Source organism: Curtobacterium sp. AB451, assembly GCF_050585845.1.
In the GTDB taxonomy this organism is placed as follows: Bacteria; Actinomycetota; Actinomycetes; order Actinomycetales; family Microbacteriaceae; genus Curtobacterium.
The window spans coordinates 1-47,928 of the sequence record NZ_JBOBQG010000011.1; the positions used below are offsets into that span (position 1 = coordinate 1).

Sequence of the window (47,928 nt, forward strand, 5' to 3'; positions counted from 1 at the left end):
CGCTACGGCGCCTCGGTCGGCCGCGGGGCCAGCGCCTGCACCATGAGCTCGCCGAGCTCCCGCGGCGCCGTGAACATCGGCCAGTGCCCCGTCTCGAGCCCGAGGATCGAGAGCTCCTCGGTCGCCACGAGCTCCGCCGCCCAGGCCTGGTGGTCCGCCACCATCGTCGCGAGGTCGGCCGCCGGGATCTCGCACGTGATCACCGTCGCCGGGATCGTGTGCCGCGCGGCGTCGGCGTAGTGGAAGCGGTCGGACGGCACCGCGGCGGGCTCGGGGATCGCCCGGTGCTCGAAGGCCGCGCGCAGTTCCGGCGTCATGCCGCGCACGGTCGCCGGCTCCCAGACGTCCCACGAGGGCAGCGGCACGACGCCGTCCACCACGGGCAGCTCGTCGTTGACGCAGCCGCCCTCGGGCCCCGGGAAGGTGTCGACGTAGAGCAGGTGCGCGACGAGCGACGGGCGGCGATCGGCGGCCATGTACGCGATCGGCCCGGCGCCGGAGTGCCCCGCCAGGACCACGGGCTCGTCCGGCGTGGCGACGTCGTCGAGCAGCTCGACCAGGGCGGCCACCTGCTCGTCGAGCGTGTCGCCGTCGCGGGTGACCGCCTCGACCGAGTGTCCCGCTGCTCGGAGCACCGGGGCCACCTCGTCCCAGGCGCTCGCGTCGAGCCAGAAGCCGGGCACCAGGATCACGTGCATGACGCGGACGCTACTCGCCGGCGTTCGCCGTGGTGCGCGCCGCTGTGCACACGGCGCACTCCCCGAAGATGTCCACCACGTGGCTGGCGTTCGTGAACCCGTTGGCCGCCGCGACCTCCTGCGCCCACCGCTCCACCGGGTCCGCCTCGATCTCGACCGTGCGGCCGCAGTTCCGGCAGATCAGGTGGTGGTGGTGCGCGTCGGTCGTGCACGCGCGGTACAGCGACTCACCGTCCTGCTGCAGCGAGTCCGCGTCCCCCTCGGTCGCCAGGTCGGAGAGCGCCCGGTAGACGGTGGCGAGTCCGATGGTGGAGCCGTCGTCCCGCAGGTGCTGGTGCAGCGCCTGCGCGCTGACGAACCCCTCGGTGCTCGACAGTGCGGTGCGCACCGCCTCGCGCTGCCACGTGTTCCGCTTCGGCTTCTGCACGGCGTTCATGCGGTCGCTCCTTCCTTCCGGCCGGCGGCGGACAGGGGGTCCGCGTCGTCGGCCCGGAGGCGCGGTGCGCCCCCGTCACGCTGGTCGCGGCGCACGATCCGGTCGCGTCCGCGCTTGTCCTTGCGTCCGCCGACGATCCGGCAGACCACCCAGATCACGAACGAGATGGTCGTGACGTACGGGCTGATGGGCAGGCCTCCGCCGAGGGCGAGCAGGATCCCGCCGACCACCGAGACGACGGCGAACACGGTCGACAGGATCGGCACGACGACGGGGTGGGAGCTGAGGCGCAGGGCGGCCGCGGCGGGCGTGACGAGCAGCGACAGCACGAGGAGCGCGCCGACGATCTGCACCGACACCGCGGTGGCCAGCCCGAGCACGAGCATGAAGACGAGCGCCAGGGTCCGCACCGGCACCCCGGCGGCGGCGGCCACGTCCGGGTCGACCGACGAGAACATCAGCGGGCGCCAGATCACGAGGAGCGTCACGACGACGATCGCGGCCACGACGACGAGGAACGTCAGCTGCGGGTTGTCCACCGAGACGATCTGCCCGGTGAGCAGGCCGAACTTGTTCGCCGCACGGCCCTTGTAGAGCGCGAGGCAGAGGATGCCGAGGCCGAGGCCGAAGGGCATGAGCACGGCGATGATCGAGTTGCGGTCGCGCGCCCTGGACCCGAGCAGCCCGATGAGCAGCGCCGCGATCACGGACCCGACGAGCGACCCGGTGACCACGTTCACGCCGAGCAGCAGCGATGCCGAGGCACCCGCGAACGAGAGCTCCGAGATGCCGTGCACGGCGAAGGGCATGTTCCGGGCGACGACGAACGGCCCGATGAGCCCGCCGACGATGCCGAGCACCGCACCCGCCCAGATCGAGTTCTGCACGAGCACGACGAGCTCGCCGTAGTCCTGGAAGGAGAAGACCTGCGACCAGACGTCCATCAGATCCGCCCGTCGTCGGGCGTCACGGCGTTCGGGTCCGCGTCGCAGTGCTGGTCGTGCGCGTCGTTCGCGCCGACGATGACGATCCGCCCCATCGTGCGGACGACGTCGACGGGCGTGCCGTACAGGTCGGAGAGCACGTCGGTGCGGAGGACCTCGTCCGGTGCTCCGATCCGGAAGCGTCCGCCCGCGATGTAGAGCACGCGGTCGACGACGTCGAGGATCGGGTTCACGTCGTGGGTGACGAAGAGCACCGCCGCGCCCTGCTGCCGACGCTGCCGGTCGATGAGCTCGGTGACGCCGCGCTGGTGCCGCAGGTCGAGCGAGATGAGCGGCTCGTCACAGAGGAGCAGCGCGGGGTCTGCGGCGATGGCCTGTCCGACGCGGGTGCGCTGCTGCTCGCCGCCGGACAGCTCGGCGACCGGGGCGTCCGCGAAGGCGGTGGCCCCGACCTCGTCGAGGATGCGATCGACCCGGGACCGTTCGGCACGGCTCGCGGGCGTGATGCCCCACCGTGAGCCCGTCACGCCCTGCGCGACCATGTCCCGCGCTCGGAGCGGGGTGCCCGCGTCCATCAGGCGCTGCTGTGGGATGTACCCGATCTTCCGGTGCCCGCGCCGGACGGGCTGGCCGAGGAACGACATCGTGCCGCTCGTCAGGCGCTGCTGTCCGAGGACGGTGCGGAGGAGCGACGTCTTGCCGGCGCCGTTCGGACCGAGCACGGCGACGAACTCGCCCGGCGCCAGGTCGAGGTCGAGGTGCGACCAGAGCGCACGGGAGCCGTACGACAGTCCGGCGTCGCGGAGTTCGAGCACGGCGGAACCGCCACTGCCCGGGGCAGTGGCGGTCCGCTCGGTCGTCGGGTGGGAGACGGTCGTCACTTCTGGAGCGCCGCCTGCACCTGGTCGATGTTCGCCTGCTGCCACGAGACGTAATCCTCCCCCTTCGGGAGCGTCTCCGTGACACCGATGACGGGGACGCCGTTCTCGTCGGCCGCCTTCTTGACCTGCTCGGTCTCCGGGCTGGACGTCTGCTCGTTGTACGCGAGGAGCTTCACGGTCTTGTTCGTGAACAGCTTGAGCGTGTCGTTCAGCGCCGCCGGGGGCACGTCGTCGCCCTCCTCGATCGCCTCGGAGAAGGCCTCGGGCGTGACGTTGTCGAGGCCGATCGCGTCGAAGAGGTACCCCGGGACGGGCTCGGTGTACGCCACCTTCTCGCCGTCGTACGTCTTCTTGAGCTCGGCCGTCTTCGCCTCGAGCCCCTCGAGCTTCGTCGTCAGCGCGTCGGCGTTCTTCGTGAAGGTGTCCGCGTCCTGCCGGTCGAGGTCCCCGAGGCGCTTCGCGACGTCGTCGGCGAGCTTGACCATCGTCGGGTAGCTGTAGAAGACGTGCTCGTTGAACTCGGCGTCGCCACCCTTGTCGAGACCGGAGAGCTCGACGACGTTGATCGTGTCCGCCTTGGTGCTGGACGCGTCGGCGAGGGTGGTCATGAAGTCGTCGTACCCGCCGCCGTTCTCGATGAGGAGGTCGGCCTTGGACACCGCGAGCTGCGTCGTTGCGCTCGACTCGAACGAGTGCGGGTCCTGCGACGGGTCGTCGAGGATGCTCGTGACGGAGACGTGGTCGCCGCCGATCGCCTCGACGATCGAGCCGTAGACGTTGGTGGAGGCGACGACCCGGACGGTGCCGTCGCCCGACGCGTCACCGGAGGCGGAGGACGTCGCGCAGCCCGTCAGGGCGAGCGCGGCGGCGCCGACGACGAGCGGCAGGGCGAGGAGACGGTTGTGCATGTCGACGAGCGTAGGGCTAGTTGATAACGGTTGTCAAAACCAGTATCAACCCGTTGACGGACGGGAGGCGCGGTGCCAGCCGACACCGCGCCTCCCGTCCGTCAGCAGGTGACGTCCGTCACCTCGTGACGGCTACGGCTTGGTCGCCGCGTCGATGGTGTTCTCGGCGATCGTGTCCTCTTCGCGCCCGGGGGTGCGGAGGTTCCACTTCTTGATCACGAAGCTGAACAGGAAGTAGTAGACGACCGCGTAGCCGAGGCCGATCGGGATGAGCCAGATGGCCCCGTCCGCCTTGCCGAAGTTCAGCACGTAGTCGATCGCACCGGCGGAGAACGAGAAGCCGTCGTGGATGCCCAGGGCGTTCACCAGGGCCAGCGAGGTGCCCGTGAGGACCGCGTGGATGATGTAGAGCGGGAACGCGACGAACATGAACGAGTACTCGAGGGGCTCGGTGATGCCGGTCACGAACGAGGTGAGCGCGGCCGAGAGCATGATGCCGCCGACGAGCTTGCGGTTCTGCGGCTTGGCGTTGCGCCAGATCGCGAGGGCACCGGCGGGCAGCGCGAACATCATGATCGGGAAGAAGCCGGTCTGGAAGATGCCGGCCGTCGGGTCGCCGGCGAGGAAGCGCGCGATGTCGCCGTGGTAGGTCACGCCACCGGTGGTGAAGCTGCCGAGCTGGAACCACGGGAAGAAGTTCAGCAGCTGGTGCAGCCCGATCGGGATGAGCATGCGGTTGACGAACCCGAAGATGCCACCGCCGAGGACGGCGTTGTCCGCGACGGCCTGGCCGGCGGCGGTCAGGGCGATGTCGAAGTAGCGGTAGAAGAACGACATCACGACGGCGATGAGGAGACCCGCGACCGCGGTGAGGATCGGCACGAGGCGGCGGCCCGAGAAGAAGCCGAGGAAGTCGGGCATCTTCGTGCGGTGGAACTTCTCCCACAGCACGGCCGACACGAGCCCCATGACGATGCCGCCGAGGACGCCGAAGTTGATGGTGGCCTGGTTGCCGTTCGCGTCCTTCACCCCGTCGAGCACGATCGGGGACATGGCCGCGAAGACCTGGTACATGACCATGTAGCCGACGACGGCGGCGAGCGCCGTGGTGCCGTCGGACTTCTTCGCCCACCCGATCGCGATGCCGACCGCGAAGAGGAGCGGCAGCCAGGTGAACACACCGTTGCCGGCCGCGGCGATGATCGTCGCGCCCTTCTCGAAGCCGGGGATCGCCCCGAGCATGTCGGCCTGGCCGAGGCGGAGCAGGATGCCGGCAGCCGGCATGACCGCGATGGGCAGCAGGAGGCTGCGGCCGAGCCGCTGGGCGTTGGCGAAGACGCGCGACTGCTTCTTCGGCGTCTTCTTCTCCGGCACATCCGTGGCAGTGGTGGTGCTCATCGGAGGTCCTCTCGTCGTTGGGTGGAGCTGTCGGGGTGAGTTGAGTCGTACAGTCAGCGCAGGTAACCTCGGCGGTGTCGCCAGGTCCGGTCCTGTCCGGTCATGACCAGTTCCGTAGTCTGAACCGCGACCCCACGCCTGTCAACCCGGCATGCGTTTTCGTAACGAGGAGGAAACGATGGCTGACATCAAGGCCGCTGACATCATCGCCGCGCTCGGTGGCGCCGAGAACATCGACGAGGTCGAGGGCTGCATCACGCGCCTCCGCGTCGAGGTCGAGGACGGCGACCTGGTCGACAAGGACGCGCTGAAGGCTGCGGGCGCCCAGGCCGTCGTCGGCGGCGGGACGGGTTGGCAGGTCATCGTCGGCCCGATCGCCGACAACCTCGCGCAGGACATCCAGGACGAGCTGTGACCGCGGTCCGGACCCCGTTCCAGGGCCCGGTCGTCGCGCTGGCCGACGTGCCGGACCCGGTGTTCGCCGGGCAGCTCGTCGGTGCCGGCGTCGCAGTGGACCCGACCGGGGTCGACGGCGCCGTGACCGCGGTCGCGCCGGTCGACGGCACGATCGTCAAGCTGCACCCGCACGCGTTCGCCCTGCAGGGCGCCGCGGGCACCGACGTGCTCGTGCACGTGGGCATCGACACCGTGAAGCTGTCGGGCGAGGGCTTCGAGCTCCTCGCCACCGAGGGCGACACCGTCGTGGCGGGCGACCCGGTCGTCCGGTTCACCCCCTCGGTGATCTCGGCTGCCGGCTACTCACCGATCTGCCCGGTCGTCGTGCTCGGCTCCGCGCCGGACTCCATCGCGCAGGACGCGGTCGGCACCACGGTGCGCGACGGCGACACCCTGTTCGAGGTCTGAGCGGGGGCCGTCCCACGCACTCGGCGACACCGCACGGCCTGGACGTGCCGTGCGGTGTCGCGCAGCGCGACGGTCGGCGCTAGGCGACCGCGTTCGCCGCCGTCGCCGTGACCTCCATCTGCACGCGGTAGCGGTCCGAGCGGTACCAGCTCCGCGTGTGCTCCACCGGGCGCTCCCCCGCGTAGGACACCCGGTCGAACTCCAGCAGCGGCGCCCCGGTCTTCGTGCCGAGCAGGGTCGCCACGTCGTCCGCCGCCGGGTTCGCGGCGACGGTCTGCTGCGCGCGGTCGATCGGCGTGCCGTACTCCGTGGCGATGATCGAGTACACCGAGTCGGACAGGTCGTGCTCGAGCAGGCCCGGGAACGCGTCCGCGACGAACCAGGCGTCGTCGATCGACACCGGTGCGCCGTCGGCCATGCGCAGCCGCTTCACGTGGAAGGCGCGGACGTCGGGGTCGAGCCGCAGCGCCGCGGCCGTGTCGGACGGGGGCACCCGCTCCTCGCGGACGAGCACGACCGTCGTCGGTACGTGACCCATCGCACGCATCTCCTCGGTGAAGGAGGCCAGGTGCAGGGTCGACTGCACGGGTCGGTGCGCCACGAAGGTGCCCTTGCCGCGTACGCGTTCGAGGTAGCCCTCGTTCACGAGCTGCCCGAGGGCCTCGCGAACGGTGATCCGGGACACCCCGTACTCGGCGATGAGCTGGCGTTCCGACGGGATCGCCGCACCGGGTGCGAGGCGGACCGTGGCGAGGTCGAGGAGGATCCGCCGCAGCTGCTGGTGCTTCGGTTCGGCACCCTCGGTGATCCGGCTCGTCATGCGGTCCTCGTGCTCCGTCGCTGGTCGTGCGGGTGGTCATGCGCGGACATGACCAGTTGCTGCCACAGTAGCGAGTCCCCCTCGGAACGCCAACGTGCATGACAAGATGACGCGCGTGACAACCGTGGTGATCGTCGACGACGAGACGCTCGTCCGCTACGGCTTCGAGCTCATCCTCGGCGCCGCACCGGACATCGACGTCGTCGCCACGACCGGGGACGTCGACGCCGTGCGGACCATCCGCGACCACGCGCCGGACGTCGTCCTGCTCGACGTGCGGATGCCGCGCGTGAACGGGCTCGAGGTCCTCCGGGAGCTCCGGGCGTTCCCCGAGCCGCCCGCCGTCGCGATGCTCACCACCTTCGACACCGACGAGTACGTCGGGCAGGCGATGGAGCTCGGTGCCGCCGGGTTCCTGCTGAAGGACACCGACCCCGAGGGGCTCGCCGAGTACGTCCGCGTCCTCGCCCGCGGCGGGGTCGTGCTGGCCCCGGGTGTCGACCGGACCAAGCTGTTCGCGGCACGTCCGAGCGCCCCGGCGCCGGCCGTCAGCGACCGGGAGCACGCCGTCCTCCGGCTCGTCGCCGACGGCGTCAGCAACCCGGACATCGGCCGTCGGCTCGGGGTGAGCACCGGCACCGTCAAGGAGGACATCCGGTCGCTCCTCGCCGCGTTCGGCGTCCCGACGCGGGTGCAGCTCGCGCTGCGCGCGGCCGAGGCGGGGCTCCTGGATGGCTGACGGAGAGCGGCCCGGGCGGGTCCGGCAGGTGCTCGCGGCGACGGACGGGAGGCTCGACCGGCTCGTCGACGCCGGCCTGCGTCTGGCGCGCACCCACCCCGCACCGTGGTGGGTGCTCGACGCCCTCTTCGTCGCCGCCGCGGTCGCCGACGCGGTGCTCGACATCTCCGGTGCCACCACCCTCGAGACGTGGTTGTCGCTCGTCGCCGCGGCGGCGCTGCTGCTCCGCCGACGCTTCCCCGTGCTCGCGTTCGCCCTGACCATGCCCGGACTGTTCGTCGGGTCCGCGGTGGTGGCCGCCAGCGTGGCGCTGTTCACCCTCGGGGAGCGCACGAGCCGCCGGTGGCTGATGCTCCTCGCCGCCCTGGTGCAGTTCGTCGGGTTCAGCGGGTTCGTCGGGCCGCCGCAGACCCTCGACGAGATCGTCGTCTCGGTGGTCTACGCACTCATCTTCGCCCTCGGTCCGCTCGCCGTCGGCCTGCTCGTGCAGACCCGTGCCCGCCTGACCGAGCAGCTCGTCGAGTCCCGCCGGGCCCGCGAGGACGAACGCCGACAGGCCGCGGCCGTGGCGCTCTCCCGCGAACGGGCCCTGCTCGCCCGCGAGATGCACGATGTCGTCTCGCACCAGGTCACCCTCATCGCGGTGCAGGCCGGTGCGATGCAGATGGCCGGCCGCGACGAGGCCGAGCGCGGGTTCGCGCGGACGATCCGGCAGCTGTGCGTCGTCACCCTGCAGGAGCTCCGCGAGATGGTGCAGGTGCTGCGGGCGTCCGGCGGTACCGACCGCGAGATCGCGCCGCAGCCGGTCCTCGCCGACCTGCCCCGGCTGGTGGCCGAGAGCGGCCTCGAGACCAGCACCACCGTCGACCTGCCGGACACCCTCGCGCAGCCGCTCCAGCGGGCCGTCTACCGGTTCGTGCAGGAGGGGCTGACGAACGTCCGCAAGCACGCCCCCGACGCGACCGTCCGGGTCAGCGGCCGGATCCACGGTGAGCACGTCCTCGTCGACGTGGTGAACGGCCCCGCGCGTTCGGAACGGCTCGAGCTGCCGGGTTCCGGCCTCGGGCTGATCGGGCTCGGCGAACGGGCGTCGCTCCTCGGCGGGAGCATGGAGTCGGGTCCGCAGCCGGACGACGGGTTCGCACTGCACCTGCGGCTGCCGGTCGAGCACGTGCCGTCCGCGCCCGTCGTCTGACGGTCGTCCCCCGGAGCGACGCGGCGATGGCCGATCGGCCATCGGGGTTCACGCCGTGGAGCGATGTCCCGGAGCGCGCGGTCCGCTGTGATGGGACCGTGGCACCAACAGCACTCATCGGACGTCTCCGTCGGTTCCCGGTCTCCGTCGTCGTGACGGTGGCCGCGGCCGTGCTCGTCGTGACCGCCCGGATGGCACACTCCGAGCCGGACTTCCCGCACCACCCGCCCGTCGCGTGCCTCGCCCTCGTGGCCGTGGTCCTGACGACGGTCCTCGCCGAGCGGTCCCTCGGGTCGCTCCGGACCCTGGTCGTCGGGATCGGAGCGCCGCTCGTCGGTGTCCTCGCGACGCTCCTCACCGTCACCATCGGGTCGGCGCTGGGCGAGGCGCACGCCGAGTTCGCCGTCGGGCAACCGCTCTTCGCGCCGTCGATCGTGGCCACCGCACTGCTCGGTGCCGCCTCGGCGACGATGCCCCCGCAGCGCCGCTGGCGCGTCCGTGCCGCCCTGTGGACCGTCGTCCTGACCCTCGTGCTCTTCGCCGGCCACGGGTCGGACCTGGCCCGTGCCCTCGCGACCCTGCTCGGGACCGCCGCCGGTGCCTGGATCGTCCGCCGCGCCTCCGAGCCCGCGCACCGCAGCACCGCCGTCACCGCCCGGACCGTCGTGGTGAGCGCCCTCATCGCGCTCGGTGCCGGGACCCTCGTGACGCCCGTCGTGCCCGACCCGGACGGCGTGCTCTCCCCGTTCGCCGACGCGATGCCGAACGGCTCCGTGGTCGTCGTCGGCGTCCTGCTGCTCCTCGCCGCCTGGCTCGTCCACCGCGGGCGGCGGGTCGGTGTCGCGCTGGCGATCGCCGTGCTGCTGACGCTCACCGTCGTGCTCGCCGACGTCTTCCTCATCGAGCCGGTCCAGGACGACGCCGTGCAGTGGCAGGGACTCGGTCTGGACGCGGTCGAGTGGCAGGTGACCCTGCTCGGGGCGTGGATCGTCCCGGCCGCCGTGCTGCTGGCCGTCGTCGTCCTCCGACCGCGACTCGTCCGGGCACGGTTCCGGGCCGCCGGTGCCGGGCGTGACGACCTCGTCTCGATGCTCCGCGACGGCGACGCCGGCACCCTCGGGCACATGGGCACCTGGCGCGGGAACGCGACCTGGACCCACCCGGGCGGGCTCGGTGCCGTGGCCTACCGGGTGCGCGGCGAGGTCGCCCTCGCCGTGTCGGACCCGGCGTGCGCCACCGCTGACCGCGCCGAGGTGCTCGCCGGCTTCACGGCCTTCTGCGAGCGCCAGGGCTGGGTCCCCGCGTTCACGAGCGTGCACGAGCCGGTCCGCGCGATCCTCGGCGCCGAGGGCTGGACCGCGCTGCCGGTCGGTGTCGAGTGCGTGCTCGACGTGACGACCTTCGACCTCCGAGGCAAGAAGCGGCAGGACCTGCGCACCGCCTCGAACCGGGCCGACCGCGAAGGCGTCCGCGACGAGTGGACGACCCTCGACGCGCTCGGGGCCGACCAGCGTGCCGAGGTCGAGGCCATCTGCACGCGGTGGGCCGCCGACCGTCGGCTGCCCGAGATGGGCTTCACGCTCGGCGGGTTCCGGGAGCTGGACGACCCGGATGTCCGGCTCCTGCTCGCCGTCACCGCGGACGGTCACGTCACCGCGGTGACCAGCTGGCTGCCCGTCCACCAACGCGGGGCGCTGACCGGGTACACGCTCGACGTCATGCGCCGTGGCGACGACGGGATGCCCGGCGTGATGGAGTTCCTCATCGCCCGGACCGCCCTCCGCGCCCGCGAGGCCGGCCTCACCACGATCAGCCTGTCCGGCACGCCGCTCGCCGCGCACGCCGGGGCGGGTCCGCTCGTGGTGCGCGGGTCGGCGATGCTCGCCCGGGCGCTCGAACCGGTGTACGGCTTCCGCTCACTGCAGCGCTTCAAGGAGAAGTTCGGCGCCCGGCACGAACCGCTCTGGCTCGTCGTCCCCACGCCGCTGCACGTCCCGCGGGTGACCCGCGCCCTGGCCGCGGCGTACGTGCCGGGGCTCCGCCCGAAGCACCTGTGGGCGCTCCGGCAGGCGCACCGGCTCCAGGCGGCGGACGCCCGCGCGGCGGCCCGGTCGTGAGTCCGACCGCCTGGCTGCTCGCGACACAGCTGCAGGCACCGTCGAAGCTCGTCCCGATCGACACCGCCTTCGCCGTGCTCGCACTCGTCGTCCTGCTCCCCGGGCTCCGGCGGATGCGCTCCGGCCCCGCGTGGCGGGAGGTGCGGGTGCGCGCGGTCGTCGCGGCGGTCGCGGCGGTCGCGGTGCTGGTCGTCTGCTGGGTCGTCAGCGACGTGGTCGACCTGTTCGGCGTCGCCCTGAGCGGCGTCACGCGCATGTGGGTCGCGGTGGCCACGGCGGCCCTCGCGCTGGCGGTCACCGGGATCGTGCAGGGCGGTCGCGGGCGACGGGTGCTGGCCGCCGTCCTGGTACCGGCCGCGCTCCTCGTCCCGGCGCTCGGCGTGAACGTCGAGTTCGCCAAGTACCCGACCCTCGGCACCGTGGTGCAGAGCGACCCGTACCCCGCGCTCGACCTCGACGCCACCCCGGCGGCCACGATGCCTGCGGCGGGCGTGATCCGGACGGTCGACATCCCGGGGACGCGCTCGGGCTTCCCGGCACGGCCCGCCGTCGTCTACCTGCCGCCGGCCGCCCTCGTCCGCGACCCGGCGCGCCTGCCCGTGGTCCTGGCGTTCGCCGGGCAGCCGGGAGCCCCGAGCGACATGTTCACCGCCGGGCAGATGGGCACGGTGCTCGACGCGTACGCCGCCGCGCACCACGGGCGGGCGCCGATCGTCGTGTCCGTCGACCAGCTGTCGGCACCGGGTCGCAACCCGATGTGCGTCGACTCGCGGCTCGGGAAGTCGGCGTCCTACGTCACCCGGGACGTGCCCGCGTGGCTCGCGGCCCACCTCCCCGTCACGCCCGACCGACGAGCGTGGGGGCTCGTCGGCTTCTCGCAGGGGGCGACGTGCGCGATGCAGTTCGTCACCGCGGACCCGGCGTCGTTCGGCGCGGCGCTGGCGATCTCCAGCGAGCTGCAACCGATCGACCAGAACCCCCAGCACAGCGCCGACCAGGCCTTCGGCGGGTCCGTCGCCGCGTGGCGGGCGGCCGCCCCGATCGCGCAGATGCGGGAGAACGGCCTCGGCGGGCACGCCCTGTGGCTCACCGCGGGCTCGGCCGACCGCCAGTTCAGCGAGAACGCGCGGAAGCTCGGCCGTGCGGCACGGGCGGCGGGCGCGGACACCGTCGTCGCGTCCGCGCCGAAGAGCGGCCACGACTGGAACACCGTGCAGTGGTCCCTGCGCACGGAGCTGCCGCACGAGGCCGACGCCCTGTTCGGAGCCCTGCGGTGACCGGCGCCGTCACCCTGCCCGTCGTCGCCCTCGCCGCGGTCGTGCTCATGGCCGTGGGTCCGGTCGGAGCCACCCCGGTCGCCGTCGTCCTGCTGGTGCTGTGCGGGGTCGCCCGCGCGCTCGTCCCCGCGTCGGGGGCGTCGACCCCGGTGGAGGGACCCGGCTCAGGCGTTGGCGACGAGCCAGGCCCGCTGCGTCCGTGACAACGCCCGGTCGGCCCAGACCTGTCGCTCGACCCCGCCGGGAGTCGGTGCGGAGGTCGACCCCTGCCACACCAGGGACAGGCCGGCGCGCCCGAGCACCGCGGCCGAGGCCGGGTTGTTCGTCAGGACCCGCCCGGTCACGGGGACGTCGGCACCCACGTCCCGCGCGGCGGCGACGGCCGCGAGCGCGACCTCGGTCGCGTAGCCGTTGCCCCACGCCGACGGCGTCAGGCGGTAGCCGAGGTTCCAGACGCCGGCCGCCGTCATGTCCACGCCGCCGACCCCGAGGAACGCGTGGTCGGCCGAGGACCGGACCGCCCACGAGCCGAGCCCGTGGCGTGCCCGGCCGCCGATCTTGCGCTGGACGAGGTCGATGGTCGTCGCCCGTGCCGTGTGCCGACCGGTGGGCAGGTGCGTCCACGTGCGCGCGTCGGAGAAGAGCGCGTGCACGTCGTCGATGTCCGCCGGCGACAGCGGGGTGAGCAGGAGGCGATCCGTTCGGATCTCCTGCGGGGGCATCAGGAGCTGGTGGACCATGGGTCGATCATCGCCCCGCCCACCGACATCCGTGTGAACACCACGCGACGTTTGCGGAAGCCCGCAGATGGTGAGCAGGAACGGTCGAGCAGCTCGGCGACACTCGACCGTTCCTGCTCACGAAGCCGCTCAGTCGAGCAGGAGCGCCGGCTCCTCGAGCACCGAGGCCACGTCGTGCACGAAGCGCGACGCCACGTCACCGTCGACGACCCGGTGGTCGAACGAGGCGCCGATGGTCGTCACCATGCGCGAGCGGACCTCGCCGTCGACGACCCACGGCTTCGGCTTGATCGTGCCCATGGCGACGATCGCGACCTCGCCCGGGTTGAGGATCGGGGTGCCGGTGTCCATGCCGAACACGCCGATGTTCGTGATCGACACCGTGCCGTTGGCCATCTGCGCCGGGGTGGTCTTGCCGTCGCGGGCGGTCAGGGTGAGCTGCTCGAGGGCCTGGGCGAGCTCGAGCAGGGACATGTCCTGCGCGTCCTTGATGTTCGGCACGATGAGCCCGCGCGGGGTCGCCGCGGCGATGCCGAGGTTCACGAAGTGGTGGACGATGATCTCGCGGTCGGTCCAGGTGGAGTTCACCGAGCGGTTGCGGCGGACGGCCCAGATCACGGCCTTCGCGACGATGAGGAGCGGCGACACCTTGACGCCCGCGAACGTCGGCGACGCCTTGAGCCGCTTGACGAACTCCATCGTGTGGGTCGCGTCGACGTCGACGAACAGGGACACGTGCGGCGCGGTGAACGCCGACGTGGTCATCGCGGTGGCGATGGCCTTGCGGACGCCCTTGACCGGGATCGTCTCGCTGCGCACCTCGCCCCACTCGGGCGTCTCGATGTTGCGGAAGACGCTGGCCTGCTTCGCGTGCCGGATGACGTCGTCGCGCGTGACCTCGCCGGCGAGCCCGGTCGCGACGATCTCGCTCAGCTCGACGCCGAGGTCCTTCGCCAGCTTCCGGATCGGGGGCTTCGCGAGGACGTTCGTCGCGGTGCTCTGCTTGCGCGGGGCGGAGCCGAGGGCGGTGATCGCCTCGGCGGTGGACTGCTCGCCCGGGTCGGTGGCAGCCTCGGCGGCCGCGGCGGCGTCGGCACTGGAGGCGCGGCTCGCCTCGGCCGCGAGCGCTGCGGCCCGGCGGGCGCCCGGCTTGCGACGGGACGGCGACGAGGTCGCCGAGCCGTAGCCGACGAGGACGGCGCCGGAGGACTCGTCGGTCCCGACGACCGAGGCGCCCTCGGCGACGGGCTGCGCGGGCGTGGCGGGAGCGGCGACGGCGGGAGCCGGCGTTGCAGCCGGTGCCGGGGTCGCCGCGGGAGCGGGCGGGGTCTGCGCGACGGGAGCCACCGGGGCCGGCGCCGCCGGGGCGGGCGCCGCCGGCGCGGGAGCCGCCGAGGCGGGCGCTGCCGGGGCGGGCGCTGCCGGCGGGGTGGCGGGGACCACCGGCGAGGTCGGGACGCTGTCCGCGACCGGTGCCGTGCCTCCCGGCTGTGCCACCGGAGCGGACGGAGCCGTCACCGGCGCCCCGGACGCGACCGACGCGTCGGACTCGACCCGGATGATCGGCTTGCCGACCTCGACGGTGTCGCCCTCGGAGACGAGGAGCCCCGTCACGGTGCCGGAGAACGGCGACGGGAGCTCGACGAGCGACTTGGCCGTCTCGATCTCGACGAGCACCTGGTCGACGGCGATCTCGTCCCCGATCGCGACGCGCCACTGCACGATCTCGGCCTCGGTGAGGCCTTCGCCCACGTCGGGCAGGGGGAATTCGGCGGCGGCCACTACGGCTCCTTCGGCGGTCTGGTCGAACTCGGTCGGGATGTCAGTAGGCGAGGGCGCGGTCGACGGCCTCGAGGACGCGGTCCGCGTCCGGCAGGTGCAGGTGCTCCAGCTTCGACACCGGGAACGGCACGTCGAACCCGGAGACCCGGAGCGGCGGCGCCTGCATCGTGTAGAAGGCCCGCTCGGCGACCGTCGCGGCGATCTCGCTGCCGACGCTCACGAAGCCGGACGCCTCTTGTGCGATGACGAGCCGGCCGGTCTTCCGGACCGAGGCCAGGAGCGGCTCCCAGTCGATCGGCGAGATCGAACGGAGGTCGATGACCTCGCAGCTCGTGCCCTCGGACTCGGCGATCTCGGCCGCCTGCATGAGCGTGGCGACCATGGCGCCGTGGCCGACGAGGGTGACCTCGGTGCCGGTGCGGGCCACGCGGGAGGTGTGCATCGGCACGTGGCCGTCGACGAGGTCGACCTGCCCCTTGGGCCAGTAGCGCGACTTCGGCTCGAGGAAGACCACCGGGTCCTTCGACGCGATGGCCTCCTGGATCATCCAGTAGGCGTCGTTCGGGGTGCTCGGGCTCACGACCCGCAGGCCCGGGGTGTGCGCGAAGTACGCCTCCGGGGACTCCTGGTGGTGCTCCACGGCGCCGATGTGGCCGCCGTAGGGGATGCGGATCACGACGGGCAGCGACATGTGCGCCGGCAGCCGGTTCGCCATCTTCGCCAGCTGCGACGTGATCTGGTCGAAGCCCGGCCAGACGAAGCCGTCGAACTGGATCTCGACGACCGGGCGGTAGCCGCGCAGGGCGAGACCGATCGCGGTGCCGATGATGCCGGACTCGGCGAGCGGGGTGTCCCGGACGCGCTCCGCGCCGAACCGCTGCTGCAGGCCCTCGGTGATGCGGAACACGCCGCCGAGGGCGCCGATGTCCTCGCCCATCAGCAGGACCTTGTCGTCCGCCTGCATCGCGGCGGCCAGTCCGGCGTTGAGCGCCTTGGCCATCGTCAGGGTCGGGGTGGGGTCGCTCGGGACCTCGCCGGCGCCCGGGTGGGAGCGCAGGGTGTAGTCGAAGAGCTGCTCGGTGGTGCTCATGCGTGGGCGCCCCCTTCGAAGCCGGCCTCGTACTGTTCGAGCCAGGCCTTCTGCTCGGCGATCAGCGGGTGCGGCTCGCGGTAGACGTTGTCGAACATGACGTCGACGGACGGCGGCGTCAGCGCGACGGTGCGGCGGCGGACGTCGGCGGCGATGTCCTCGCCCTCGGCGTCGAACTCGGCCAGCTGCGCGTCGGTGACGCCCTTGGACCGCAGGTACGCCTCGGAGCGGGCGATCGGGTCACGTCGGACCCAGTCCTGGAGCTCGTCGTCCTCGCGGTAGCGGCTCGGGTCGTCGGAACTCGTGTGCGCGCCGATGCGGTAGGTCTCGGCCTCGATGAAGGCCGGGCCCTGGCCGCTGCGGGCGTGGTCGGTGGCGACGACCGAGGCCGTGTACGCCGCGAGGACGTCGTTGCCGTCGATCAGGACGCTCGGGATCCCGAAGCCGCGCGGGCGGTCGACGAGCGGGGTCGGCGACTGCACGGACACGGGCACCGAGATGGCCCAGTGGTTGTTCTGCAGGAAGAAGACGACCGGTGCCCCGGTCGACGCCGAGAAGACGAACGCCTCGTTCACGTCGCCCTGGCTCGTCGCGCCGTCGCCGAAGTAGACGATCGAGCAGGCGTCGCGGTCGGGGTCGCCCGTGCCGACGTCGCCGTCGAGCTTCTGGCCGAGCGCGTACCCGGTGGCGTGCAGCGTCTGCGAGCCGATCACCAGGGTCGAGATGTGGGTGTTGCCCCGCTCGTCCGGGTCCCACCCGCCGTGGGTCTGCCCGCGGTACATCGCGATGATCTCCATCGGCTCGACGCCGCGGTGCATCGTGACGGCGTGCTCGCGGTACGACGGGAACACGTGGTCCTGCGCACGGAGGGCGAAGGCGGAGCCGGTCTGCGCGGCTTCCTGCCCGTGGCTCGGCACCCAGAGGCCGAGCTGCCCGGTGCGCTGGAGGTTGTGGCCGGCGTGGTCGAACCGACGGGTGAGGACCATGCGGCGGTGCATCGCCAGCAGGGTCTCGTCCGGGATCGCCCGCGCGGCGGCGGCGAACTCGGCGTTCTCGTCGGTCTCCACGAACCGGCCCTCGGGGTCGAGGAGCCGGACGGTGGTCGTCGCGGGGGCCGCGGCGCGGAATGACATGCGGGCCAGCGTAGCGGCAGCGACTACTCGGTCGCCTGGAGGTCCCCCACAAGCGACCGGGCGGTTTCGAGGAGCGTTCCCACAGCCTCGTGCTCCCCGATCGAGATGCGGATGCCCTCCGACGCGAACGCCCGGACGATGATCCCGGCCTGTTCGAAGCGCTCCGCCGCGTGCTGGGTGTGCGCCCCGGTCGGCAGCCACACGAAGTTGCCCTGGGCGTCGGGGACGTCCCAGCCCTGCTCGCGGAGGGACGTCACGACGCGGTCGCGCAGGGCGGCGATCTCGGACACGCGTTCGAGCAGCTCGGACTCCCGCTCGAGGCTCGCGAGGGCGGCGGCCTGCCCCTGCGCGGTGACCGACAACGGGATCGCGCAGGCGCGTACGGCGTCGAGTACGTACGCCGGGCCGAGGGCGTACCCGACACGGAGTCCGGCCAGTCCGTACGCCTTCGAGAAGGTGCGGAGGACGACGAGGTTCGGGTACCGCTCGAGGAGCGCCGGTCCCCGCACCGCGTCCGGATCGGTGACGAACTCGGCGTAGGCCTCGTCGAGCACGACGAGCAGGGTCGGCGGCACCGACGCCATGAACGCCTCGAACTCCGCCGCGGTGACGACCGGGCCGGTCGGGTTGTTCGGCGTGCAGACGATCAGCATCCGGGTGCGTTCGGTGACCGCCGCCGCCATCGCGTCGAGGTCGTGGCCGCCGTCCGGACGGTTCGGCACCTGCACGCTCGTGGCGCCGGCGACCGTCACGACGCCCGGGTAGGCCTCGAAGGAGCGCCACGCGTAGACGACCTCGTCGCCGGGGCCCGCGGTGGCCTTGGCGAGCTCGTGCAGGATCGCGACGCTGCCGGGGGCGACGTGGACCTCGTCGACACCCGTCCCGAAGCGGTGCGCGAGCTCGGCCCGCACGGCGAGGGCGGTGGCGTCCGGGTAGCGGTTGAACGCGGTCTGCGCCTGCACGGCCTCGACGACGCCGGGGAGCGGCGGGAACGGGTTCTCGTTGCTCGACAGCTTGAAGGCGGAGGCCTCGGCCTGGCGACCCTGCTTGTACGCCGGGAGGACGGCGATCTCGGGCCTGATGTGCACGCGCTCGTCAGTCACGGGACCAGGCTACCGGCCCGTCCTCGCGGCACGCGCCCGGGTGGGCACGGGCATCATGGGGGCATGCGATTCCTCGTCCGCCTCGTCGTCAACGCCGTCGCGCTCTGGCTCACCACGCTGATCGTCAGCGGCGTCTCCGTCACGCCCTTCGGCGACGGCGGCACCACGGCCACCGTCCTCACGTACCTGCTCGTGGCGTTCGTGTTCGGTCTCGTGAACGCGGTGATCGGCACGCTCATCCGGATCGTGGCGTTCCCGCTCTACATCCTGACGCTCGGGCTCATCTCGTTCGTCGTGAACGCGGTCCTGCTCCTCATCGTCGCCGGGATCTCGGACGCGTTCGGCTTCGGGCTGCACGTCGACACGTTCGGCTGGGGCATCGTCGGTGCCTTCGTGCTCGCGGTCTTCGCCTGGCTGATCGGGCTGTTCGCGCGGCCGGTGCTGAACCGCCCGCGCGCGTGACGCTGGCCGACGACGCGTGCGCGACGACCCCGCCGGGGTGGGCCGACGACCGGACCGACACCGCGCCTCCCGGCGGCAGCAGCATCGCGGACGCGCGCCGGCTGCGCCATGATGTCCCCATGACCGCGGACGCCGACGCCCCCTTCCGGGTCTCGTTCGTCTGCAGCGGCAACATCTGCCGCTCCCCCATGGCCGGCATCGTGTTCGCCCAGCTGGCGGCGGACGCGGGCATGGCCGACCGGTTCCAGGTCGAGTCCGCCGGCACCGGCGACTGGCACGTCGGCGAGCCGGCCGACGAGCGCACGATCGCGGCGCTCGCCGCGCGCGGATACGATGGCAGCAGGCATCGCGCCCGTCAGTTCGACCCGGACCGGTTCCCGGACCTCGATCTGGTGGTCGCACTCGACCGCTCCCACGAACGCATCCTGCGCTCGTGGGCACCGACCATGGACGACGCCGCGAAGGTGACGCTCCTGCTGCGGTACGACGACGCCTGGCCCCAGCAGACCGACGTTCCGGATCCGTACTACGCGGACCGGCACGAGTTCGACCGAGTGCTCTCGACCGTCGAACGGGCCTGCCGGGCGCTCTTCCGCCAACTCGAGCCGGCAGTCCGTCAGGGAGCCCCATGACCCCCCTTCCCCCGCAGCCGATCAGCCCGCTCGACGGGCGCTACTACCCGATCGTGCACACGGTGGGCGAGCACCTCTCCGAGGCCGGGCTCAACCGCGCCCGCATCGTCGTCGAGGTCGAGTGGCTCATCTTCCTGACCGACCACGCGATGTTCACCACGTCGCCGCTCAGCGTCGACGACAAGGCCGCGCTCCGCCAGGTCGTGTCGGGCTTCGGGCACGAGCAGATCGCCGAGCTCGCCGAGATCGAGGCGACGACCCGGCACGACGTCAAGGCGGTCGAGTACTTCGTCCGCCGGCGACTGTCGGAGCTCGGGCTCGACGCGATCGCCGAACTCACGCACTTCGCCGCGACGAGCGAGGACGTCAACAACCTGTCCTACGCGCTCACCGTGCGGGACACCGTCGACCAGGTGTGGCTGCCGGCGTTCAAGGCGGTCCTCACGAAGCTCCGCGAGCTCGCCGACGAGCTGAAGAGCGTCCCGATGCTCTCGCACACGCACGGCCAGCCGGCGACCCCGACGACGCTCGGCAAGGAGCTCGCCGTGGTCGTCTACCGCCTCGAGCGGGTGCTCTCCCAGATCGAGGGCGGCGAGTACCTCGGCAAGTTCTCGGGCGCGACCGGCACCTTCTCGGCGCACCTCGCCGCCGACCCGGAAGCCGACTGGCCGGCACTGTCCCGCGAGTTCGTCGAGGGGCTCGGGCTCACCTGGAACCCGCTCACGACGCAGATCGAGTCGCACGACTGGCAGGCCGAGCTGTACGACCGGGTCCGGCACGCGAACCGGATCCTGCACAACCTCGCGACCGACGTGTGGACCTACATCTCGATGGGGTACTTCACGCAGATCCCGGTGGCGGGTGCCACGGGGTCGTCGACGATGCCGCACAAGATCAACCCGATCCGGTTCGAGAACGCCGAGGCGAACCTCGAGATCTCGTCGGCGCTGTTCTCGACCCTGTCCGAGACGCTCGTCACGAGCCGCCTGCAGCGTGACCTCACCGACTCCACCACGCAGCGGAACATCGGCGTCGCGTTCGGGCACTCGCTGCTCGCACTCGACAACCTGCGCCGCGGCCTGGGCGAGATCGCCGTGAACGAGGTCCGTCTCGCCGAGGACCTCGACCGCAACTGGGAGGTCCTCGCCGAGGCGATCCAGACGGTCATCCGCGCCGAGGTCACCGCCGGGCAGTCGAACATCGAGGACCCGTACGCGATGCTCAAGGAGCTCACCCGCGGCAAGCGGATCGGGCAGGCGGAGCTCGTCGCGTTCGTGAACGGGCTGGACATCTCCTCGGGCGCCAAGGCGCGCCTGACGAACCTGACCCCGGCGACCTACACGGGTCTCGCGGACGAGCTCGTCGACCACCTCGACGTCTGACGCGTCCCGCACCGACGCCTCCTGGAGGCGCGGCTCGGCCCCGCCGTGGACGTGACCACCTCAGGTGGTGACGTCCACGGCTTCGGCGACCAGCGCCTCCAGGACCGTCCGCACCACGGGGCGGACCGCACGGTCCGGACGGACGAGCGCCTCGATCCGCCGCCCCGCGCGGACGTCGGCCAGTTCCGCGAGGTGGAACCGACCGGGCGCCCGCGTCCCCGAGGTGTACCGCGGCACGAGCGCGATCCCGTGGCCGGCGACGACGAGGTTCTCGATGACGGGCAGGTGGATCGTCCGGAAGGCCACGCTCGGCGGGACGTCGGACGCGGCCGCCATCGCCTGCAGGACCCGGTCGATCGGGTAGCCCTCCGGCACCCCGATCCAGGTCTCGCCGACCACCTCGTCGATCCCGACGCGTGCCCGCCCCGCGAGCCGGTGCCCGTCCGGCAGGGCGACGTCGAGCGGTTCGCGCAGCAGCGGCACCGTCTGCACCGCGCCCTGGTCCGCCGGGCGCACCCCGTCGGAGCGGTGCCCGACGACGACGTCGTGGTCGGCGGCGAGCGGGGCGAACGCACCCTCGCCGACGTCCACGTCGACCAGTGACAGCGTGATGCCGGGGTGCGCGCGCATCCGGGTCAGGACCCCGGGGAGCAGCAGTTCGGCCGCCGACGGGAAGATCGCGAGGTCGACCCGTCCGGTCCCGCCGCCGAGGTGCTCCTGCCAGGCCGCGTCGACCGTCGCGATCGCCGTCGCGACGCCGTTCGCCAACCCGGCGAGCACCCGGCCGTGCTCGGTGAGCCGGACGCCGCGGCCGATGCGCTCCACGAGCGGGACGCCCACCTGTCGCTGCAGGGTCTGGAGCTGCTGCGAGACCGCACTGGGCGTGCGGTGGGTGGCCCGGGCGACGGCGGTGACGCTGCCCCGTTCGGCGAGCTCGCGGAGGACGGCGAGGAGCTGCACGTCGAAGCCGACCATGCAGGGAGACTACAACGTCGCTTCGGAACTGTTCGCTGGTGCTGAACGGTCCCGCTGCAGCACCATCGACCTGTGCGTACCCGTGACCGTCTCCTCGCCGTCGTCGTCGCCGTGGTGTGGGGACTGAACTTCCCCGCGACGGCCCTGGCACTCGAGCACTTCCCTCCCTTCCTGCTCGCGGCGATCCGGTTCACGCTGCTCGCGGTCCCGACCGTGCTGCTCGTGCCGCGCCCGCGGATCCCGTTCGGACGGCTGCTGCTCGTGGGCACGGGGCTAGGCGTCCTGCAGTTCGCGTTCCTGTACCTCGGCATGGCCGCGGGGGTGCCGTCCGGGCTGGCGTCGCTCGTGCTGCAGGCGTCGGCGCCGTTCACGGTGGTGCTCGCCGGGGTCTTCCTGCGCGAACGGCTGACCGGGCGGCAGGTGGTCGGGGTCACGATCGCGGTGGCCGCCCTCGCCGCGATCGCCGTGCACCGGGCGCAGGCTGCGGCCCTGCTGCCCGTCGTGCTCGCGCTGTGCGGAGCCCTCGGCTGGGCGATCGGCAACGTGGCGACCCGGCGTGCCGGCGCCGCGAACCCCCTGCACCTGACCCTGTGGTGGTCGATCGTGCCGCCGGTCCCGATGGCCGTGCTGTCGTTCGTCGTCGAGGGACCGTCGCGCATCGGGCAGGCGCTCGGGACGGCGTTCACGGCCGAGGCTCTGCCGGCGGACCTCGGCGTGCTCTACATCGTGCTGGTGGCGACCCTCGTGGGGTACGGCATCTGGTCGCGGCTCATGGCGACCTACCCGTCGAGCACGGTCGCACCGTTCTCGATGCTCGTGCCGGTCGTGGGGGTGTTCGCGTCGTGGGTGGCGTTCGGCGAGGTGCCGGACGGGGTCGAGGTGGCGGCCGGGGTCGTGGTCGTGGCCGCGGTGCTGTGGTCGTCCCGGCCCGCGCGGTCCCACCCGGCACCGCGACCCGTCGAGGTCGCACCACACGCCGCGGACATTCCGCCGAGGTCGCACGACGTGCCACCCACCGGCCTCCTGGGCAGCAGTTCGAGCGACCCCAGCGACCTGCCGGTGCCGACGCTCAGCCCCGGTGCTGGCGACGCTCGGCGATGATCCCGGCGAGCGCCCCGCGCAGGTGCGGGTAGCGGAACTCGTACCCGGCCTCCACCAGCCGGGTCGGCACCACCCACCGGCTCTTCAGCACGAGCTCGGTCTCGGTGCGGATCGCGAACGACCCGAGTTCGAGCATCCACCGCCACGTCGGGATGCCGAACCGACGCCCGACCGCGTCGCGGATGGTCGCCATCACCGTGCGGTTGTCGGACGGGTTCGGGCTCGAGACGTTGACCGCTCCGTCGATGTCCTCGTGGTCGCGGACGAACCGGACCGCGCCGAGGACGTCCGCGATGTGCACCCAGCTGAACCGCTGCCGGCCGCGGGTGCGCCGGTCGTGGTGGTAGGTCCCCGCACGGAGTCGTGCACGCGTCGGGAACCACGGTCCGTCGTACTGCGGTCCGCCGAGTCCCGCCTGCGCCAGCCGGATGAGCGGCACGAGGGCGCTGCCGTCGCCGAAGACGATCGCCATCCGGAGCGCGACACGGCGGGTACCGGGCAGGTCGACCGCGAAGAGGGCGTCCTCCCACGCCGTCGCCACCGAGACCGAGAACCCCTCGCCGAGCTCGCCCGTCACCTCGTCCTGGGGGCGGTCGTCGGCGTGCCGGTAGATCGTCGCGGTCGAGGCGTTCACCCACAGCGGCGGCGGGTGCTCGCTCGTGCGGATCGCCTCGGCCAGTTCGAGGGTCGTGTCGACCCGGGAGCGGATGATCTCCGCCCGGTTGCGCCTGCCGTAGCGGCAGTTCACGCTCTTGCCCGCCATGTTCACGACGAGGGCGGCGCCGTCCACGAGCTCCCGGATCCGCATGGTGTTGCCCCACACGGCGTCGCCGGTGCGGCCGATCGTGACGACCTCGTAGCCCTCGTCGCGGAAGGCGTCCTGCAGGTGCTGCCCGACGAAACCGCTCGCCCCCGCGATCACGGCGCGGCCCTTCTGGTCGCTCATCTCATCCCCGTTCCCTGTCCGGCGCGATCTCGTACCGGAACGCCCCCTCGTACCGGTACAGCGTGCCGACCAGCGGGGCCGAGAGCACCAGGGACACGCGCTGCCGGTCGGCTACGTCATCGAATCGTTCCTTCAGCGTCACACGCGGTGCGATGAGGGCCGGGAGGCGCACCTCGCGTCCCAGCGCACGGAACGTCACGCGTGTGGAGACGAGGCGCAGGGCGCCCGCGTCCGGCCCGTGCGCGTCGACCTCCGCCCGGAGCCGGGCGCTGACGCGCCCGTGGCGACCGAGGTGGTCGACCAGGCCGTCCGGTTCGGCGGTGATGGCGTCGACCATCGTGCGGCTGCCGGAGCGGAACCGGAAGGTGCGGTGCGCGCGGACCGCGGGGCGCGCCTCGCGGCCTCCTCGTCCACGACGGACGTGCGCCGGACGGTTCTCCACCGTGAAGGGGACGTCCCGCTCCCAGACCGGGAACATGACGGCGTCGCGGGCGAACCAGGCGAGCAGCGGCCAGAGCCAGCGGCGCGGCGTGCCGACGACGTCGAAGACGCCCTCGCCACGGCCGACGTGTCCGGGCGGGATCGCGCCGAAGTACGTCGACAGCCGCGGGTGCAGCCGGGCCAGCACCTCGGGCGGGGTGGACAGCTCGTACGGCGACCGGGACACGTCCCGATCCTGGCACGGCGTCGGTGCGGATCCCTACGATGGTGCGCATGGGACACGACCACGGAGCGGGGCACTCGCACGGGCACGCGTCCGAGCGCGCACTGCTCATCGCGTTCTGCATCTCGGCGACGATCCTGCTGGCCGAGGTGGTCGGTGCCGTGGTGACCGGGTCCCTCGCGCTGCTCGTCGACGCCGGGCACATGGTCGTCGACACCGGAGGGCTCGGCATCGGGCTCGTCGCCACCCGGCTCGCCCGGCGCAGTCCGACGGCGCAGCGCACCTGGGGCTTCCAGCGTGCCGAGGTCCTGGGTGCCACGGCGCAGGCCGCGATCCTGCTCGCCGTGGGCGTCTACGTGATCATCTCGGCGATCCAGCGGTTGTTCGTCCCGGCCGACATCCACTCCGGGCCGCTGCTGGTCTTCGGCATCATCGGGCTCGTGGGCAACCTCGTGGCCTACGCGGTGCTGCTGCGGGCCTCCGGCGAGGGGTTCACCTCGCGCGCCGCCCGGCTCGAGGTCCTCAACGACACCCTCGGCTCCGTCGCGGTCATCGCCGCCGCGATCGTCCTCATGCTGACCGGGTGGGAGCGTGCCGACTCGGTCGCCGCGATCCTCATCGGGCTGCTCATCCTGCCGCGGGCCGTCCGGCTCCTGCGCGAGACCGCGAACGTGCTGCTCGAGTCGACGCCGCCGGGGCTCGACCTCGACGACGTGCGGGGTCACATCCTCGAGCTCGAGCACGTCATCGCCGTGCACGACCTGCACGCGACGCTCGTGGCGACCGGGGTGCCGAACCTGACGGCGCACGTGGTGGTCGACGACGAGTGCTTCTCGACCGCGCACGCCCCGCGGATCCTCGACGAGCTGCAGCAGTGCGTCGCGGAGCACTTCGACGTCCCGGTGGAGCACTCGACGTTCCAGCTCGAGCCCGCATCGCACCGCCGGCACGAGCACGAGGTGCACGCGTAGCGAGGCGCGGTGCACGCGTGGTGCGGCGTGCGTGGTGCGCGCGTGGTGCGGCGCGTGGTGCGGCGGCGGACTCGGTGCGACGATGTCGACGTCGTACGACAACGACGCTGTCGCCACCCCGCGCGTGCAACCACCCGCGGACACAACCGACGACATCGCCGACGTCGTACGACGACGAGCCTGTCGCTACCCCGCGCGTGCAACCACCCGCGGACGCAACCGACGACGTCGCCGACGTCGTACGACAACGACGATGTCGCAGCGACTCGACGGCCGACGCTCCCTCGCCCCGGCCGATCCCCGGGGCGAGGTCAGCAGCCGCCGTCGCTCGTGGGGAACGCCGTGATCACCCGGTCCGTGGTGGACGAGACGATCACGCGGACGAAGGGCTCGGCCGCGGGTCGGCTCCCGTCGTCGAACCGCACCGGAGCGGCGTAGCAGACCTTGCCGTCGCCGGCGTCCTGCGGGTACCCGGTCGCGGGTGCCTCGAGGGCGGACTGCACCGCGGTGAGCATCGCGTCGTCCCAGTCCCGGGAGCCGTGACCGGAGAGCACGTCCTCCCAGTCCCGGGTGTGCCGGATGCGGATGTGCTCGTAGCCCTGGCCGGAGTTGCCGCACTGCAGCACGACCGCGCCGAGCGCCTCGGTGTCGTAGCTGGCCACCGTCCCGCGGCTGCTGGTGTCGCAGCGGTCGAGGACATCGTCGCCGGGCAGGTCCGGGCCGGTCCGGGTGATCGTCACCGTGCCGTCCTTCGTCGCCCCGTCGCCGGCGGTCGCGCTCGGGACGACACTGACCCCGGTACCGCCGAGCACCGGGTCGTCGGCACCGCGCTGCGCCGTCAGCGCGACCCCACCGGCCACGAGGCCCGCGGCCAGCACGGCCGCGATCCCGGTGATGACGGAACGGTTGCGCTTCTGGGACACGCGCCCAGTATGCCGGACGGGTGTCGCGCCTCCCGGGACCTGGCCGCTCAGGCCCGAGCGGCCAGCCGCGTCCCGGCGACGACCGCCAGCACCACGACGAACACGACGTAGCCGAGCAGCACGGGCAGCGTCGGCAGCACGAGGAGCGCGGCGCCGACCGCGACGACCGGCACGGTCAGCCCGGCGTAGGCGATGAGGAAGGTGGCGGCGAGGAGGCCTCCGCGGCGTTCGGGTCCGACGAGCGCCCCCGCGCTGCCGATCGCCGCACGGAAGAGCAGCCCGACACCGGCGCCGGCGACCACCCCGCCGCCGATGAACCCGGCGACCTGCAGCACGACCGCGGCGACCGCCAGGACCACGAGCCCGGCGACGAGCAGCACCATCCCGAGCCGGACCTGCGTCCGCTGTGTCAGTCGGGCGAAGACGATCTGCGACACCGCACTCGCCGCGAACACCCCGAACGTCGTGGCCCCGGCGGCGAGCCGGTCGGTCACGTGGAACGTCGTCGCGAGGAACGTCGGCGCGACCGAGGTGAAGAGCCCCTGCACCGCGAGGGCGGCGAACGCGGCGGTGCCTGCGGTCCAGAACGCCCCGGCCTGCCCCTCGGGTGCCTGCAGCCGCTGGGGGCGGTAGGGCACGTGCGACGCCGGGCGGTCGACGGTCTCCGGGGCGGCGAGCACCACCGCGAACGCGACCACCAGTGCCACGACGAACACGACGTACGGCACCATCAGCGGCTGGCCGACGAACTCGGCGAGGGCGCCGCCGACGAGCGCGCCGAGCGACAGCCCACCGAGGTTCACCGCCCCGGCGACCACGCCGGCGCCACCGGCGGACGACGACGAGCCCGTCGCCCGGACCCGGAGTTCCCCGAGGTGCGCGGTGGCCGTCGCCGTCAGGAGTCCGACGCCGAGGCCGGTCACCAGCCGGGCGACGATGAGCCCGCTGACGTCGTTCCAGACGAGGAAGAGTACCGCGGCGACGAGCTCGAGCGCCACCGACACGAGGATGAGGGGCCGGCGTCCGTGCACGTCGCTGAGGTGTCCCGCGAGGTACAGGGATCCCACCACGCCCACGCCGTACGCGGCGAACACCACGGTGGTCGTGAACGTCGGGAACCCGTCGCGTGCCTGGTAGATGACGTAGAGCGGCGCGGGCACCGTCGCGAAGGCCATGACCGCGAGGAACGCGAACGCCACGGCCCAGAAGCCGACACCGTGTCGACGACGCGTGTGCGCTCGGCGGCCGCGCGGGGCGGCGACGCGCTCGCTCGCTGCGGTGCTGCGCTCGCTCGTTGCGGCGCCGCTCGAGGCGGGTGTGGATGCGGTGTCGGTCGGCATGCTCCGATGGTGCCCCGCCACCGCCCATCGAGTCCAACGGATGCGCTTGATGTCATCCATCGACCTGCTCGATACTGCGGCGGTGGAGACCCGTCTGCTCGAACAGTTCGTCACCGTCGCCGCCGAGGGCAGCGTCACCCGCGCGGCCGAACGGCTCTGGGCCGCGCAGTCGACCGTGTCCGCCGGGATCGCGTCGCTCGAGCGGAGCCTCGGCGTGCGGCTGTTCGACCGCACCGGACGACACCTCGTCCTGACGACCGCCGGCGAGGACCTGCTCCCCCACGCCCGCGCCGTGCTGGAGTCCCTCGACCGGATGCGCGACCTGGCGACCGTCGACGACGCCGACCTGCGCGGACGCGTCCGGCTCGGCATCTTCACGAGCATGGACATCGTCGACCTCACCGGGGTGCTCCGACGGTTCCGGCAGCGGCACCCCCTGGTCGCCGTCGAGCTCATGACCTCGCCCTCCGGGACGACCGGGCTCGTGCAGGACCTGGTCGCCGGGCGGCTCGACATCGCCTACACGGGCCTCCCGGCGGTCCCGGCCGGAGTCGAGGTGGCGCCGCTCCGCGAGATGCCGTTCCGGGTCTTCACGAGCGCCGACCACCGGTTCGCCGGGCGCCGCTCGGTGTCGCTCACCGAGCTCGCCGACGAGCCGTTCATCGACACCGCGCACGGCTTCGGCAACCGGATCATCCTCGACGCCGCGCTGGAGCGGCTCGGGATCCGCCGCCGCATCGTCGCCGAGATGAACGACATGCCCGCGGTGATCCGGTTCGCGTCGGCCGGCCTCGGTGTCGGGGTCGTCCCCGACTCCGGCGTGCGCCACGACGGCGCCGTGCTCGAGCTCGAGGACGCGGTCGACCCGCTGCGGATCGGGCTCGCGATGCGGACGAGTCCGGAGCCCAACCGGGCCGTGCGCACACTGGCGCGCGACATCGTGGCGGCGCGCGTCGACGTCGGAGCGCAGGCCGGCTGAGCGGCCGGGACCTGGTCGTTCCCCACCGACGGACTGGAGGCGCGGGTCGTCCCCGCCACGCGCCTCCAGGCCGTCAGTCCCCCCAGATCTCCCCGACGATCGCGGGCAGGAGCCCGTCCGTCGGGAAGTCGGTCTGGTCGATCTGGATCGTCACGCCGTCGCGCTGCAGCGTCGTCACCGTGAGCGGCAGGACGCGCTCCGCCGACGTCGTGAACTGGCACATCCGGCCGCCGAAGCGGTCCGCACAGGAGCCCGACTGCTCCGCGTACTGCTCGGGGGTGTCCGGGCCGATGTCCGCCGTGTGGCTGACCCGGATCGTGATGTTCGCCTCGACCCCGAAGTTCTGCCAGGTGCAGAACAACCACTCGTGCGGGTCGTCGAGGTGGCCCCTGATGCGGTCGTTGCCGTCGGGTTCTCGGGGTTCGCCCGCGCCCAAGACCGTCGAGGTGTGGGCCGCGGCACCGAAGAACCGGTCGTAGTCGGCGTCCGGCACCAGCTGGTAGCAATCGCCCGGGATGAGCACGTTCGAGGCGGCTTGCGCCGTCGGGGTCGGGGTCGGGGTCGGCCGCGGCGTCGGGCGCTCGGTGATCGGCGCCGAGGACGGGGTCGTCGCGGAGGGCGACGGCTCCGGCTGCTGCGTGGTGGTCGGTGCGGCGACGGGCGTCTCCTGCTGCGACAGCGACAGGGCCACGGCACCGGTCGCGGTCCCGATCGCCAGCAGCCCGATGACACCGAGCGCGATGCCCGGACGGAACCGACGCCGCTTCGGACGCGGGGTGGCGCGTTCGAGGACGTGCTGCTTCATCGAGACGAGCATGCGCTGCAGGTCGTCTCCCTCGGGGGGCTCAGTGTTCATCGTGCATCACCACCTTCTTGAGTCGGCGTCGGTTGCGGGAGACCCGCTGGGTGACCGCACCGACGCTGAGGCCCAGCATCTCGGCGGCCTCGGCGTAGGAGTGCCCCTCGAGGAGGCAGAGCTCGCAGATGCGTCGGTCGGTGTCCGGGAGTGCGGCGATCTCGTCGCGGACCCAGCGCAGGCGCTCGCGGGCCTCGGCGTGGTCCTCAGGTGCGGCGAGCTGCTCGGGGAGCTCGTCGGCGCGGCGCCGGGCCTGCTTCCGGCCGGTGTTGAACGCGTGGTTCCGGCAGACGACCAGCAGCCACGGCAACATCGTGTCGGCCGGCAGCTCGAGGGTCTCGGCGCGCTGCCAGAGCGTCAGGAAGGCGTCCTGCACGACCTCCTCGACGTCCTGCCGGTCGTCGACGAGGGCCCAGGCGTAGCGGGTGAGGGTCGCGGCGTACCGGTCGAACGCCCGGGCGAGCGCGTTCTTGTCGCCCCGTGCCATCGCACGGACGATCGCCTCGTCCGTGTCGGTGCCCGTCGTCACGTCCACATCCCACCCCCTTCACTCCAGAGGTGTCCGAACGACCCGCGATCGTGACAAGACCGTGTCGAGGACGTTATCCCGGGCGTGTCGGAGTGTGGAGCCAGGCGCGTGGCGCGTGGCGCGTGGCGCCGTACGGTCAGGCGTCGAGCAGGTACGCGATGCCGTCGACCGAGCGCTTCGCCGCCGCCGAGGTCGACACGAAGCCGACGGCCACGATCCCCACGCCGATGCCGACGACGATCCACCACATCGCGTGCGTGGCCACGGCGAACCCGGCGCCGACGGTGGCGACCGCACTCGCTCCGGTGACGGTGCCGGCGAGTGCGACCCCGAGCGACACCCCGGTCTGCCGACTCGTCGACGCGACGGCGGCCGCGGACCCGGACTGTGCGCGGGGCATCCCGGAGACGGCCGTGTTGGTGATGGGGGCGTTCACCATCCCGAACCCGAAGCCGAACAGGACGAAGGCGACGACGAGGACCCACATCGGCGTGCGGGCGTCGATGATCGTGAGGATCGCGCCGGCTCCCGCGACGCCGATCCCGGCGAGGACCAGCGGGACCCGGGTGCCGATCGACCCGACGAGTCGGCCGGACAGCGGCGACACGAGCATCGTCGCCACGGCCGCCGGCAGGGTCCAGAGACCTGCCTCGAACGGGGACATGCCCCGGACCTCCTGCAGGTAGAGCGCGTTGAGGAACAGGAACGCACCGTTCGCTCCGAAGGCGCCGATCGCGGTGAGGACGGCGGCCGAGAACGGGATGCTGCGGAAGAACCGGACGTCGATGAGCGGCTCCCGGCGCCGACGTTCGACGGCGACGAGGACCACGAGCGCCGCCGCCGCGAGGACGAACAGTCCGAGTGCCGCCGGCGACGCCCACCCGAGCCGGGGTCCCTCGATCAGCCCACCGACGAGGGTGGCGAGCAAGACGATCACGAGCACCTGCCCGACGGGGTCGAGACGCCGGGGGCGCGGGGACTTCGACTCCGGCACGAACAGGAACGTCAGCACGACGGCGGCGATGCCGATCGGCACGTTGATCCAGAAGATCGCCCGCCAGCCGACCGTGTCCGTGAGCGCGCCGCCGACGAGCGGGCCCAGGCCCATCGACACCCCGACGACCGCTCCCCAGACGCCCACGGCGCGTGCCCGCTCCTTCGCGTCGTCGAACGTCGCCGTGATGATCGACATCGCCACCGGGTTCATCATGGAACCCCCGACCGCCTGCACCATCCGGTAGACGACGAGCCAACCGACCGAGGGCGCGAGCGAGCAGAGCAGCGACCCGACCGTGAAGAGCGCGAGTCCGATCTGGAAGGTGGTCCGGCGGCCGATCCGGTCCGCGGTGGAGCCGGAGAGCAGGAGCAGGCTCGCGAGGACCAGCGTGTACGCGTCGATCGTCCACTGCAGCCCGGAGATGGAGCTGCCGAGCTCACGGCCGATCGACGGCAGCGCGACGTTCACCACGGTGGCGTCCATCGAGACGATGAACAGGCTCATGCAGCAGACCGCGAGGATCAGGTACCGGTGGCGGTAGCGCTGCGGCAGGCCTGGGTCACCCTGGAACGGTCGTCGCGCCGGGGCAGCGGGGGCGGCGTGCGACTCAGTGGAAGTCGTTGCCGTCTCCTTCGCCCGGGGTCTTGTGCCCACCGAGCATGTCGTTGTCGTCCTGGTCGCTCGACGACGCCAGCTGCAGCATCGCGAGGACCACCACGACGACGATGAACGCGATGCCGAGGAAGATCGCGGCGAGCTGGAGCTCACGCGTCGCGATCAGCACGACGAGCCCGGTGAAGACCGCGACGATCGCGGAGATCCCGAGGAGCTCGACCGGGCGCAGGCGGTCGCGGCGGCTGGGGGTGGTCATGCGTGTGGTGCTCCGTCCGGGGTGGCGGCCGGGGCCGCGGTCCCCCACTTGTGCGAGAGTCCGGCGATCACGTGGAAGACCGCGGTGATGGCGAGGTACGCGCCGAGCAGGCCGACGAGGACGATCGAGGCGTCCAGCGTGCCGGTGACCCGCTCGACACCGCCGAGCTGCTGCGAGTAGTCGGGCGGCGTCACCAGGAAGGCGACGGCGAGCAGCAGCGTCAGGCCGCCGACGGTCATCCAGTCGCGGGCGAACGGCGAACGCCCGCGTGCGCGGAGCCCCTGGGTGAGTTCGAGTGCCCCGGTGAGCACCGCGAAGGCGGCGACGACCGCGATGAACGCCGGCAGGCCGAGGCCGTTGCACGCGAACGCGGCGACCGCGGCGGCGAGGGAGATGACGGCCTGCACGAAGGTGGTCCGTCGCGAACGGCCGTCCGACGGGAGCCGCGTGGCGCCGGCGAGGAGCAGCACGAGCCCGTCCACCGTCGCGAACCCACCGAACAGCAGCAGGCCGTAGCCCGCTGCGTGGTTGGACGAGAAGGTGATGACGATGGCCACGATCGCGGCTGGCACGGCCCGGAGGACGGGGATCGGCCAGTACCGCGCGCGCTGGCCGGAGTCGTCCACGGAGTCGGACACGAGACCTCTTTCGGGCATGCGGATCGTGGTTCGATCCTACCGCCGTGCCGTGCAGCGGCCGACCGCGCGGGGCGATCGGCCGCTGAGGATGCTCGAACCAGCAGCATCCGTTGGCACCGTCGGACCCGGGTCAGCGTGACCCCGGCCCGGTCGCACGGGCGGTGGTGCGACGGCGGACGCGTCGCCGGGCGAGCCACCAGCCGGCGGCACCCAGCGCGGTCCCTGCGGCCGCAACCGCACCGACGAGCCCGAGTCCCTCGGTGCCGGTGTACGCGAGGGCTCCGGTGCGGCCCGGCCCGGCGGCACCGGGGTCGCCGGCGTTCCCGGGCTTCCCGGCGGGGACGACCGCGCCGCCGTCCGGCCCCGCAGGGCGCTGACCCTGGTCGCCGCGGTGGTCCCCGCCGCCGGAGCCGCCGCCGTGGTCACCGCCACCGCCTCCGCTGCCGCCGCCGTCGCCGTCGTCCCCGGGGACCACCACGATCCCGACCCCCGGCGAGGGGTCGCCACCGTCCGGGTCGGTCGGCGACGTCGCGGTCGCCACGTTCACCACGTCCGAGCCGTCGCCGGAGTAGCTCGGGTCGAGTCGCGCCCGGATCCGGAACGCCACCGACTCCCCGACGGCCAGGGCGGCACCGGAACGGCAGGTCACGTCCTGCCCCTCGGCGGTGCAGCCGTCCGGCGACCCGACGAACCGCAGCGCGGCGGGCAGCTCGTCGACCGCCCCGACGTCCTCGGCCGTGCCCGGCCCGCGGTTCCTGGCCGTGACGGTGTACTCGACCTCGTCGCCCGGTCGGACCGCGGTCGCGGGCGACACCGACTTGTCCGTCTCGACGTGCGCGTCCGTCCGGGCGGTGACCGTCGTGCTCGCCGTCGAGGTGTTGTCGTCCTCGTTCGTGTCGGCCGTGCGGGGTGCCGGACGGATGGTGGCGATGCTCTCGAGCGTGCCGTCGGCATCGTCCGGGACGCTGCCGTGCACCGTGACCGTCGCCGAGCCGCCCCGGGGCAGTCCGAGCGCCGTGTCCACGTCGCCGGTGCCCGAACCGGTCCCGCACGAGGACCCCGTCGCGGCCGCGCAGGTCCAGGTGACGTCCTGCAGGGCATCGGGCACGTCGACCGCGAGGGCGCTCGGGTCCGACGCGTTCACCCCGACGTTCCGTGCGGTCACGGTGTAGTCGACGTCCCCGCCGGTACCGACGGTCGGGGCCAGGTCCTGCTCGACGGCCACGTCGGTCGGCGTCCACACGCGCAGGTCGTCGACCTCGTGCACGTTGACGTGACTGCCGGTCGCCCCCGCGAACCCGAGGCGCAGCGTGCTCGGCAGCGGTGCCTGACCGTCGCCGTGCAGCGGGACCCGGTCGAGCACGGTCCGCATCCGGTCGCCGTCCTGCAGGCGGACGGTGACCGCGAGCTCGCCCGCGTCGCCGGGGAGCAGCGTCACCCGGACCTTGCGGAGCGACGGCCCGTCGGTCTCGGTGCCGCCGGGAGCCGGGGCGGCGGCGACCCACCGGTAGCCGAGCACCCCGTCGCCGGAGCCGCGGATCGACACGGTGTCGGGCTGCGCGCCGGGTCCGGAGTAGTTGATCGGCGTGGAGAAGTTGCCGTAGTGGTCGATCGCGATGCCGGCGAACCCACCGGGGACCCCCGGCAGGTCGCAGGACAGGCCGCCGCCCTGGGACGCCTCGCGGCGGCACGCGTACCCGAGTCCGGCGCCGAACGACCCGACGCCCTGCGGGGCGGCACCGTCGGCGAGGAACAGCAGGAGGCCGTCGGCACCGGGGTCGTCCACGTCGCGGTACATCGCGTAGCTGAACTCGACCTCGAGCCCGAGGCTGGACGGGAACGTGTCGTCCATCGACCACGCACCCGCCTGGTCCTTGACGTCGTCGGTCAGCCGGAGTCGGCCGTCGACGACCGTGGCGTCACCGTGCAGCGCACCGCCGGCTGCGGTCGTGAACGAGTTCTCGTAGGGGAAGGCGAGCTCGTCGGCCGAGGAGGCGGACGGCACGAGGCCCGGTGCGGCGAGGACGCCGAGCGCGGTGAGGACGGAGGCGGCGGCCGCGACGCGGCGGAGCCGGCGCGACCGGGCGGGCGGTCGGCCGCCCGGTGGGGTGTTGGGAGCTGTCATGCCCCGATGGTCGCGAGCGGCACGCACCCCCCGGACGGACGTGAGCCGATCTGTGGAACGCCGCCCCGCGCCTCCTGGCTGTGGAGGACGAACGGAGAACCGTCAGCGGAGCCAGACGGTGGTCTCCCCGGGGAGCAGCCCGTCGGCGAGCGGACCGGACGCCACGACGACCTCGCCGTCCGGCAGCGGCACCGGCTCGGTCCCGAAGTTCGTGACCGACCGCCAGCCGTCGTGGCGCGCGAAGGCCACGACCCCGGCCGGAGAGTCGAGCCAGATCAGGTCCTCGCCGCGCTGCAGGTCCCGACGGGCAGCGGTCGCCGCCCGGTAGAGGGAGAGCGTCGACGCGGGGTCGCCGTCCTCCGCCTCGACCGAGGACGCCCCGAAGTCGGCCGGCTGCGGCAGGTGCGGCGCGACCGCCCCGAAGCCGAACGAGGGCCCCGACGTGGTCCACGGGATCGGCACGCGGCACCCGTCCCGCCCCTTCACGGTGTGCCCGGTGCGGATCCACTTCGGGTCCTGCAGCAGCTCGTGCGGGATCGCCACGGACTCCTCGAGGCCGAGTTCCTCGCCCTGGTAGACGTACGAGGACCCGGGCAGTGCCAGCATCAGCAGCGTCGCCGCCCGCGCCCGTCGGAGCCCCTTCGTCCGGTCGAGTGCCGGCGCGGTGCCGTCGGTCATCAGCCACGCGTCGGTGTCGGTGCCGTCCGGCAGACCGTAGCGGGTGGCGTGCCGGACGACGTCGTGGTTCGACAGCACCCACGTGCTGGACGCACCGGACTCGGCCGACGCGGACAGGTTGCGGTCGACGATCTCCCGGAACGCGGTGGCGTCGAACGGCGCTTCGAGCAGGTCGAAGTTGAACGCCTGCCCGAGCTCCGACGGGCGCGCGTAGAGGACGCGGCGCGGGCCGGGCGCCCAGGCCTCGGCGACCGCGGCCCGGGGCGGGTCGTACTCGTCGAGCACGAGACGCCACGCCCGGAAGATCTCGTGCACCTCGTCGCGGTCGTACAGCGGGTCGGAGCCGTCGAGGGGCAGCGCGTGTTCGTCGGACGGCCGGTACGGCGTCGACAGGTCCTTCGCCAGGCCGTGCGCGACGTCCACCCGGAAGCCGTCGACACCCCGGTCGGACCAGAAGCGCAGGGTGTCCTCGAAGTCCGCGCGGACCTCGGGGTTCGACCAGTCGAGGTCCGGCTGCTCGGGCGCGAACAGGTGCAGGTACCACTGGCCGTCCGCCACCCGCGTCCAGGCGCTGCCGCCGAAGTTCGACACCCAGTCGCTCGGCGGGAGCTCGCCGTCGACCCCCGCGCCGTCGCGGAAGACGTACCGGGCCCGCTCCGGCGACCCGGGGGCCGCGGCGAGCGCCTGACGGAACCAGGCGTGCTCGTCCGAGGTGTGGTTCGGCACGATGTCGACGATGACCCGGATGTCGTGCTCGTGCGCGGCACGGACCAGCGCGTCGAAGTCGTCGAGCGTCCCGAAGCGACGGTCGACGTCGCGGTAGTCGGCCACGTCGTAGCCGCCGTCGGCCAGGGGCGAGGGGAAGAACGGGGAGAGCCAGACCGCGTCGACGCCGAGCGACGCCAGGTACGGCACCCGGCTCGTGATCCCCGCCAGGTCGCCGAGCCCGTCGGCGTCGCTGTCCGCGAAGCTCCGCGGGTACACCTGGTAGACGACGGCGTCCCGCCACCAGTCCGGGTCGGTCGTGCGGGGTGTGCTGGCCGGCGTCCGAAGCGTGCTCACGTCGCCACCGTAGCGACGATCGCCCGACCCGGGAAGGCGTCCGCGCGACCCGAGAAGGCGTCCGACCGACCGGGGACGGCGTCCGACCGGCCCGGGAATAGCGCTCGGCGCGCACGCATTGGTTGTAGATGACACCTTTCCGTCCCAGAACCGAAGGATCCCCATGACGAACGTCCTCGCCCTCGTCGGCAGCCTCCGCGCCGAGTCCATCAACCGCAAGCTCGCCGAGGCGGCCGCGCACCACGCCCCGGAGGGCATCGAACTGTCGACCTTCGACGGCATCGTCGACCTGCCCTTCTACAACGAGGACATCGACGGCGACACCCCGCCCGCCGCGGCCGTCGCCTTCCGCGCCGCGATCGACGCCGCCGACGCCGTGCTGCTCGTCACGCCCGAGTACAACGGCACGATCCCGGCCGTCCTGAAGAACGCGCTCGACTGGGCCTCGCGTCCGTTCGGCGCCTCGCCCATCTCGGGCAAGCCGCTCGCCGTCATCGGCTCGGCGTTCGGCCAGTACGGCGGCGTCTGGGCGCACGACGACGCACGGAAGGTCGCCGGCATCGCCGGTGCGAAGGTCCTCGAGGACGTCAAGGTCGCGATCCCGCAGTCGGTCGTCCGGTTCGCCGAGACCCACCCGCGCGAGGACGCCGAGGTCGTCGAGCTCGTCCAGGGCGCGCTCACCGCGCTCGCCGGCGCGTCCGAGGAGCAGGCCGCGGCCTGACGACGTCGCCGACGCGACCAGGCGGCGGACGGGAGGCGCGGTGCGGGCCCGCACCGCGCCTCCCGTCCCTGCACGGTCGCGCCCACCGCATCCCGAGAGATCGCTAGACGTCCTAGCAACGAGACCGGCTACCCTGTCTCCCATGTCCACGCAGGAGATCACGGAAGCGTCCGGGTACTGGTTCCCCGATGACGACGCGACCCAGCGGGGCGTGACCGTCCTGAACGCCCTCCGTCGGTACCGTGCCGCCGAGACCGCGATGCGCCGCCGCACCCGCGACTCGATGGGCATGGGCGAGACCGACCTGCTCGCGGTGCGCTTCCTGCTGCAGGCCCAGCGCGCCGGTCGGACGGTCAAGCCGAAGGACCTCTCCGCTTACCTCAAGATCTCGTCGGCGTCGACGACGATCCTCATCGACCGGCTCGTGAAGTCGAACCACGTCCGGCGCGACCCGCACCCGACCGACCGGCGTGCGCTCGTGATCACGCCGACCACCGAGACCGACGAAGAGGTCCGCGCGACCCTCGGCGTCATGCACCGCCGGATGATGGGCATCGCCGAGAGCCTCTCGCCGGACGACGCCCGGGTCGTCGCGGTGTTCCTCGAGCAGATGCGCGCCGCGGTCGACCAGGTGGACCCCGCCGTCGCGCACTGAGCCCACCGAGCGAGCCGAACGGACGGGGGACGCGTCCTCTGAGCGGACGCCATGCCGCGCCGCGTAGACCGGGTTGGTACCGGTCACCAACGCGGAAGGAACCGATCATGCACGCATCGGACAAGCTCGCCAAGAACCTCCAGGCGGTCCTCGTGGACCTCATCGACCTGCACGTGCAGGGCAAGCAGGCCCACTGGAACATCCTCGGGACGAACTTCCGGGACCTCCACCTCCAGCTCGACGAGATCGTCGACGCCGCTCGCGAGTTCGCGGACGACACCGCGGAGCGCATGCGTGCGCTCTACGCCGTGCCGGACGGCCGCTCGTCGACCGTCGCCGCGACGAGCCACCTCGACCAGTTCCCCGAGGGCGAGATCACGACCCACGACGCCATCGACCAGGTGACGCTGCGCCTCTACCAGGCGACCGGCACCATGCGCGACGTCCACGACGAGGTCGACGAGGAAGACCCGACGACGGCCGACCTGCTGCACGGCTTCATCGAGCGCCTCGAGCAGCTCGCCTGGATGGTCTCGGCCGAGAACCGCGCACCGAGCACCCCGCTCGCGTCCGCCACCACGCCGGCCGTCGCGGACGCCTCGGCACACTCGTAAGGGCGACCAGGTGCGCCGTCACCACCGAGTCGGGACCGACTCGGTCGCAACGATCCAGGAGACGTCATGACCGACTTCCGCTACCTCGTCGTCGGCGGCGGGATGGTCGCCGATGCCGCAGCGCGCGGCATCCGCGAACTCGACACCGAGGGCTCGATCGGCATCCTCAGCGAGGAGCCGGACCGGCCGTACGCCCGTCCGGCGCTCTCGAAGAAGCTCTGGACCGACCCGGACTTCAGCTGGGACGAGAAGGTCGACCTGCACACCGAGGAGACCGGGGCGACCTTCCTGCTCGGCACCGCGGTGACGGCGATCGACCGCCAGGCGAAGACCGTCACGACCGCCGACGGGCAGACCCACGGCTACGAGCGTCTGCTCCTCGCCACCGGCGGCCGACCCCGCGGACTGCCCGGTCTCGAGCCGTCCGAGCGCGTGCTCGACTACCGCAGCGCCACCGACTACCGGCGGCTGCGTGAGCTCGCCGACGCCGGTGCCCACGTCGCGGTCGTCGGCGGCGGGTACATCGGCACCGAGATCGCTTCGGGCGTCGTCCAGAACGGTGCCCGCGTGACGCTGGTCGACCCCGACGAGATCGTCGGCGGTCGGATGTTCCCGGAGGACCTCGCGAAGGCCTTCCAGCAGCGCTTCGTCGACCACGGTGTCCAGCTGCGGCTCGGTCGCCGGGTCGAGCGGGGCACCGAGCACGAGGGCGGCGTCACGCTGACCCTCGACGACGGCTCCACGGTCGAGGCGGACGCCGTCGTGGTCGGCCTCGGGATCGAGCCGGCGACGCAGCTCGCGGCCGACGCCGGGTTGACCGTGCGCGACGGCATCGTCGTGTCCTCGACGCTGCTGACCGACGACGACTCGGTCTTCGCGGCCGGCGACGTCGCCGAGTACCCGGACCGGATCCTCGGCACGCGGCGGGTCGAGCACGTCGACAACGCGCAGCAGCAGGGTCGTCAGGCGGGCCGCAACCTCGCCGACGCCGACGAGACCTACGACCACACGCCGATGTTCTACTCGGACGTCTTCGACATGGGGTACGAGGCGGTCGGACAGGTCTCCACGAAGCTCCGCACCGTCGAGGACTGGCAGGACCCGACCGTCACGGGCGTCGTCTACTACCTCGACGACGACGACACCGTGCGCGGCGTCCTGCTGTGGAACGTGTGGGACAAGACGGACGAGGCCCGCAAGGTCCTCGCTGAGGCACACAGCCTCACCCCGGACATGCTCGCGGGGCGGATCACGCCCTAGCGACCGGTCCGGTCACGCGGCACGGCGCCGGTCGTCTCGACCGGCGCCGTGCCGCGTTCGTCGTGGGGTCCGGTCGCGGTCCAGTCCGTCGCGCGGGTCTCCGTCCCGCGGCTCAGTCCGTCCCTCGGGTCTCCGGCGCGACCTCGTCGACGACCTCGCGCCGGTCCGCGGGGTCGACGGGCAGGCCGTCGCCGTCCGCCATCGCCACCGCGTGCGCCGACTTCGCGGCCTCGAGCGTCTCGTCGTCGTTCCGCGCCATGCCGGCCAGTTCGACGAAGCGTGACTTCACGAGCAGCCAGGCGTCCCGCGGGCTCAGCCGGGCGAGGTCGGACGACGTCGAGTCGTCCCGCACCCGCTGCAGCGAGGACACGCCGCGGTCGGGCAGCCGCCCGGCGACGTGCGCGACCGCGAGCTGGGCGACGGCGTCGGCCTGCGCGTGCATGACCGAGTGCGCACCGTCCACGACCTCGCGCAGCACCGCGTACGGGAACACCCGTGCGAGGCGACGGACCCAGTCGCGCGGCACCATCGCGTCGTGCTCGCCACGGACGATGAGCGTGTGGGCCTGCACCTCGGCGGCGCGTTCCTCGATCGGGAACGCGATCATCCGCGGCAGGACCTTCGAGAACCAGTGCCACCCGCACAGCGCGTACGCCGTGATCCCGTGCCATCGCACCGCCGCGGGCTCGTGCACCGTGGACCGGAGGAACCGGAACGCCGACTGCCGGACCGTCCGCGCGTGCGAGTCGACCACCGGGCTGATGAGCACCAGGTCGGAGATCTCCGGCCGACGGGCGGCCACCTCGGTCACGACCTGCGTTCCCATCGAGTGGCCGACGAGCACCGGGTCGACGAGCCGCAGGTCGTCGATGACCTTCTCGACCGCGTCGGCGTACCGCTCGATCGAGACCTTCCCCCGGAAGCGCGGGACACCCGCGAAGCCCGGCAGGTCGAGGGCGTGCACCGGGCCGTTCTCGTTGAGGTGCGGGGCGAGTCGCTCGTAGTACGTGGCTGCGATCCCGAGTCCCGCGACGAGCAGGAACGCACGGTCGCCGGGCTGGCCCACCGAGCTCACCCGCACGTAGGTGCCGTCCACCGCGACGCGGTCGACCTCGACCGTGACGTCGGCGTCCTCCGCCTCGCCCAGTCGCTTCGCCGGATCCGGTCCAGCGTCCGTGTGCTCGTCGTCCACGTGGGTCTCCTCGGGTCGGTCGTCGCTCCTCGGCTTCGGGCGATCGCCCAGGATACCCGCGGGACGGCCGACCACCGGGACACCGCCCCGACGGCGGCTGAAGGTGTTCGCGGGGTCCGCCCGTGGTCAGAGGCGGGCGTAGCGGGCGCGGAAGAAGCTGTAGACCCCGAAGGCGATGAAGCCGATGCCGATCACGACGAGGACGAACGCCCCGCCGGGCATCGAGCGCAGCGCGTCGAAGGCTCCGTCGAGTCCGGTCGCCTGGTCCGGGTCGCTCCGGACCGCCGCGACGGCGACGAGGACACCGACGACCACGATCGCGATGCCCTTCAGGACGTACCCGACGACGCCGAGCACGGTGACGACCTGCTCGATCGGCCGTCGCGGCCGGACGAGCTGCTTCCAGAACGAGCGCCGGCAGCCGATGACCACGAGGCCGACGCCGACCGCGACGGCGATCGCGGCGACGAGGAAGAGCAGGAACACACCGCCGGGGGTCGCGAGTGCCGTGGCCGCGGCACTCCGGGACGAGCCGCTCGAACTCTTCCCCGCGCCGACCGCGTACGACGCCGCGGAGTACGCGATGACCCCGTAGACCACGGCCTTGCCGACGTTCTTCAACCGGTTGCCCCACGCACGGGCGCTGTCGGTCCGGCCGCCGACGACGGCCTCGAGCGCGAGACGGATCGTCAGCGCCGCACACCCGATCGCCACGACCCACAGCAGGACGACGCCGCCGGGGACCGCTTCGAGCTGCTGGAGCGCACCGGACTGGTCGGTCTCGCTCCCGGACGACGCGGTGCCGACGCCGAGCAGGATCGCCAGGTACCCGATCAGCAGGTGCACGATGCCGTTGCCGACGAACCCTGCGCGCGCCGTCAGCTCGAACCACCGACTGTCGGCGATGCGCTTCGCTTCGCGGCCGGTCGTCCGGGCCGCCTGTTCCGCCTGCTCACTCACCCCATCGAGCGTGCCCGTCCGCACCGCCCCTGTCCGGCAGGGGCGGTGACACCCGGCGATCTGGCAGACGGGAGGCGCGGTGCGGGCCCGCACCGCGCCTCCCGTCGTGACCGTGGTCGCCTCGTCAGTCACCCTTGACGTTGACGACCTGCCGCAGCGTGTGCCGGATCGACACGAGCTCCGACGCGTCCGCCATCACCTGGTCGATCGGCTTGTACGCCGCCGGGATCTCGTCGAGGAAGGCGTCGGTGTCGCGGTACTCGATGCCGACCATCGCCTCGCGGAGCTGGTCGTGCGTGAACGTCCGCCGGGCTGCGCTCCGCGAGAACAGCCGGCCCGCACCGTGCGGCGACGACTCCAGCGACGGCTTGTTGCCGAGGCCCTCGACCACGTACGACGCCGTGCCCATCGACCCCGGGATGAGCCCCGGCTGTCCCGCCTTCGCCTGGATCGCGCCCTTGCGGGACACCCACACGCTCTTCCCCCAGTGCGTCTCGCGCTGCGTGAAGTTGTGGTGGCAGTTGATCCGCTCCTGCTCGTCGACCGGGGTCCCGAGCACCTCGGACAGCTGCCGGACGACGCGGTCCATCATCTCCTCGCGGTTGAGGAGCGCGAAGTGCTGCGCCCACCGCAGCTCGGCGATGTAGCGGTCGAACTCCGGGGTGCCCTCGACGAGGTACGCGAGGTCGGGGTCCGGCAGCTCGATCCACCAGCGCTGCATCGCCTGCTTGGCGATCCTGATGTGCCGCTGGGCGATCTTGTTGCCGACGCCCCGGGACCCGGAGTGCAGGAAGAGCCAGACGCGGTCCGCCTCGTCGAGGGAGACCTCGATGAAGTGGTTGCCGGACCCGAGCGTGCCGAGCTGGTTCCGCCAGCCGCCGTGCGCCCCGGCGGGGTCGAAGCCGGCGGCCTCGGCCATCGCCTCGAGCTCGGCGATCCGCGGCGCGGCGGTCGCGACGACCTTCCGGTTCGACGCACCCGCCGACAGCGGGATCGCGCGCTCGATCTGCTCGCGGAGGACCCGCAGGTCGTCGGGCAGGTCACCCGCGGTGAACTGCGTCCGGACCGCGATCATGCCGCAGCCGATGTCCACGCCGACGGCCGCGGGCATGACGGCGCCGAGAGTCGGGATGACCGATCCGACGGTGGCGCCGAGCCCGAGGTGGGCGTCCGGCATGAGGGCCAGGTGCGGGAACACGAACGGCATCCGTGCCGTCGTGCGGGCCTGCTGCTCGGTGTTCTCCTCGAGCAGTGAGGCCCAGCTGAGCAATCGGTCGGTGATCTTCTGCATGGTTCGTCTCGCTTTCGTGACGGTCGGCGACCGCCTTCTGTGACGGTCTTCGGTGACGGTCCGAGGCGAGGTCCTGCTGCCGTCCTGCACCACGAGCCGTGGTGTCCGGAGGGCAGCGTCGTCCTGAGGACGCCCCGGGCCGGGTGGGCACGGGGCGTCGGGTGACGTCGCGTGCCTACGCGGGGTAGCGGTCGGACTGCTGCTCGTTGCGCTGATCGAGCAGCACGACGAGTGCGTCGAGCTGGAGCTCGACCCACTGCTCTGGGTGCTGTTCGGCGCGCACGCGCGGTCCTTCCACTGGTGCCCGGGACGGGCGGTCCTGCCGGTGGGCAGGAGCACGACCGTAGTACGACACGCCCGGGATGCACAAGTCATCCCGGGCGTGTCGTCTGGCGCGGTCGCCGGTCGACTGCCCGGTCGCCGGGCTCGGTCGCCCGGCTCGGCGGCTGGGCTCCGTCGCCCGGCTCGGTCACCCGGCTCGGCGGCTGGGCTCGGTCACCCGGCTCGGCGGCTGGGCTCGGTCACCGGGCTCGGTCGCCGGGCTCGGGCGCTGGTCTCAGTCGCCGTCGAGCTGCTCGCGCAACCGCGCGAGCGCCGGCACCGCACGTGCGAGCGCCCGCCGGTCGTCCTCCGACAGCGCGGACATCGCCCGGACGAGCACCCGCTCGGCCGAGGCGTCGTAGACCGCCAGCCGTTCCCGGGCCAGGGTCGTCAAGCCGACCTCGGTGCTCCGCCCGTCACCGCGCGCGAGCCGCCGTTCGACCAGCCCGTCGCGCTCCATCGCCTGGACGAGGTTGCTCACGGTGGAGCGTGCGAGGCCGAGCGCACGGCCGATCGCCGTCGGGCTCGACCACCCGTCCTCGTCGAGCCGTCGGAGCACCTCGATCTGCGCGTCCGGGATGTCGGGGAGGTCCACCGACGACCGCGCGGTGGTCAGCAGGACACGTCGGAACGGCCCGATCTCGGCGCTCAGTCGCCGGGCCATCCGGGGCAGGTCGGATCCGTCCGCTCGCTCGTCCACGTTCCCAGGGTAGTCACCGGAAGTACGCTTGCAACAAACGCAATCCGGGAGCAAACTCGATGGCATGGACATCACCACCAGCGTCGAGCACCCCGTCCCCGAGCAGGACCTCTCCGGCATCGTCGGCCACCGCTTCATCTACACCTACGCCAACGGGTGGCAGTACGAGATGTACGTGAAGAACGCCACCACGATCGACTACCGCATCCACTCCGGCATGGTGGGCGGCCGCTGGGTGAAGGACCAGCAGGTCGACCTGGTCGCCCTCACCGCCGGCGTCTACAAGGTGTCGTGGAACGAACCGACCGGTACCAGCGTCGTCGTGACGGTCGTGCCCGGCGAGCGGGTCCTGCACGGCACGATCTTCTTCCCGCACTGGGTGGAGGAGGACGGCAGCAAGACCGTGCTGTTCCAGAACGACCACCTCGACCGCATGCGCGAGTACCGCGACCAGGGCCCCACCTACCCGATCTACGTCGTGCCCGAGTTCGCCCACATCACGCTGTTCGAGCACGTCGGCGAGGACGACGAGACCATCGTCGACACCGCCCCGGGCGACCTGCCCGCTGGATTCGCGGACCGGAGCAACTGATGGCGACGACGACAATCACGCTCGAACACGGCGGTCGGACGCTCCGCGGGTGGCAGCTCGGCGACGTCGCGCCCGGGCACCGAGCCGCTCTGCTCGTGCACGGCTTCGGCAGCACCGACACCGGCGGGCAGCAGCTGTTCGTCCAGACCGCCCGCGCGCTTGCCGAGCACGGCACCGCCGCGCGCTCCTACAGCCGCCTCGGACACGGCACGAGCGACGGCGACTTCGCCGACATCACCATCGGCGACGAGGTCGAGCAGGTCGCAGGGATGATCCGCAGCCTCGCCGCCGACACCGACGCGCCCGTCCACGTCGTGGCCCACAGCCTCGGCGCGGTGGAGTCCGCCATGGCGGCCGCGCGGGTGCCCGACCTGGTCGCGACCCTCACCCTGTGGTCACCGGCCGGCGTGGTCGTCGACGACATCGCGCGGCACGACGAGATCCAGGGGCAGCCGCTCGCTGCGGCGCGGGAGCAGGGGTGGTTCGACTTCGGCGGCATGGCCCTCGGCACCGCGTTCATCGACGAGGTGCGGGCAGGCCTCGACGTGTACGACACGATCGACCGGTACACCGGCCCCGCCGAGGTCCTGCACGGCACCGCGGACCAGATCGTCCCCGTCCGGTACGGGCAGCGGTACGGCGAGGTGCTCCCCGGGGCGGTGTTCACCGCGGTGGAGGGCGCCGACCACGGCTGGTCGTCGGTGCCGTGGCGACGGACGCTCCTCGACCACCTGCTCGCCGCGACGAGCGGCAGCGTGCGCTGACCGGTCCGACGCCGCGGGGTACGTCCGCCTGATGGCCCGGCACGGGGCACGGGCAGTCTGGGAGCATGACCGAGCGCACCGGAGACACCCCTGACGTGATCCACGACGAGGAGCGCACCGACGGGTACGCGCCGCTCCGCTCCTACGGGGCGATCGGCGACGGTCGGACCGTGGCGCTCGTCGCGCGTGACGGGCGCATCGACTGGCTGCCCATCCCGTCGATGGACTCACCGCCGGTCTTCGCGAGCATCCTCGACGCCGAGCACGGCGGGTACGTCGCGCTCCGCCCGGTCGACCAGGACGCCCGGGTCTCCAGGGAGTACCTGCCCGGCACGAACGTGCTCGTGACCACCTGGACGACGTCGACGGGCACCGTGACCGTCACGGACGCGATGGTGACCGGGGTCGCCGGACGGCTGCCGTGGGCCGAGGTCGCGCGGTGCGTGCAGGGCGTCGCCGGCAGCGTCGAGCTCGAGTGGGCCGTCGTGCCGGGCACCCTGTTGAACACGGCTGAGCCGAAGCGACTCGACACCGCCAACGGTGCCGTCATCGGCATCGACGGCATCACGATCGCGATCGTCGAGCACGGGTTCGACCCCGGGCACGACGACGGACCGCGGTTCTCCGGACGGTTCTCGGCGACCGAGGGCTCGAAGCACATCCTGACCATCGTCGGCACGCACGACGAACCGATCTTCATGCCACGCCCGGAGAGCGCCCTCGACGCGATGGACCGGACGATCGAGAACTGGGCCACCTGGTCGCGGGAGTTCGACTACGACGGACCGTGGGCCGAACACGTGCAACGGAGCGCCCTCGCACTGAAGCTGCTCATCTACTCGCCGACCGGTGCGATCGCGGCAGCGCCGACGACGAGCCTGCCGGAGGACCGTACGGGCGGCAAGAACTGGGACTACCGCTTCGCCTGGGTCCGCGACCTGTCCTACACGGTGCACGCGCTGACCCGTTTCGGGCTGCGCGAGGAGACCCACGCCGCCGTCTCGTGGGTGATGCGGACCATCGCCGAGCACGACTCGGACATGCCGATCTTCTACGGGCTGGACGGCTCGAAGAGCGACGGCGTCGAGGAGCGCGACGTGCCGGGCTGGAACGGCATCGGCCCCGTGACCATCGGGAACCGCGCCGGGGACCAGCTGCAGCTCGGGGTGTGGGGCGACGTCTTCGAGATCCTCCGCCAGTACGTCCGCGCCGGCAACGTCCTCGACCGGAAGACCGCCGCCGTCCTGCAGGGACTCGCCGACGACGCGTGCCACCGCTGGGAGGAGCCGGACTCGGGCATGTGGGAGCTGCAGGACACGCAGCACTACGTCTCGAGCAAGATCGGCTGCTGGCAGGCGCTCGACGCCGCGGCGGAGCTGCACGACGCGGGCATGATCGACGGTCCCCGCGACAAGTGGGTGGAGAACCGCGAGCTCATCGAGCAGTGGGTCGCCGAGCACGGGTGGGACGAGGAGCGCGGGTACTACGTGATGTACCCGGGGTCCGACGAGCTCGACACGTCGATCCTGCTGCACGCGATGAGCGCGTTCGACCGCGGCCCCCGCATGGAGTCGACGATCCGCGCGATCGAGGAGCAGCTGCAGCACGGCCCGCTCGTGTACCGGTACTCGGGCATGGAGTCCGAGGAGTCGCCGTTCGTGGCGTGCTCGTTCTGGCTCGCCGCCGCGATGGCCTGTGTCGGACGGGTCGACGACGCCCGTGCGCTCATGGACGAGATGGTCGAGCAGGCGAACGACGTCGGCATGTTCAGCGAGATGATCAGCGAGGACGGCGCCTTCATGGGCAACATCCCGCAGGGGCTGTCGCACCTGGCGCTCATCCAGGCGGCGCTCACGATCGAGGAGGTCGCTGGCGAGGAGCGCTCCGGGGAGTGATCATGGAGGGGTCATGAACGACGTCGATGCACGCATGGACCGGCTGCGACGAGCCGCTCGCTACCGGTACCAGCAGCTCGTGGACAGCGAGATCGAACGCGGCTCCCTCGACCCCGACGAGGTCCGCGAGGAACGTCGGCTCCTGAAGGCCGCCGACGTCGCCGCGCACGCCCGCGCCCAGATCGAACAGGCCGAGCGGCGGGGCGCCTTCGAGGGCAACCCGTACCACGGCAAGCCGCTCCCGGGGAACGACGGGCGCCACGATCCCGACTGGTGGATCAAGGCGAAGATCGAGCGCGAGGAGATCACCGGCATCGCTCCGCCGGCGCTGTCGCTGCGCAAGGAGGACGGCGAGCTGGACGGACGGCTCGACGACCTCGCCCTCGAGGCCGACGTCCGTGCCGTGCTCGAGGACTTCAACGCCCGCGTGAAGGAGGCCCGTCGGCAGCTGCTCGGTGGGCCGCCGGTGGTGACCCCGCTCCGTGACGTCGACACCGAGGTGGGGCGCTGGCGGGAACGCCGGCAGGAACGCCTCGCGGCCGAGGCGCAGGCGGCCGCGGACCGGGCAGCCGCTGAGGCGGACCGACCACGACGGTGGTGGCACCGACGTCGGTGAGGTGAGCCGCACCTCCTGGATCGTCCCCTCCCCTGGACAGCAGAACGACCGCAGCACCGCGCTCGTGGCGCGGTGCTGCGGTCGTCCTGGC

49 protein-coding genes are annotated in these 47,928 nt (G+C 72.5%); 21 read left to right on the forward strand and 28 right to left on the reverse strand.

Features of this window, described 5'->3' with window-relative positions; translation table 11 throughout:
- Nucleotides 1–2 precede the first annotated feature (2 nt).
- From ACQXVK_RS16955 to ACQXVK_RS16980, 6 genes are all read right to left on the reverse strand, one after another.
- The gene (locus ACQXVK_RS16955; RefSeq protein ID WP_022908194.1) at nucleotides 3–698 is read right to left on the reverse strand and encodes an alpha/beta fold hydrolase; all 696 of its coding nucleotides are present in this window, start codon (nucleotides 696–698) and stop codon (nucleotides 3–5) included.
- A 10-nt stretch (nucleotides 699–708) separates the two neighbouring features.
- Complete coding sequence (locus ACQXVK_RS16960) at nucleotides 709–1,134, reverse strand: Fur family transcriptional regulator (RefSeq protein WP_022908195.1); 426 nt, start codon at nucleotides 1,132–1,134, stop codon at nucleotides 709–711.
- Entirely contained in the window at nucleotides 1,131–2,078 is a 948-nt protein-coding gene (locus ACQXVK_RS16965; RefSeq protein WP_402265561.1) for a metal ABC transporter permease, read from the reverse strand. Before ACQXVK_RS16965 ends, ACQXVK_RS16960 begins: the two co-directional genes overlap by 4 nt.
- The gene (locus ACQXVK_RS16970) at nucleotides 2,078–2,959 is read right to left on the reverse strand and encodes a metal ABC transporter ATP-binding protein (protein ID WP_430854374.1); all 882 of its coding nucleotides are present in this window, start codon (nucleotides 2,957–2,959) and stop codon (nucleotides 2,078–2,080) included. The genes ACQXVK_RS16965 and ACQXVK_RS16970 overlap by 1 nt, the downstream gene beginning before the upstream one ends.
- Nucleotides 2,956–3,867 (reverse strand): metal ABC transporter solute-binding protein, Zn/Mn family, encoded by a 912-nt coding sequence (locus ACQXVK_RS16975; RefSeq protein WP_402265564.1) that lies wholly within the window; start codon nucleotides 3,865–3,867, stop codon nucleotides 2,956–2,958. The genes ACQXVK_RS16970 and ACQXVK_RS16975 overlap by 4 nt, the downstream gene beginning before the upstream one ends.
- 132 nt (nucleotides 3,868–3,999) lie before the next feature.
- A complete protein-coding gene (locus tag ACQXVK_RS16980) occupies nucleotides 4,000–5,265 on the reverse strand; it encodes a PTS transporter subunit EIIC (protein ID WP_022907162.1) in 1,266 nt (421 codons plus the stop codon).
- 178 nt (nucleotides 5,266–5,443) lie between these two features.
- Between ACQXVK_RS16980 and ACQXVK_RS16985 the strand changes: the two genes are divergently transcribed.
- The gene (locus tag ACQXVK_RS16985) at nucleotides 5,444–5,680 is read left to right on the forward strand and encodes a PTS transporter subunit EIIB (RefSeq protein WP_022907163.1); all 237 of its coding nucleotides are present in this window, start codon (nucleotides 5,444–5,446) and stop codon (nucleotides 5,678–5,680) included.
- Complete coding sequence (locus ACQXVK_RS16990; protein WP_402265568.1) at nucleotides 5,677–6,129, forward strand: PTS sugar transporter subunit IIA; 453 nt, start codon at nucleotides 5,677–5,679, stop codon at nucleotides 6,127–6,129. Before ACQXVK_RS16985 ends, ACQXVK_RS16990 begins: the two co-directional genes overlap by 4 nt.
- A 79-nt stretch (nucleotides 6,130–6,208) precedes the next feature.
- Here the strand turns inward: ACQXVK_RS16990 and ACQXVK_RS16995 are convergent, their stop codons facing one another.
- Complete coding sequence (locus ACQXVK_RS16995; protein WP_416396132.1) at nucleotides 6,209–6,949, reverse strand: GntR family transcriptional regulator; 741 nt, start codon at nucleotides 6,947–6,949, stop codon at nucleotides 6,209–6,211.
- A gap of 106 nt (nucleotides 6,950–7,055) precedes the next feature.
- Between ACQXVK_RS16995 and ACQXVK_RS17000 the strand changes: the two genes are divergently transcribed.
- The 5 genes from ACQXVK_RS17000 (at nucleotide 7,056) to ACQXVK_RS17020 (ending at nucleotide 12,480) form a co-directional block, all read left to right on the forward strand.
- The gene (locus ACQXVK_RS17000; RefSeq protein WP_031262370.1) at nucleotides 7,056–7,688 is read left to right on the forward strand and encodes a response regulator transcription factor; all 633 of its coding nucleotides are present in this window, start codon (nucleotides 7,056–7,058) and stop codon (nucleotides 7,686–7,688) included.
- Nucleotides 7,681–8,883 carry a sensor histidine kinase gene (locus ACQXVK_RS17005; RefSeq protein ID WP_402265573.1) on the forward strand — a complete coding sequence of 401 codons (1,203 nt, stop codon included), beginning with the start codon at nucleotides 7,681–7,683 and terminating at the stop codon, nucleotides 8,881–8,883. The genes ACQXVK_RS17000 and ACQXVK_RS17005 overlap by 8 nt, the downstream gene beginning before the upstream one ends.
- Nucleotides 8,884–8,981: 98 nt before the next feature.
- Entirely contained in the window at nucleotides 8,982–11,000 is a 2,019-nt protein-coding gene (locus tag ACQXVK_RS17010; protein WP_430854375.1) for a bifunctional lysylphosphatidylglycerol flippase/synthetase MprF, read from the forward strand.
- Nucleotides 10,997–12,277, forward strand: a complete 1,281-nt coding sequence (locus ACQXVK_RS17015; protein ID WP_430854376.1) for an alpha/beta hydrolase — start codon at nucleotides 10,997–10,999, stop codon at nucleotides 12,275–12,277. The genes ACQXVK_RS17010 and ACQXVK_RS17015 overlap by 4 nt, the downstream gene beginning before the upstream one ends.
- The gene (locus tag ACQXVK_RS17020) at nucleotides 12,274–12,480 is read left to right on the forward strand and encodes a hypothetical protein (protein ID WP_430854377.1); all 207 of its coding nucleotides are present in this window, start codon (nucleotides 12,274–12,276) and stop codon (nucleotides 12,478–12,480) included. Before ACQXVK_RS17015 ends, ACQXVK_RS17020 begins: the two co-directional genes overlap by 4 nt.
- Here the strand turns inward: ACQXVK_RS17020 and ACQXVK_RS17025 are convergent.
- The 5 genes from ACQXVK_RS17025 to ACQXVK_RS17045 all read right to left on the reverse strand — a co-directional run bounded on the left by ACQXVK_RS17025 (nucleotide 12,442) and on the right by ACQXVK_RS17045 (nucleotide 18,125).
- On the reverse strand, nucleotides 12,442–13,017 hold the full coding sequence (locus ACQXVK_RS17025) for a GNAT family N-acetyltransferase (protein WP_416396139.1): 576 nt from the start codon (nucleotides 13,015–13,017) through the stop codon (nucleotides 12,442–12,444). The genes ACQXVK_RS17020 and ACQXVK_RS17025 overlap by 39 nt on opposite strands.
- 129 nt (nucleotides 13,018–13,146) lie before the next feature.
- Entirely contained in the window at nucleotides 13,147–14,799 is a 1,653-nt protein-coding gene (locus ACQXVK_RS17030) for a dihydrolipoamide acetyltransferase family protein (RefSeq protein WP_430854378.1), read from the reverse strand.
- Between the two features lie 40 nt (nucleotides 14,800–14,839).
- A complete protein-coding gene (locus tag ACQXVK_RS17035) occupies nucleotides 14,840–15,799 on the reverse strand; it encodes an alpha-ketoacid dehydrogenase subunit beta (protein WP_031262385.1) in 960 nt (319 codons plus the stop codon).
- A gap of 86 nt (nucleotides 15,800–15,885) precedes the next feature.
- Nucleotides 15,886–17,022 carry a thiamine pyrophosphate-dependent dehydrogenase E1 component subunit alpha gene (locus ACQXVK_RS17040; protein ID WP_022907174.1) on the reverse strand — a complete coding sequence of 379 codons (1,137 nt, stop codon included), beginning with the start codon at nucleotides 17,020–17,022 and terminating at the stop codon, nucleotides 15,886–15,888.
- 23 nt (nucleotides 17,023–17,045) lie between these two features.
- Nucleotides 17,046–18,125: a histidinol-phosphate transaminase gene (locus tag ACQXVK_RS17045; protein WP_430854379.1), complete on the reverse strand. Its 1,080-nt coding sequence runs from the start codon at nucleotides 18,123–18,125 to the stop codon at nucleotides 17,046–17,048.
- A 63-nt stretch (nucleotides 18,126–18,188) separates the two neighbouring features.
- On the opposite strand from ACQXVK_RS17045, the gene ACQXVK_RS17050 reads away from it, so the two are divergent.
- The 3 genes from ACQXVK_RS17050 to purB all read left to right on the forward strand — a co-directional run bounded on the left by ACQXVK_RS17050 (nucleotide 18,189) and on the right by purB (nucleotide 20,601).
- Complete coding sequence (locus tag ACQXVK_RS17050) at nucleotides 18,189–18,587, forward strand: phage holin family protein (RefSeq protein ID WP_416395476.1); 399 nt, start codon at nucleotides 18,189–18,191, stop codon at nucleotides 18,585–18,587.
- A 119-nt stretch (nucleotides 18,588–18,706) separates the two neighbouring features.
- Nucleotides 18,707–19,219: a low molecular weight protein-tyrosine-phosphatase gene (locus ACQXVK_RS17055; RefSeq protein WP_031262388.1), complete on the forward strand. Its 513-nt coding sequence runs from the start codon at nucleotides 18,707–18,709 to the stop codon at nucleotides 19,217–19,219.
- Nucleotides 19,216–20,601, forward strand: a complete 1,386-nt coding sequence (gene purB, locus ACQXVK_RS17060; RefSeq protein ID WP_022907179.1) for an adenylosuccinate lyase — start codon at nucleotides 19,216–19,218, stop codon at nucleotides 20,599–20,601. The genes ACQXVK_RS17055 and purB overlap by 4 nt, the downstream gene beginning before the upstream one ends.
- Nucleotides 20,602–20,661: 60 nt before the next feature.
- Here the strand turns inward: purB and ACQXVK_RS17065 are convergent, their stop codons facing one another.
- The gene (locus ACQXVK_RS17065; protein WP_430854380.1) at nucleotides 20,662–21,576 is read right to left on the reverse strand and encodes a LysR family transcriptional regulator; all 915 of its coding nucleotides are present in this window, start codon (nucleotides 21,574–21,576) and stop codon (nucleotides 20,662–20,664) included.
- A gap of 72 nt (nucleotides 21,577–21,648) precedes the next feature.
- Here ACQXVK_RS17065 and ACQXVK_RS17070 point away from each other — a divergent pair, with 72 nt between their 5' ends.
- Entirely contained in the window at nucleotides 21,649–22,677 is a 1,029-nt protein-coding gene (locus tag ACQXVK_RS17070) for an EamA family transporter (RefSeq protein WP_430854381.1), read from the forward strand.
- On the opposite strand, the gene ACQXVK_RS17075 is transcribed toward ACQXVK_RS17070, so the two are convergent.
- Nucleotides 22,646–23,623 carry an epimerase gene (locus ACQXVK_RS17075; RefSeq protein WP_430854382.1) on the reverse strand — a complete coding sequence of 326 codons (978 nt, stop codon included), beginning with the start codon at nucleotides 23,621–23,623 and terminating at the stop codon, nucleotides 22,646–22,648. The genes ACQXVK_RS17070 and ACQXVK_RS17075 overlap by 32 nt on opposite strands.
- A 1-nt stretch (nucleotide 23,624) precedes the next feature.
- Entirely contained in the window at nucleotides 23,625–24,290 is a 666-nt protein-coding gene (locus ACQXVK_RS17080) for a DUF4166 domain-containing protein (protein WP_430854383.1), read from the reverse strand.
- A gap of 47 nt (nucleotides 24,291–24,337) precedes the next feature.
- Here ACQXVK_RS17080 and ACQXVK_RS17085 point away from each other — a divergent pair, with 47 nt between their 5' ends.
- Entirely contained in the window at nucleotides 24,338–25,258 is a 921-nt protein-coding gene (locus ACQXVK_RS17085) for a cation diffusion facilitator family transporter (protein ID WP_402265601.1), read from the forward strand.
- A gap of 311 nt (nucleotides 25,259–25,569) precedes the next feature.
- On the opposite strand, the gene ACQXVK_RS17090 is transcribed toward ACQXVK_RS17085, so the two are convergent.
- Both ACQXVK_RS17090 and ACQXVK_RS17095 read right to left on the reverse strand, forming a co-directional pair.
- Nucleotides 25,570–26,181, reverse strand: coding sequence for a hypothetical protein (locus ACQXVK_RS17090; RefSeq protein ID WP_430854384.1), 612 nt, complete (start codon nucleotides 26,179–26,181; stop codon nucleotides 25,570–25,572).
- A gap of 47 nt (nucleotides 26,182–26,228) precedes the next feature.
- On the reverse strand, nucleotides 26,229–27,521 hold the full coding sequence (locus ACQXVK_RS17095; RefSeq protein ID WP_430854385.1) for an MFS transporter: 1,293 nt from the start codon (nucleotides 27,519–27,521) through the stop codon (nucleotides 26,229–26,231).
- A gap of 49 nt (nucleotides 27,522–27,570) precedes the next feature.
- Here ACQXVK_RS17095 and ACQXVK_RS17100 point away from each other — a divergent pair, with 49 nt between their 5' ends.
- Nucleotides 27,571–28,500 carry a LysR family transcriptional regulator gene (locus tag ACQXVK_RS17100; RefSeq protein WP_430854386.1) on the forward strand — a complete coding sequence of 310 codons (930 nt, stop codon included), beginning with the start codon at nucleotides 27,571–27,573 and terminating at the stop codon, nucleotides 28,498–28,500.
- 73 nt (nucleotides 28,501–28,573) lie between these two features.
- Here ACQXVK_RS17100 and ACQXVK_RS17105 read toward each other — a convergent pair whose 3' ends face one another.
- The 7 genes from ACQXVK_RS17105 to ACQXVK_RS17135 form a co-directional block, all read right to left on the reverse strand.
- Nucleotides 28,574–29,356 carry a hypothetical protein gene (locus tag ACQXVK_RS17105; RefSeq protein WP_430854387.1) on the reverse strand — a complete coding sequence of 261 codons (783 nt, stop codon included), beginning with the start codon at nucleotides 29,354–29,356 and terminating at the stop codon, nucleotides 28,574–28,576.
- Complete coding sequence (locus tag ACQXVK_RS17110) at nucleotides 29,346–29,885, reverse strand: RNA polymerase sigma factor (RefSeq protein WP_416395494.1); 540 nt, start codon at nucleotides 29,883–29,885, stop codon at nucleotides 29,346–29,348. Before ACQXVK_RS17110 ends, ACQXVK_RS17105 begins: the two co-directional genes overlap by 11 nt.
- Before the next feature lie 136 nt (nucleotides 29,886–30,021).
- The gene (locus ACQXVK_RS17115) at nucleotides 30,022–31,434 is read right to left on the reverse strand and encodes an MFS transporter (protein ID WP_430854397.1); all 1,413 of its coding nucleotides are present in this window, start codon (nucleotides 31,432–31,434) and stop codon (nucleotides 30,022–30,024) included.
- Nucleotides 31,435–31,489: 55 nt separating this feature from the next.
- Nucleotides 31,490–31,753 carry a hypothetical protein gene (locus ACQXVK_RS17120; RefSeq protein WP_402265615.1) on the reverse strand — a complete coding sequence of 88 codons (264 nt, stop codon included), beginning with the start codon at nucleotides 31,751–31,753 and terminating at the stop codon, nucleotides 31,490–31,492.
- Nucleotides 31,750–32,391: a DUF308 domain-containing protein gene (locus ACQXVK_RS17125; protein WP_022907192.1), complete on the reverse strand. Its 642-nt coding sequence runs from the start codon at nucleotides 32,389–32,391 to the stop codon at nucleotides 31,750–31,752. Before ACQXVK_RS17125 ends, ACQXVK_RS17120 begins: the two co-directional genes overlap by 4 nt.
- A gap of 130 nt (nucleotides 32,392–32,521) precedes the next feature.
- Nucleotides 32,522–34,516 carry a lectin-like domain-containing protein gene (locus ACQXVK_RS17130; protein ID WP_430854388.1) on the reverse strand — a complete coding sequence of 665 codons (1,995 nt, stop codon included), beginning with the start codon at nucleotides 34,514–34,516 and terminating at the stop codon, nucleotides 32,522–32,524.
- A gap of 102 nt (nucleotides 34,517–34,618) precedes the next feature.
- A complete protein-coding gene (locus ACQXVK_RS17135) occupies nucleotides 34,619–36,256 on the reverse strand; it encodes a glycoside hydrolase family 13 protein (RefSeq protein WP_430854389.1) in 1,638 nt (545 codons plus the stop codon).
- Nucleotides 36,257–36,419: 163 nt separating this feature from the next.
- Here ACQXVK_RS17135 and ACQXVK_RS17140 point away from each other — a divergent pair, with 163 nt between their 5' ends.
- The 4 genes from ACQXVK_RS17140 to ACQXVK_RS17155 all read left to right on the forward strand — a co-directional run bounded on the left by ACQXVK_RS17140 (nucleotide 36,420) and on the right by ACQXVK_RS17155 (nucleotide 39,506).
- Nucleotides 36,420–36,977 (forward strand): NADPH-dependent FMN reductase, encoded by a 558-nt coding sequence (locus tag ACQXVK_RS17140; RefSeq protein ID WP_430854390.1) that lies wholly within the window; start codon nucleotides 36,420–36,422, stop codon nucleotides 36,975–36,977.
- A gap of 142 nt (nucleotides 36,978–37,119) precedes the next feature.
- The gene (locus tag ACQXVK_RS17145; RefSeq protein WP_430854391.1) at nucleotides 37,120–37,632 is read left to right on the forward strand and encodes a MarR family winged helix-turn-helix transcriptional regulator; all 513 of its coding nucleotides are present in this window, start codon (nucleotides 37,120–37,122) and stop codon (nucleotides 37,630–37,632) included.
- Between the two features lie 107 nt (nucleotides 37,633–37,739).
- Nucleotides 37,740–38,246, forward strand: a complete 507-nt coding sequence (locus ACQXVK_RS17150) for a Dps family protein (protein WP_022908037.1) — start codon at nucleotides 37,740–37,742, stop codon at nucleotides 38,244–38,246.
- A gap of 66 nt (nucleotides 38,247–38,312) precedes the next feature.
- The gene (locus tag ACQXVK_RS17155; RefSeq protein WP_430854392.1) at nucleotides 38,313–39,506 is read left to right on the forward strand and encodes an NAD(P)/FAD-dependent oxidoreductase; all 1,194 of its coding nucleotides are present in this window, start codon (nucleotides 38,313–38,315) and stop codon (nucleotides 39,504–39,506) included.
- Nucleotides 39,507–39,618: 112 nt separating this feature from the next.
- Here the strand turns inward: ACQXVK_RS17155 and ACQXVK_RS17160 are convergent, their stop codons facing one another.
- The 4 genes from ACQXVK_RS17160 to ACQXVK_RS17175 all read right to left on the reverse strand — a co-directional run bounded on the left by ACQXVK_RS17160 (nucleotide 39,619) and on the right by ACQXVK_RS17175 (nucleotide 43,970).
- Nucleotides 39,619–40,698, reverse strand: coding sequence for an alpha/beta fold hydrolase (locus ACQXVK_RS17160; RefSeq protein WP_430854393.1), 1,080 nt, complete (start codon nucleotides 40,696–40,698; stop codon nucleotides 39,619–39,621).
- A 126-nt stretch (nucleotides 40,699–40,824) separates the two neighbouring features.
- Nucleotides 40,825–41,658 carry a DUF1206 domain-containing protein gene (locus ACQXVK_RS17165; protein WP_416395505.1) on the reverse strand — a complete coding sequence of 278 codons (834 nt, stop codon included), beginning with the start codon at nucleotides 41,656–41,658 and terminating at the stop codon, nucleotides 40,825–40,827.
- A gap of 124 nt (nucleotides 41,659–41,782) precedes the next feature.
- Complete coding sequence (locus ACQXVK_RS17170) at nucleotides 41,783–42,949, reverse strand: RtcB family protein (protein ID WP_402265638.1); 1,167 nt, start codon at nucleotides 42,947–42,949, stop codon at nucleotides 41,783–41,785.
- Between the two features lie 556 nt (nucleotides 42,950–43,505).
- A complete protein-coding gene (locus tag ACQXVK_RS17175; protein ID WP_430854394.1) occupies nucleotides 43,506–43,970 on the reverse strand; it encodes a MarR family winged helix-turn-helix transcriptional regulator in 465 nt (154 codons plus the stop codon).
- Between the two features lie 64 nt (nucleotides 43,971–44,034).
- Between ACQXVK_RS17175 and ACQXVK_RS17180 the strand changes: the two genes are divergently transcribed.
- From ACQXVK_RS17180 to ACQXVK_RS17195, 4 genes are all read left to right on the forward strand, one after another.
- Nucleotides 44,035–44,562 carry a phenolic acid decarboxylase gene (locus ACQXVK_RS17180; RefSeq protein WP_402265644.1) on the forward strand — a complete coding sequence of 176 codons (528 nt, stop codon included), beginning with the start codon at nucleotides 44,035–44,037 and terminating at the stop codon, nucleotides 44,560–44,562.
- Nucleotides 44,562–45,326, forward strand: coding sequence for an alpha/beta hydrolase (locus ACQXVK_RS17185; RefSeq protein WP_430854395.1), 765 nt, complete (start codon nucleotides 44,562–44,564; stop codon nucleotides 45,324–45,326). Before ACQXVK_RS17180 ends, ACQXVK_RS17185 begins: the two co-directional genes overlap by 1 nt.
- Before the next feature lie 65 nt (nucleotides 45,327–45,391).
- Nucleotides 45,392–47,221 carry a glycoside hydrolase family 15 protein gene (locus ACQXVK_RS17190; RefSeq protein ID WP_042723588.1) on the forward strand — a complete coding sequence of 610 codons (1,830 nt, stop codon included), beginning with the start codon at nucleotides 45,392–45,394 and terminating at the stop codon, nucleotides 47,219–47,221.
- Between the two features lie 13 nt (nucleotides 47,222–47,234).
- Complete coding sequence (locus tag ACQXVK_RS17195) at nucleotides 47,235–47,837, forward strand: DUF1992 domain-containing protein (RefSeq protein ID WP_430854396.1); 603 nt, start codon at nucleotides 47,235–47,237, stop codon at nucleotides 47,835–47,837.
- The last annotated feature ends 91 nt before the right edge of the window (nucleotides 47,838–47,928 follow it).

Coding starts and splice junctions, on each gene's coding strand:
- ACQXVK_RS16955 (WP_022908194.1), bottom strand. CDS start 698: ATGCACGTGATCCTGGTGCCCGGCTTCTGGCTCGACGCGAGCGCCTGG.
- ACQXVK_RS16960 (WP_022908195.1), bottom strand. CDS start 1,134: ATGAACGCCGTGCAGAAGCCGAAGCGGAACACGTGGCAGCGCGAGGCG.
- ACQXVK_RS16965 (WP_402265561.1), bottom strand. CDS start 2,078: ATGGACGTCTGGTCGCAGGTCTTCTCCTTCCAGGACTACGGCGAGCTC.
- ACQXVK_RS16975 (WP_402265564.1), bottom strand. CDS start 3,867: ATGCACAACCGTCTCCTCGCCCTGCCGCTCGTCGTCGGCGCCGCCGCG.
- ACQXVK_RS16980 (WP_022907162.1), bottom strand. CDS start 5,265: ATGAGCACCACCACTGCCACGGATGTGCCGGAGAAGAAGACGCCGAAG.
- ACQXVK_RS16985 (WP_022907163.1), top strand. CDS start 5,444: ATGGCTGACATCAAGGCCGCTGACATCATCGCCGCGCTCGGTGGCGCC.
- ACQXVK_RS16995 (WP_416396132.1), bottom strand. CDS start 6,949: ATGACGAGCCGGATCACCGAGGGTGCCGAACCGAAGCACCAGCAGCTG.
- ACQXVK_RS17000 (WP_031262370.1), top strand. CDS start 7,056: ATGACGCGCGTGACAACCGTGGTGATCGTCGACGACGAGACGCTCGTC.
- ACQXVK_RS17005 (WP_402265573.1), top strand. CDS start 7,681: ATGGCTGACGGAGAGCGGCCCGGGCGGGTCCGGCAGGTGCTCGCGGCG.
- ACQXVK_RS17025 (WP_416396139.1), bottom strand. CDS start 13,017: ATGGTCCACCAGCTCCTGATGCCCCCGCAGGAGATCCGAACGGATCGC.
- ACQXVK_RS17035 (WP_031262385.1), bottom strand. CDS start 15,799: ATGGCCAAGGCGCTCAACGCCGGACTGGCCGCCGCGATGCAGGCGGAC.
- ACQXVK_RS17040 (WP_022907174.1), bottom strand. CDS start 17,022: ATGTCATTCCGCGCCGCGGCCCCCGCGACGACCACCGTCCGGCTCCTC.
- ACQXVK_RS17050 (WP_416395476.1), top strand. CDS start 18,189: ATGCGATTCCTCGTCCGCCTCGTCGTCAACGCCGTCGCGCTCTGGCTC.
- ACQXVK_RS17055 (WP_031262388.1), top strand. CDS start 18,707: ATGACCGCGGACGCCGACGCCCCCTTCCGGGTCTCGTTCGTCTGCAGC.
- purB (WP_022907179.1), top strand. CDS start 19,216: ATGACCCCCCTTCCCCCGCAGCCGATCAGCCCGCTCGACGGGCGCTAC.
- ACQXVK_RS17065 (WP_430854380.1), bottom strand. CDS start 21,576: ATGGTCGGCTTCGACGTGCAGCTCCTCGCCGTCCTCCGCGAGCTCGCC.
- ACQXVK_RS17075 (WP_430854382.1), bottom strand. CDS start 23,623: ATGAGCGACCAGAAGGGCCGCGCCGTGATCGCGGGGGCGAGCGGTTTC.
- ACQXVK_RS17085 (WP_402265601.1), top strand. CDS start 24,338: ATGGGACACGACCACGGAGCGGGGCACTCGCACGGGCACGCGTCCGAG.
- ACQXVK_RS17095 (WP_430854385.1), bottom strand. CDS start 27,521: ATGCCGACCGACACCGCATCCACACCCGCCTCGAGCGGCGCCGCAACG.
- ACQXVK_RS17100 (WP_430854386.1), top strand. CDS start 27,571: ATGTCATCCATCGACCTGCTCGATACTGCGGCGGTGGAGACCCGTCTG.
- ACQXVK_RS17105 (WP_430854387.1), bottom strand. CDS start 29,356: ATGAACACTGAGCCCCCCGAGGGAGACGACCTGCAGCGCATGCTCGTC.
- ACQXVK_RS17120 (WP_402265615.1), bottom strand. CDS start 31,753: ATGACCACCCCCAGCCGCCGCGACCGCCTGCGCCCGGTCGAGCTCCTC.
- ACQXVK_RS17130 (WP_430854388.1), bottom strand. CDS start 34,516: ATGACAGCTCCCAACACCCCACCGGGCGGCCGACCGCCCGCCCGGTCG.
- ACQXVK_RS17140 (WP_430854390.1), top strand. CDS start 36,420: ATGACGAACGTCCTCGCCCTCGTCGGCAGCCTCCGCGCCGAGTCCATC.
- ACQXVK_RS17145 (WP_430854391.1), top strand. CDS start 37,120: ATGTCCACGCAGGAGATCACGGAAGCGTCCGGGTACTGGTTCCCCGAT.
- ACQXVK_RS17150 (WP_022908037.1), top strand. CDS start 37,740: ATGCACGCATCGGACAAGCTCGCCAAGAACCTCCAGGCGGTCCTCGTG.
- ACQXVK_RS17155 (WP_430854392.1), top strand. CDS start 38,313: ATGACCGACTTCCGCTACCTCGTCGTCGGCGGCGGGATGGTCGCCGAT.
- ACQXVK_RS17170 (WP_402265638.1), bottom strand. CDS start 42,949: ATGCAGAAGATCACCGACCGATTGCTCAGCTGGGCCTCACTGCTCGAG.
- ACQXVK_RS17180 (WP_402265644.1), top strand. CDS start 44,035: ATGGACATCACCACCAGCGTCGAGCACCCCGTCCCCGAGCAGGACCTC.
- ACQXVK_RS17185 (WP_430854395.1), top strand. CDS start 44,562: ATGGCGACGACGACAATCACGCTCGAACACGGCGGTCGGACGCTCCGC.
- ACQXVK_RS17190 (WP_042723588.1), top strand. CDS start 45,392: ATGACCGAGCGCACCGGAGACACCCCTGACGTGATCCACGACGAGGAG.
- ACQXVK_RS17195 (WP_430854396.1), top strand. CDS start 47,235: ATGAACGACGTCGATGCACGCATGGACCGGCTGCGACGAGCCGCTCGC.